This is a genomic window from Corallococcus silvisoli (genome assembly GCF_009909145.1).
Classification (GTDB): domain Bacteria; phylum Myxococcota; class Myxococcia; order Myxococcales; family Myxococcaceae; genus Corallococcus; species Corallococcus silvisoli.
This window is the reverse complement of the sequence record NZ_JAAAPJ010000009.1, coordinates 1-57,671: the sequence shown is the minus strand read 5'-3', so window position 1 is coordinate 57,671 and position 57,671 is coordinate 1. Positions and strand designations below refer to the sequence as shown.

At 70.6% G+C, this 57,671-nt stretch carries 45 protein-coding genes (1 of these 45 running past the window's edge); 25 read left to right on the top strand and 20 right to left on the bottom strand.

The features are described 5' to 3' along the window. Positions 1-450, top strand: the 3' portion of a protein-coding gene (locus GTY96_RS19025) for an ATP-binding cassette domain-containing protein (protein ID WP_161665455.1). It extends 294 nt beyond the left edge of the window; only the last 450 of its 744 coding nucleotides appear in the window; its start codon lies off the left edge, out of view; it ends in the stop codon at positions 448-450. Further along, on the top strand, positions 443-1,453 hold the full coding sequence (locus GTY96_RS19020; RefSeq protein ID WP_143904698.1) for an MlaD family protein: 1,011 nt from the start codon (positions 443-445) through the stop codon (positions 1,451-1,453). The genes GTY96_RS19025 and GTY96_RS19020 overlap by 8 nt, the downstream gene beginning before the upstream one ends. 46 nt (positions 1,454-1,499) lie before the next feature. Here the strand turns inward: GTY96_RS19020 and GTY96_RS19015 are convergent, their stop codons facing one another. From GTY96_RS19015 to GTY96_RS19000, 4 genes are all read right to left on the bottom strand, one after another. Beyond that, complete coding sequence (locus GTY96_RS19015; RefSeq protein WP_161665454.1) at positions 1,500-4,571, bottom strand: efflux RND transporter permease subunit; 3,072 nt, start codon at positions 4,569-4,571, stop codon at positions 1,500-1,502. A 19-nt stretch (positions 4,572-4,590) separates the two neighbouring features. Further along, positions 4,591-5,784: an efflux RND transporter periplasmic adaptor subunit gene (locus GTY96_RS19010; protein WP_143904700.1), complete on the bottom strand. Its 1,194-nt coding sequence runs from the start codon at positions 5,782-5,784 to the stop codon at positions 4,591-4,593. A 253-nt stretch (positions 5,785-6,037) separates the two neighbouring features. Next, positions 6,038-6,445, bottom strand: coding sequence for a PaaI family thioesterase (locus GTY96_RS19005; RefSeq protein ID WP_143904701.1), 408 nt, complete (start codon positions 6,443-6,445; stop codon positions 6,038-6,040). A 91-nt stretch (positions 6,446-6,536) separates the two neighbouring features. Beyond that, positions 6,537-7,628, bottom strand: a complete 1,092-nt coding sequence (locus GTY96_RS19000) for a Gfo/Idh/MocA family protein (protein ID WP_255442526.1) — start codon at positions 7,626-7,628, stop codon at positions 6,537-6,539. A gap of 201 nt (positions 7,629-7,829) precedes the next feature. On the opposite strand from GTY96_RS19000, the gene GTY96_RS18995 reads away from it, so the two are divergent. Continuing rightward, a complete protein-coding gene (locus GTY96_RS18995; RefSeq protein ID WP_143904702.1) occupies positions 7,830-8,600 on the top strand; it encodes a sporulation protein in 771 nt (256 codons plus the stop codon). A 91-nt stretch (positions 8,601-8,691) separates the two neighbouring features. Next, positions 8,692-10,464 carry a DEAD/DEAH box helicase gene (locus tag GTY96_RS18990; RefSeq protein ID WP_161665453.1) on the top strand — a complete coding sequence of 591 codons (1,773 nt, stop codon included), beginning with the start codon at positions 8,692-8,694 and terminating at the stop codon, positions 10,462-10,464. A 51-nt stretch (positions 10,465-10,515) separates the two neighbouring features. Here the strand turns inward: GTY96_RS18990 and GTY96_RS18985 are convergent, their stop codons facing one another. Both GTY96_RS18985 and GTY96_RS18980 read right to left on the bottom strand, forming a co-directional pair. Further along, positions 10,516-13,380, bottom strand: a complete 2,865-nt coding sequence (locus GTY96_RS18985; RefSeq protein WP_161665452.1) for a type 2 lanthipeptide synthetase LanM family protein — start codon at positions 13,378-13,380, stop codon at positions 10,516-10,518. Positions 13,381-13,495: 115 nt separating this feature from the next. Next, positions 13,496-13,693: a DUF6229 family protein gene (locus GTY96_RS18980; protein ID WP_143904705.1), complete on the bottom strand. Its 198-nt coding sequence runs from the start codon at positions 13,691-13,693 to the stop codon at positions 13,496-13,498. A 371-nt stretch (positions 13,694-14,064) separates the two neighbouring features. Between GTY96_RS18980 and GTY96_RS18975 the strand changes: the two genes are divergently transcribed. Together GTY96_RS18975 and GTY96_RS18970 are read left to right on the top strand one after the other, a co-directional pair. After that, complete coding sequence (locus GTY96_RS18975; protein ID WP_161665451.1) at positions 14,065-15,534, top strand: hypothetical protein; 1,470 nt, start codon at positions 14,065-14,067, stop codon at positions 15,532-15,534. 15 nt (positions 15,535-15,549) lie between these two features. Beyond that, complete coding sequence (locus tag GTY96_RS18970; RefSeq protein ID WP_161665450.1) at positions 15,550-16,923, top strand: metallophosphoesterase; 1,374 nt, start codon at positions 15,550-15,552, stop codon at positions 16,921-16,923. 18 nt (positions 16,924-16,941) lie between these two features. On the opposite strand, the gene GTY96_RS18965 is transcribed toward GTY96_RS18970, so the two are convergent. After that, complete coding sequence (locus tag GTY96_RS18965; protein ID WP_328700940.1) at positions 16,942-18,135, bottom strand: MFS transporter; 1,194 nt, start codon at positions 18,133-18,135, stop codon at positions 16,942-16,944. A 116-nt stretch (positions 18,136-18,251) separates the two neighbouring features. Between GTY96_RS18965 and GTY96_RS18960 the strand changes: the two genes are divergently transcribed. Both GTY96_RS18960 and GTY96_RS18955 read left to right on the top strand, forming a co-directional pair. After that, complete coding sequence (locus GTY96_RS18960; RefSeq protein WP_161665449.1) at positions 18,252-18,629, top strand: MerR family transcriptional regulator; 378 nt, start codon at positions 18,252-18,254, stop codon at positions 18,627-18,629. After that, entirely contained in the window at positions 18,616-19,542 is a 927-nt protein-coding gene (locus tag GTY96_RS18955) for an alpha/beta fold hydrolase (protein ID WP_161665448.1), read from the top strand. Before GTY96_RS18960 ends, GTY96_RS18955 begins: the two co-directional genes overlap by 14 nt. A 9-nt stretch (positions 19,543-19,551) precedes the next feature. Here GTY96_RS18955 and GTY96_RS18950 read toward each other — a convergent pair whose 3' ends face one another. Next, positions 19,552-20,463, bottom strand: a complete 912-nt coding sequence (locus tag GTY96_RS18950; protein ID WP_161665447.1) for a glutaminase — start codon at positions 20,461-20,463, stop codon at positions 19,552-19,554. Between the two features lie 70 nt (positions 20,464-20,533). Here GTY96_RS18950 and GTY96_RS18945 point away from each other — a divergent pair, with 70 nt between their 5' ends. After that, positions 20,534-21,928: an alpha/beta hydrolase family protein gene (locus GTY96_RS18945; protein ID WP_161665446.1), complete on the top strand. Its 1,395-nt coding sequence runs from the start codon at positions 20,534-20,536 to the stop codon at positions 21,926-21,928. Here the strand turns inward: GTY96_RS18945 and GTY96_RS18940 are convergent, their stop codons facing one another. Continuing rightward, positions 21,929-22,690 carry a ParA family protein gene (locus tag GTY96_RS18940; protein WP_161665445.1) on the bottom strand — a complete coding sequence of 254 codons (762 nt, stop codon included), beginning with the start codon at positions 22,688-22,690 and terminating at the stop codon, positions 21,929-21,931. Between the two features lie 212 nt (positions 22,691-22,902). Between GTY96_RS18940 and GTY96_RS18935 the strand changes: the two genes are divergently transcribed. The 4 genes from GTY96_RS18935 (at position 22,903) to GTY96_RS18920 (ending at position 28,911) form a co-directional block, all read left to right on the top strand. After that, the gene (locus GTY96_RS18935) at positions 22,903-23,739 is read left to right on the top strand and encodes an MBL fold metallo-hydrolase (protein WP_143904713.1); all 837 of its coding nucleotides are present in this window, start codon (positions 22,903-22,905) and stop codon (positions 23,737-23,739) included. Continuing rightward, positions 23,736-25,331, top strand: coding sequence for a sigma-54-dependent Fis family transcriptional regulator (locus tag GTY96_RS18930; protein ID WP_161665444.1), 1,596 nt, complete (start codon positions 23,736-23,738; stop codon positions 25,329-25,331). Before GTY96_RS18935 ends, GTY96_RS18930 begins: the two co-directional genes overlap by 4 nt. Before the next feature lie 206 nt (positions 25,332-25,537). Then, positions 25,538-26,962: a sugar porter family MFS transporter gene (locus tag GTY96_RS18925; protein ID WP_161665443.1), complete on the top strand. Its 1,425-nt coding sequence runs from the start codon at positions 25,538-25,540 to the stop codon at positions 26,960-26,962. A 131-nt stretch (positions 26,963-27,093) separates the two neighbouring features. After that, entirely contained in the window at positions 27,094-28,911 is a 1,818-nt protein-coding gene (locus GTY96_RS18920) for a DUF4215 domain-containing protein (RefSeq protein ID WP_143904716.1), read from the top strand. A 48-nt stretch (positions 28,912-28,959) separates the two neighbouring features. Here GTY96_RS18920 and GTY96_RS18915 read toward each other — a convergent pair whose 3' ends face one another. The 4 genes from GTY96_RS18915 to GTY96_RS18900 form a co-directional block, all read right to left on the bottom strand. Next, on the bottom strand, positions 28,960-29,850 hold the full coding sequence (locus tag GTY96_RS18915; RefSeq protein WP_161665442.1) for a hypothetical protein: 891 nt from the start codon (positions 29,848-29,850) through the stop codon (positions 28,960-28,962). Between the two features lie 107 nt (positions 29,851-29,957). Beyond that, positions 29,958-32,291 carry a serine/threonine-protein kinase gene (locus tag GTY96_RS18910; RefSeq protein WP_235685730.1) on the bottom strand — a complete coding sequence of 778 codons (2,334 nt, stop codon included), beginning with the start codon at positions 32,289-32,291 and terminating at the stop codon, positions 29,958-29,960. A gap of 20 nt (positions 32,292-32,311) precedes the next feature. Further along, the gene (locus tag GTY96_RS18905; RefSeq protein ID WP_143904718.1) at positions 32,312-33,982 is read right to left on the bottom strand and encodes an adenylate/guanylate cyclase domain-containing protein; all 1,671 of its coding nucleotides are present in this window, start codon (positions 33,980-33,982) and stop codon (positions 32,312-32,314) included. A 136-nt stretch (positions 33,983-34,118) separates the two neighbouring features. After that, a complete protein-coding gene (locus GTY96_RS18900) occupies positions 34,119-35,042 on the bottom strand; it encodes a hypothetical protein (protein ID WP_143904719.1) in 924 nt (307 codons plus the stop codon). A gap of 72 nt (positions 35,043-35,114) precedes the next feature. Here GTY96_RS18900 and truD point away from each other — a divergent pair, with 72 nt between their 5' ends. From truD to GTY96_RS18865, 7 genes are all read left to right on the top strand, one after another. Further along, on the top strand, positions 35,115-36,761 hold the full coding sequence (gene truD / locus GTY96_RS18895) for a tRNA pseudouridine(13) synthase TruD (RefSeq protein ID WP_143904720.1): 1,647 nt from the start codon (positions 35,115-35,117) through the stop codon (positions 36,759-36,761). Between the two features lie 96 nt (positions 36,762-36,857). After that, on the top strand, positions 36,858-37,430 hold the full coding sequence (locus tag GTY96_RS18890) for an RNA polymerase sigma factor (protein ID WP_186002015.1): 573 nt from the start codon (positions 36,858-36,860) through the stop codon (positions 37,428-37,430). After that, positions 37,427-37,933, top strand: coding sequence for a hypothetical protein (locus tag GTY96_RS18885; RefSeq protein ID WP_143904722.1), 507 nt, complete (start codon positions 37,427-37,429; stop codon positions 37,931-37,933). Before GTY96_RS18890 ends, GTY96_RS18885 begins: the two co-directional genes overlap by 4 nt. Positions 37,934-37,941: 8 nt before the next feature. Next, complete coding sequence (locus tag GTY96_RS18880; protein ID WP_161665441.1) at positions 37,942-39,450, top strand: bactofilin family protein; 1,509 nt, start codon at positions 37,942-37,944, stop codon at positions 39,448-39,450. Between the two features lie 219 nt (positions 39,451-39,669). Then, positions 39,670-41,016: a 2Fe-2S iron-sulfur cluster-binding protein gene (locus GTY96_RS18875; protein ID WP_161665440.1), complete on the top strand. Its 1,347-nt coding sequence runs from the start codon at positions 39,670-39,672 to the stop codon at positions 41,014-41,016. Next, positions 41,013-42,503 carry an FAD-dependent oxidoreductase gene (locus GTY96_RS18870; RefSeq protein WP_161665439.1) on the top strand — a complete coding sequence of 497 codons (1,491 nt, stop codon included), beginning with the start codon at positions 41,013-41,015 and terminating at the stop codon, positions 42,501-42,503. The genes GTY96_RS18875 and GTY96_RS18870 overlap by 4 nt, the downstream gene beginning before the upstream one ends. Positions 42,504-42,774: 271 nt before the next feature. Further along, positions 42,775-43,569, top strand: coding sequence for a trypsin-like serine peptidase (locus GTY96_RS18865; protein WP_143904726.1), 795 nt, complete (start codon positions 42,775-42,777; stop codon positions 43,567-43,569). A 13-nt stretch (positions 43,570-43,582) separates the two neighbouring features. On the opposite strand, the gene GTY96_RS18860 is transcribed toward GTY96_RS18865, so the two are convergent. Beyond that, positions 43,583-44,455: an SDR family NAD(P)-dependent oxidoreductase gene (locus tag GTY96_RS18860; RefSeq protein WP_143904727.1), complete on the bottom strand. Its 873-nt coding sequence runs from the start codon at positions 44,453-44,455 to the stop codon at positions 43,583-43,585. Positions 44,456-44,605: 150 nt separating this feature from the next. Between GTY96_RS18860 and GTY96_RS18855 the strand changes: the two genes are divergently transcribed. Continuing rightward, positions 44,606-45,067: a universal stress protein gene (locus GTY96_RS18855; RefSeq protein ID WP_143904728.1), complete on the top strand. Its 462-nt coding sequence runs from the start codon at positions 44,606-44,608 to the stop codon at positions 45,065-45,067. A gap of 6 nt (positions 45,068-45,073) precedes the next feature. Here GTY96_RS18855 and GTY96_RS18850 read toward each other — a convergent pair whose 3' ends face one another. From GTY96_RS18850 to GTY96_RS18835, 4 genes are all read right to left on the bottom strand, one after another. Next, a complete protein-coding gene (locus GTY96_RS18850; RefSeq protein ID WP_143904729.1) occupies positions 45,074-45,754 on the bottom strand; it encodes a Fe2+-dependent dioxygenase in 681 nt (226 codons plus the stop codon). Positions 45,755-45,797: 43 nt separating this feature from the next. Beyond that, positions 45,798-48,056 carry a TonB-dependent receptor gene (locus GTY96_RS18845; RefSeq protein ID WP_328700937.1) on the bottom strand — a complete coding sequence of 753 codons (2,259 nt, stop codon included), beginning with the start codon at positions 48,054-48,056 and terminating at the stop codon, positions 45,798-45,800. 352 nt (positions 48,057-48,408) lie between these two features. Continuing rightward, complete coding sequence (locus GTY96_RS18840; protein ID WP_143904731.1) at positions 48,409-49,743, bottom strand: PepSY-associated TM helix domain-containing protein; 1,335 nt, start codon at positions 49,741-49,743, stop codon at positions 48,409-48,411. A gap of 40 nt (positions 49,744-49,783) precedes the next feature. Beyond that, positions 49,784-50,650, bottom strand: coding sequence for a TonB family protein (locus GTY96_RS18835; protein WP_161665437.1), 867 nt, complete (start codon positions 50,648-50,650; stop codon positions 49,784-49,786). Between the two features lie 221 nt (positions 50,651-50,871). Between GTY96_RS18835 and GTY96_RS18830 the strand changes: the two genes are divergently transcribed. The 4 genes from GTY96_RS18830 to GTY96_RS18815 all read left to right on the top strand — a co-directional run bounded on the left by GTY96_RS18830 (position 50,872) and on the right by GTY96_RS18815 (position 54,445). Next, entirely contained in the window at positions 50,872-51,345 is a 474-nt protein-coding gene (locus GTY96_RS18830; protein ID WP_161665436.1) for a hypothetical protein, read from the top strand. Positions 51,346-51,491: 146 nt separating this feature from the next. Further along, positions 51,492-51,644 carry a hypothetical protein gene (locus tag GTY96_RS18825; protein ID WP_161665435.1) on the top strand — a complete coding sequence of 51 codons (153 nt, stop codon included), beginning with the start codon at positions 51,492-51,494 and terminating at the stop codon, positions 51,642-51,644. 116 nt (positions 51,645-51,760) lie between these two features. After that, complete coding sequence (locus GTY96_RS18820; protein ID WP_143904734.1) at positions 51,761-53,818, top strand: cation:proton antiporter domain-containing protein; 2,058 nt, start codon at positions 51,761-51,763, stop codon at positions 53,816-53,818. A gap of 60 nt (positions 53,819-53,878) precedes the next feature. Next, complete coding sequence (locus GTY96_RS18815; protein WP_328700936.1) at positions 53,879-54,445, top strand: polymer-forming cytoskeletal protein; 567 nt, start codon at positions 53,879-53,881, stop codon at positions 54,443-54,445. A gap of 92 nt (positions 54,446-54,537) precedes the next feature. On the opposite strand, the gene GTY96_RS18810 is transcribed toward GTY96_RS18815, so the two are convergent. Then, positions 54,538-56,739 (bottom strand): PQQ-dependent sugar dehydrogenase, encoded by a 2,202-nt coding sequence (locus GTY96_RS18810; protein WP_161665434.1) that lies wholly within the window; start codon positions 56,737-56,739, stop codon positions 54,538-54,540. Positions 56,740-56,889: 150 nt separating this feature from the next. Then, positions 56,890-57,552 (bottom strand): WD40 repeat domain-containing protein, encoded by a 663-nt coding sequence (locus GTY96_RS18805; protein WP_161665433.1) that lies wholly within the window; start codon positions 57,550-57,552, stop codon positions 56,890-56,892. Positions 57,553-57,671 lie beyond the last annotated feature (119 nt).

Here is a 57,671-nt window from a genome sequence, read left to right as displayed (position 1 = left end):
GACTGGCGGACGCTGCGGGAGAACGTGCGCCTCGCGGCGCCCAGGGCCCCGGAGGACGCGGTGGAGGCGGCGTTGGAGCAGGTGGGGCTGAAGGAGTGGGCGGACCGGCTGCCGCCGGAGCTGGGCCCCGGGGCGAAGAAGCGCGCGGCCATCGCGCGGGCGTTGGTGCTCGAGCCGCGCTACCTGCTGCTGGACGAGCCGACGACGGGGTTGGACCGGAGGGCGGCGACGCAGGTGGAGGCGGTGTTGGCTTCGCTGAAGGCGCAGGGCCTGGGGGCGCTGGTGGTGTCACATGACTACCGGCAGCTGAGGGAGATCGCGGACCGGGTGCTGGTGGTGGCGAAGGGGCGGAATGCGTACCTGGGGAGCCCGGAGGGCTTTCTCCGGTCCCCTGCCCCGGAGCTGCGGACCCTGACGGCGCCGTTCATGGAGGGCGCGACGGATGGATGAGCAACGGCTGGAGTTGAAGGTCGGGGCGCTGGTGCTCGCGACGGTGGTCGGCGTGCTGGTGCTGTTGTGGTTGATGGGGGAGCTGACGTTGGGCCGGGGCGGAAGGCTGGAGGTGGACTTCGCGCACACGGGCAACGTGGTGAAGGGCGCGCCGGTGAAGCTGGGCGGCGTCCAGGTGGGCAAGGTGGACGCCATCCAGTTGCTCCCGGAGCGACGGGACGCGAAGGGAGTCCCCCTGCCCGTCCGCATGGACCTGTCGGTGGAGCCCGCGGCCCGGGGCGCGCTGCGCCGGGATGCCCGCGTGACGGTGGCGACGGTGGGCCTGTTGGGTGAGCCCTACCTGGAACTGAATCCAGGCAACGCCGCCGCGCCCCTGCCCGAGTCGGAGGCCGTGCGAGGCGTGGATGCGCCGCGCCTGGACCTCTTGTCGGAGCAGCTCTCCCGGTTCGTGACGATGTTGTCGGAGATGCTGGAGAAGGATCCGGAAGCGGTGACGGGGCTCGCGGCCAACGTGTCCAGGCTGGCGAAGACGCTGGACGAGGTGCTGAGCGAGAACAAGGGCGACGTGAAGGTCCTGGCCTCGGAGCTGGCGGCGGCGTCCAAGGACCTGCGGCAGCTCGCGCAGCTGGCCAAGGAGTCGATGCAGCCCGGAGGCAAGGGAGCCCGCCTGTTGGACGATGCTTCGGCCGTGGCGGCGGTGATGCGAAAGGACCTCCCGGGGCTCACGAAGTCCGCCGGAACGACCCTGGACGGGCTGGCGGCGGTGACGGGGCCCCTGACCCCCGAGGACGGCCAGCAGGTGAAGCTGGCCCTCCAGCGGTTCACCGTGGCCGCGGGGCAACTGGAGCAGATCGCGGCGAAGGCGGACCGGGTCCTGGGACGGCTGGACGCGGGCGAGGGAACCGGCGGCGCCCTGCTCAAGGATCCCGCGCTCTATGACGAGCTGCGCACGCTCGTCACCGACCTGCGCAAGCACCCCTGGAAGATGCTCTGGAAGGACTGAGGAGCGCCGACGAACCGGGGTCCGTCGGCGCTCGACGCCGGGACCGCTACTGGCTGGCCACCGCCGTCCGCGTGCGGGCGATGAGGATGTAGATGGCCGGCACGAAGTAGAGCGTGAACAGCGTGCCCACGGCCATGCCCGTCACCAGGACCAGCCCGATGCTGTTTCGGGCCGCCGCGCCCGGCCCCGACACCAGGACCAGCGGGAAGTGGCCCGCCACCGTCGCGACGGTCGTCATCAGGATGGGACGGAGCCGGCCGGACGCGGCCTCCTTCACGGCCTCGATCTTCGTCCTCCCCTCCTCCTGGAGCCGGTTGGCGAAGTCGACGATGAGGATTCCATTCTTCGCGATCAACCCCACCAGCGTCACCAACCCCACCTGCGAGTAGATGTTGAGCGTGGTGGTGAAGCTGTCCGTGAAGAACGGCATGGTCGGGTTCGGCATCCGCAAGAACGTGGTCAACAACGCCCCGAAGAGCGCCAGCGGCACCGACCCCGCGAGGATGATGAGCGGATCCCGGAAGCTGTTGAACTGGGCCGCGAGCACCAGGAAGATCAACACCACCGCGAGCATGAAGGCCGGGAGGAACTTGTTGCCCTCCACCCGCAGCTGCCGGGACTCCCCCGTGTAACCGAGGCTGTAGCCCTGGGGCAGGATCTTCGCGGCCTCCGCTTCGAGGTAGCCGAGCGCTTCATCCAGCGGCCGGATCGCCACGCCGCTCAGCTTCACCGCGTTGAGCTGCTGGAAGCGGTTGAGCGACCGGGGCGCCACCGTGTCCCGGAGGGTGGCGAACGACGAGAGCGCCACGAGCTGTCCGTCCGGCCCGGTGACGTGGATGTCCTGGAGCTGTTCGGGGTTGAGCCGTGAGCCCCGCTCGACCTGCGGGATGACCTTGTAGCTGCGTCCGGCGACGTTGAACCGGTTGACGAAGTTGCCGCCCACCGCCGCGCTGAGGTCCTGCCCCACCGTCCCCAGGTTCAGCCCCAGCTGCGCGACCTTCTCGCGATCGATCTCGACCTCCGACTGGGGCTGGTCGAACTTCACGTCGATGAGCGGCGGGAAGGCGAACAACCCGCTCTGCGCCGCCTTCGCCTGGAGCTGCTCCGCGAAGCCCAGCAGCTCCTCCGCCTCCGCCGTGGAGGCGATGACGACCTCCACCGGGAAGTTGCCGCCGCCCGGCAGCGCGGGCGGGAGGATGGCGAACGTCTGGACGCTGGGGAGGACGGCCACCCGCTCCTGCGTCTCCGCCAGCACCTCCGCCGAGGAGCGCTTGCGCTGCTCCCAGGGCTTCAGCACCAGACCCCAGAACCCGCTCCCGGGGCTCATGATCTGGAAGATGAACGCCCCTTCCGGCATCTCCATCAGCGTCTTGCTCACCTCCCGGATGGAGGGGGACAGCTGCTCCAGCGTGGAGTTGGACGGCGTGTTGACGATGCCGAAGACGATGCCCTGGTCCTCCGTCGGAGCAAGCTCCTGCGGAGACTGCGTGAACATCAGGAGCGCGAGCAGGCTCAGCACCGCCCACGCCGCGTAGACCGGCCCGCGGGCGCGCAGGGTGCTCTCCAGGGTGCGCGCGTACGCGGCCCGCAGCCGCTCGAAGGTGCGGTTGATCACCCCCGCGAAGCCCTGGTCCTCGTGGCCCGCGCGCAGGAGCGTCGCGGACATCATGGGCGACAGCGTCAGCGCCACCACGCCCGACAGCGTCACCGCCCCCGCCAGGGTGAGCGCGAACTCACGGAACAGCGAGCCCGTGAGCCCTCCCTGGAAGGCGATGGGCGCGTACACCGCGGCGAGCGTGAGCGTCATCGCGATGATGGGCCCCACCAGCTCCTTCGCGCTCAGGATGGCGGCGTCCACCGGGCTCAAGCCCTTGCGCAGGTGGCGCTCCACGTTCTCCACCACGACGATGGCGTCGTCCACCACCAGCCCCACCGACAGCACCACCGCGAGCAGCGTGAGCAGGTTCACCGTGAAGCCGAAGACCTGCATCAGGAACACCGTCCCGATGAGCGACACCGGGATGGCCACCACGGGCACCAGGATGGAGCGCGCGGAGCCCAGGAAGAGGAAGATGACCAGCACGACGATGAGCAGCGTCTCGCCCAGCGTGCTCACCACCTCGTCGATGGCGTTCTGGATGTACTCCGTGCCGTCGAAGGCGATGCTCGCGTGGAGCTGCTCCGGGATGTCCCGCTGAAGGGCCGCCAGCTCCACCCGGATGCGCTGCATGACCTCCAGCGAGTTGGCGTTCGGGAGCGACCAGATGCCGATGAAGGCCGCCGTCTTCCCGCTGAGCGTGACGTCGCTCTCGTAGTCCTCCGCCCCCAGCACCACGTCCGCGATGTCCGACAGGCGCACCACCGCGCCGCCATCCCGCCGCACGATGAGCTGCCGGAACTCCTCCACGGTGCGGAGGTTCGTGTTCGCGGTCAGGTTCACCTGGACGAGCGAGCCCTTCGTCTGGCCCACCGCCGCCAGGTGGTTGTTCGTCGCGAGCGCCTGCCGGACCTGCGTCGGGCTGACGTTGAACGCCGCCATCCGCTCCGGCTTCATCCACACCCGCATCGCGAACGTCCGCGCGCCGAGGAGATCCGCGCGCTGCACGCCCTCGACCGCGGACAGGCGCGGCTGCACGACGCGCACCAGGTAGTCGGACATCTCGTTCTGCTGCAGGACGTCCGACGTGAAGTTGAGGTACGCGACGGCGAACTGGCTGTCCGCCGACTCGATGTTGAGCACGGGGACCTGGGCCTCGGGAGGCAGGTCGCCGCGCACCTGATCGACCTTGGAGCTGATTTCACTGAGGGCGCGGTTGGCGTCCGCGTTGAGCTTGAGCCGGGCGCGGATGATGGAGACGCCCTGGAGGCTCTGGGACTCGAGATAGTCGATGCCGTCCGCGGAGGCGATGACCCGCTCCAGCGGCGTGGTGATGAAGCCACGGACCAGCTGCGCGTTGGCGCCGACGTAGGCCGTGGTCACGGTGATGTCGGCGTTCTCGCTGCGCGGGTACTGCCGCACGTTGAGCGCACGGACCGCCTGCAGGCCCGCGATGACGATGAGGAGGTTGACCACCAGCGCCACGACCGGGCGTCGGATGAAAAGGGCGGTGAAGTTCATGGGTTCGCCGTCCGATCCACTACGGGTTCACGACTTGGGGCGCGGACTCGATGGGCGGCGCCAGCGCGTTGTTGACGATGACCGCCGCGCCGTTGCGCAGCTTGAAGACGCCGCTGCTGACCACGGACTCGCCCCCATTCAGCCCCGACATCACCGCGACCAGGTCTCCCCGCCGCTCCCCCAGCCTCACGAACCGCTGCCGCGCCACGAGGCCCGGCTTGCCCGCGGCGTCCTTGACCTCATCGATCACGTACACCGAGTCCCCGTAGGGCGCGAAGAGCACGGCCGTGGACGGAATCGCCACCACCGGACGGCGCTCTCCCGCGACGACCTCCACCCGGGCGAACATCCCCGGCATCAGGCGCCCGTCCTCGTTCGGCACGGTGGCGCGCATGCGCACGTTGCGTGAAGAGAGCTCGACCTCCGGGTTGATGGTCGTCAGCTCCCCCGTCCACGTCTCCCCCGGAAACACGTCGACATGGACGCGCACCTTCTGGCCCGACTTCACCTCCGCCAGCACCTGCTGCGGGAGGAGGAACTCCACCAGCGCCGGGGTCATGGAGTGGAGGGAGGCGATGGGGCTCCCCGGGGAGACGATCTGCCCCAGCTCCACCTGCCGGATGCCGATGCGGCCATCGAATGGCGCGCGGATGATCTTCTTCGAGATCAGGACTCGCAGGTTGGCGACCGTCGCCTCGGCCTGGACCGCCCGCGCCTCGGCGGACTCCAGGTCCGACGGGGTGTTGGCGCCCTGCTCGTGGAGCTTCTGGATGCGAGCACGCGTGCTCCGGGCCAGCACCGCCTCCGCCTCCGCGCCCATCAACTGGGCCGCCTCGCTGGAGGCATCCAGCTCCACGAGCACCTGCCCCTTCTTGACCCAGGCGCCGTTCTCGAAGCGGATGTCGCGGACGATGCCGGACATTTCGGAGCCCAGCGTCACCGCGCGCAGCGCGAGCACCGTCCCGACCGCGCTCCGGGTGGCCTCCCAATCCAGGGGCTCCGCCTTCGCGGAGGTGATGGCTTCGGGAGGGGCCGCGAACGAGGCCCCCGCCTGGATCATCGCGCCGATCTGCGCCGCCTTGATGCCGGCGAGCACGCCGACCACCGCGAGCAGCCCCAGGATGCCGAGGATCCACCGCTTGCGGCTGCTGCCACCGGGGGCGGGAGAGGGGGGGAGGACTTCAGGGGAAGGGTCGGTGACGGAGGCACGCATCGAGTCCGCTCAAGGGAATGGAGTGCGCGGCCGTGTAGCGGATTCACCCGAGACATGCGCTCTTGAAAATGCATTCGCCCTGTGGACTCTCCGCGTCGGGTTCGAACGCAAGGGATTGTCAGGGGAAACCAGGAAGAAGGCCCTGGATTCCTTGTCAAACGAGACACTGGTTGGGGGTCCGCATCACCAGGAATACGGAGTCGTGAACTCGCCTCTTTTGGATGCGGATGTCGGATGCCCCGCGGGGCCCGTGTCACTCCGCCGAGACCACGGTGCCCTGCGCAATCGCACACAGCTTCTCTTCGCCATCCTTGACGGCGAAGATCTCACACTGACAGACGGCCTGCCGCTTTCCGGCCCCCTTCGCGTGGGCGCGGGCGATGAGCAGCGACCCGACGGCGGGCTTCAGATAGTTGATCTTGTATTCCGACGTGAGCGCGTTGCCCTTCAGCGCCAGCCCTCCCGCGAACGTGATGGCGTTGTCCGCGAGGTAGCTGAGCACGCCCCCGTGCACGAAGCCGTGCTGCTGCTTCAGGTGGTCCACGATGGGCAGCCGGAGCTCCGCGGTGCCTGGCCCTGAACTCGCGAGCCGCGCTCCGAGGAACTGGCTGAAGGGCTGGGATGCGAACACCTGACGTGCGAACTCCTGGAGGTCGTCCACTGCGTGCTCCTTGAACCGCGAGGGGGAAATCCCGTCCGGGATCTTCCCCCCTGGGGCGGTCGGCGCCACCCAAATCATCCGGGGGGCCGGGCTACCCCTGCACGGGCGCGGGCGCGTTCACCGGCGGAGGCGGCTCCACTGGCGGCTTCACGATGAGCTGGCCCAGCGTGGGGCGCTTCGGCTTCTCGAAGGGGGCCAGCTTCACCGGCCGCCCCGTCCGCCCCGACTCCTGCAGCGCCGCGATGACCCGCACGTCCGCCAGACCTTCGATGCCGTTGGGCTCGGGCTCCCGGTCCTCCAGGACGCACTTCGAGAAGTAGATCAGCTCCGGCGCGAACTGGTCGCTGCTCTTGAACGTCCGCCGCTGCGTCTCCCCTCCCACCGTGAGGACATGCTCGATGTCCGAGCCGTAACCGAAGCCGTGCAGCACCAGCAGGTCCCCTTGCGTCCCCACCAGCCGGTAGCTCGACACCGCGGAGGCTTCGTGGCTGATGCCGAAGGTGGCCACCCTCCCCTTCGGGAAGCGCATCATCGCGAACGCGGACGCGTCCACGCCGTGGAACCTCCCGTCCCGGCCGCCGCTCGTGAACGCGAACACCTCACGCGGCTCGTCGCGGAACAGGAAGCGCGCGGCGTTGATGGGATAGGGCCCCTCGTCCAGCAACGCCCCGCCACCCAACTCCACGCTCCTGCGGATGTCGCCCTCGCGCAGCTGCTGCGTCAGCGTCCCCGAGAACAGCAGCGGGTCCCCCAGCTTCCCGGTGCGCACCCACTCGATGGCGTGGAGGTTCGCCTCCTCGAAGTGCAGCCGGTAGGCGATCATCAGCCTCACGTCGTTCTCGTTCGTGACGCGGATCATCGCCTCGCAGTCCTGCACCGACGTGGCCATCGGCTTCTCGCAGAGGACGTGGACTCCCGCGCGCGCGGCGCGCTCCGTGAACGCCCGGTGCAGCGTGTTGGGCAGCGCGATGTAGACCGCGTCCACCTTCGCGTCGCGCAGCACCTGTTCGAAGTTCTCGTAGCCGGCCACCTGCTGGAGGCCGTAGCGGGCCTGGAGCGCATCCCGCTTCGTCTTGTCGGACGAGAGGACCGCCACCAGCTCGGAGTTCTCCGCCGCGTGCTGGAACGCCGGGAGGATGGCCACCTGCGCGAGGTTGCCCGCCCCGACCACCGCGTACCTCACGCGCCTGGATGTCCCCTGTGCCATCATGCACCTCTCCCGTGGAGTGACCCTACGCTGGTGACGCGGCGGGCCACGCCGCAAGCCGCGCCCCTTCCTCCGGTGCGCGGGCCGCATGAAGGGCAGGCAGGCGGGCCCCCACGGCTTTCGCCGAGCCCACCCCCGTCCTATGTCGTCCCCTGTTCGCCCATCCCCGAGGAGCCCATGGCCTTCAAGAAACTGCTCGCCCGCATGGGAATCGGCAGCGCCCGCGTGGACACGCGCCTGGAGCACGACACCGTGCGCGCCGGAGGCGACCTGCGCGGGCTCGTCTTCGTCCAGGGCGGCCACACGCCCCAGCGGATCGACCGCATCGAGCTGCACCTGATGGCGCAGTACCTCCAGCGGGACAATGACCGCCGCAGCGCGCTCAACGCCATCGTGCGCACCTGGCGCATCGCCAACCCCTTCACCCTCCAGCCCCGCGAGGAGCGCGAGCTGCCGTTCTCGCTGCGCGTGCCGGCCCACACCCCCATCACCGAGCGCGGCGCGCCGGTGTGGATCAAGACGGCGCTCGACATCGACAACGCCCTCAACCCCGAGGACAGCGACCGGATCCACGTCCTGCCCCACGCGTTCCTCCAGACCGTGCTCGACGCCGTCCAGCAGCTGGGCTTCCAGTGGAGGAACGCCTGGTGCGAGGCCGGCCCCCCGCTCGGGCGCGACGAGCCCTTCGTGCAGGAGCTGGAGTTCGACGCGGGCCCCGCGTGGCAGGGGCCCCCGCGCACGCTCGCCCTCCTGCCGTTTCCCCAGGAGGACGGCTTGGAGCTGATCCTCGACCTGGACCGCGGCCCCCGGGGCCTGACCTCCCTGCTGGAGGGCATGTCCCCCCAGGACGGCCGGCGCGAGCACCTGCGCCTGTCGTCCACCGAGCTGTCCCAGGGGACGGACGCGGTCGCGGAGCGGCTGGCGGCGCACCTGGGCTCCCGGGCCTGAAAGCCGGAAGGCCCGGCGCCTGAGTACGGCCCTGAACGGACCTGACGTCCCAAGTCCGCCGCCCGGGCGCGGAAGTGGTACAAGCCGCCCTGTGAAAGCTCCCCCGCCTCCCGCTGCCCCTGAAACCCCCACCTTCGACGCCCTCGGGCTCAAGCCCGAACTCGTCGAGGCGCTGACGTCGCTCGGCTACGAAGAGCCCACGCCCATCCAGGCCGCCGCGCTCCCGCCGTTGCTCGCGGAAAAGGACCTGCTCGGCATCGCCGCCACCGGCACCGGCAAGACCGCCGCCTTCTCGCTTCCGCTCCTCCAGCACCTCGTCCCGGGCGCCGCGACGCCCCACAGCACCTCCGCGCTGGTGCTCGTGCCCACGCGCGAGCTGGCCATGCAGGTGTCCGAGGCCATCCACCGCTACGGCCAGAAGCTGGGCGTGAGCGTGCTGCCGCTCTACGGCGGCCAGGAGATCGGCCGGCAGCTGCGCGTGCTCAAGCGCGGCGTGGACGTGGTCGTCGCCACCCCGGGCCGCGCGCTGGATCACCTGCGCCGCAAGACGCTGAAGCTGGACCAGGTGCGCACGGTGGTGCTGGACGAGGCCGACGAGATGCTCGACATGGGCTTCGCGGACGACCTGGAGGCCATCCTCTCCGAGACGCCCGAGGGGCGGCAGACCGCCCTCTTCTCCGCCACCCTGCCCCCGCGCATCGCCAACATCGCGGAGCGCCACCTGAACGAGCCGGTGCGCGTGCGGATCGCGAAGGAGAAGCTGGAGGCCGGGGAGATGCCCCGCGTCCGGCAGACCGCCTACATCGTGCCGCGCGCCTTCAAGATCGCGACGCTGGGCCGGGTGCTGGACCTGGAGTCCCCCGCCGCCGCCATCGTGTTCTGCCGCACGCGCACGGAGGTGGATGAGCTCACCACGTCCCTCAACGGCCGTGGCTGGCGCGCGCACGCCCTGCACGGCGGCATGAGCCAGGAGCAGCGCGACCGGGTCATCAAGCAGTTCAAGTCCCAGGCGGCGGACCTGCTCATCGCCACGGACGTCGCGGCGCGCGGCCTGGACATCCCCCGGCTGACGCACGTGGTGAACTTCGACGTGCCCAACGCGCCGGAGGCCTACGTGCACCGCATCGGGCGCACCGGCCGCGCCGGGCGCGAGGGCGTGGCCATCACCCTGCTGGAGCCCCGCGAGCACCGGCTGCTGCGCAACATCGAGCGGCTCACGGGCCAGCGCATCGAGGTCTCCGCGGTCCCCACCGTGTCGGACCTGCGCGCCCGCCGCATGGAGATGATGCGCTCGTCGCTGCGCGAGGCGCTGGTCGGCGGGGAGCTGGAGGCCTTCCGCGGGGTGGTGGAGGACCTGTCCACCGAGTTCAGCGTCATGGACGTGGCCGCCGCCGCCATCAAGCTCCTCCAGGAGAAGGAGGACGAGGGCAAGGAGGCCACCGAGCAGGACATCCCGCAGGTGCAGGCGCCGACGGAGCGGAAGTTCGCGGCGCGCCCGGAGCGCTCCGGGCCTCCGGGCCGGGCGGGTGACCGTCCCGACCGGGGTGACCGCCCTGCGCGGGCGCCCCGCGCCGACCGGGGGGAGCGCGGAGACACGCGGGCCGCCGCGCGAGCGCCGGAGTGGAACGTCACGCGCCTGTTCATCGGCGCGGGCCGCACCGCGGGCATGCGGCCGGCGGACCTCGTGGGCGCCATCGCTGGCGAGGCGGGGCTCGACTCCTCGCGCATCGGCGCGATCCACATCGCGGACATGTACTCCATCGTGGAGGTGCCGGAGCCGGATGCCGCGCGCATCATCTCCGCGCTGAAGGGCTCCACGCTGCGCGGCCGCAAGGTCACGGTCCGCCGCGACACCCGCGACTGAAGCACCGCCTGCTCACCGGCCCGCGTCCAGGGCCGGTGGGTTCGCCAGGGCTCAGGGCGCGTCCGGATCCATGTCGGGCGCGCGCCCCAGCAGCAGCGGTGACGCGAGCCGGCTCTCCGGGTGCATGCGCAGCAGCGCGTGGATGACGCCGCCCAGCCCCGCCATCAGTCCCGGAGAGAACGCGTCGCGGGCCAGCCCCGCCACCGGTCCGCGGGCCTCCAGTCCGGAGAGCAGCTCCGCGTCCAGCCCTTCCCGGTCGGGCGCCTGGGGATCAGGAGCGACGCGCCGCCCGGTCTCCAGTAGCTCCCACAGTCCCAGGTCGCCATGACACAGGGTGTGGGTCCAGCCGAAGCCCTCACGCAGGCCCGCGCTCCGGGCGCGCTGGAACAGCGACTCGTAGCGCGAGGCCCCGGTGCGCGCGAAGAGGTCCGCCGCCGCCAGTCCAATGCCCGTGCTGCCGTGGCACCAGGTGGTCAGCTGATCCGTGGCGTCCGGGCGCCGCAGGTCCGTCCAGAGGCCGGGCTCCGGCCGGTACAGCCCCTCCACGAAGTCGAAGGCACGCTCGGCCAGGCTCCGCCACCGCCGCCGGTCCGCCGCGGAGCCCGCGGCGCTCAATCCCAGACGCGCCAGCGCCCAGCCGATGCCCACCGCGCCATGCGCGAAGCCGCCAATGGGGTCGGGGAACATCGACGTCGCCCATCGGGCGTCCCCCGTGGCGCTCGACGCGGCGTCCTCCAGCCGCCGGCCCGCGTGCGCCGCGATGTCCAGCCACCGGGACTCGCCCGTCTGATCCACCAGGTTGAGCAGCGGAACGATGGTGCCCGCCACGCCGCCCAGCACCTCCAGCAGGCCGTCGCCGTCGAGCACCTCGCGCGTCAGCGCCGCCGCGCGTGAGCGGGCCCGCTCCAGCGCGCCAGGGACCGTGCCCAGGTCGTGCAGCGTGGACCAGATCCACACCTGGGACGCGAGCCCGGAGAAGCCACCCGGCTGCTTCACGGGGACCCGGTCCTCCGTCGCGCGCAGCACCGCGAGCGTGCCCTCCAGCGTCTGGGCCAGATCCTCCACCGGCTCCGCGCGGCCGTGGTGCACCTCGCGCTGGTATTGGGCCAGGACCACCGCGACGCCGCCCTGGCCGCTGTAGAGCTCCGCGGAGAGCGGCCGCACCGCCCAGCCAAACTCGGCGAGGACCGGGCTGATCCACGTGACCGTCCCGTCGGGTCCGCGCACGGCCGCGTCGCGCACGCGGCGGACCAGCGTGGACAGCAGCGCCCTCCTGCGGGAGTCCAGCTGCTCCCGGCGCGCGGGCGTGGACGGCGCCGGGACGCGCGGCGGCAGGGCCTTCTCATTGAGGTACGCGCTCACCAGCGTGCTCTGGATGGTCATCTCCTCCAGCGCCACGTCCACCGAACGCCAGGCCGCCACGGTGGTGTCGATCAAGCCGCGCGACACCGGCACGGTGAACACGGGGATGTCGCCGGCGCTCAGGTCGGCGATCTCCTCGTCGATGAGGGACACCGCGGAGGGGGCTCCGGGAGAGACCTCGGCGTTGCGGCGCATCACGTCCCGCGCCCGCGCATGGGCCTTGGGCGCGTCGTGCAGCGAAGCCGGGTGCCAGAGCATGCGCATCAGCTCCGCGTAGGTCTGCGTGGGCCGCAGGATCCGCCGCACCACCGCGCCCGCGAACGGCTCCAGCAACGGGCGGAGGTCTCCGTGCGCGTCCAGCGACTTCATCCGCGCGGTGAGCTCGCGAAAGCCCTCGACGACCTGGTCCCAGTGGCGCGCGAGCACGGGCTCGGGGCTGGGGTGGTTGCTCGAAGGGGGGCGGTCCACCCGCGTCATGCCCAGCCGGGCCCCGTCCGTGCCCCCATCCACGATGGTGGGGACGGAGATGCGCGGCTGCTGTCCCGGGAGCGAGCCTGCGGCGGAGATGTCCAGGCCTCCCAGCCCCGGTCCCCCGCTGCGCACCGGCAGCAGCCCGGTCCGCAGGACGGTGCCCCGGATGGCCTTCGCGGCCAGGTCCACCGCCAGCCCGCGCTCCGCCGGAGGCACCGGGGGATCCGGCGTGAAGAGGCTCTCCACGTCCACCACCACGGGCACCGGCCCGTGCGCGATGAGGTTCTCCGAGTGCAGGTCCGTGCCTCCCAGCAGCCGCATCACCGCGAGCCAGTGCCCCAGGTTCCGGTAGAAGCGCGCCAGCTCCGCGGGGCCCTCGCAGTAGCGATGCGACACGAACTCCGCCCAGCCGTAGCTGGAGCGCACGAGCACCTCGGGAACGCGGATCCGCGTGGCCTCCGCGTCCGGCGCGAGCAGCCGCAGGAGCAGCCCCGTCAGCGCGCGGTCCACGCGCACGCACCGGGGCTTGTAGAGCACCGTGCCGTCCTCCAGCTCCACCAGCGCGACCGTCTGTCCGCCCCGGTGGGCATCCCCCTGGCCCAGCCGCAGGCCCTTGAGGGCGCCCCGGGGATGTCCGGGGAGCGTGGCCAGGGCCTCCCGGTCCGCGACGAACCGGTCCGCGAGCCGCAGCACCCCCTGGGTCTGGAGCCGGCCCACGGTGGCGATCCGGTCGAGCAGCGGTGGATAGCGGGCGCGCAGGTGCGCGTGGAAGCCCGAGCTACAGGCCCGGTCGAGGAACTGGGCCCAACGACCCTGCGTGTCCGTGGCGTCGAGCCGGCCCTCCAGCCCCGCCGCGTGCAGCTCCAGCAGCAGCACCCGGTTGAGCTTGAGCTGGGCACTGAAGCCCAGCGCTTCGCGTGCCGCCGCCTCCACCACGTCGCGCTCCGCGGATGAGAGTCCGTCCGTCCGCGACAGCCGCTCCGCCAGCGCGTCCAGGTGCGGCGCCAGCAGGACATTCACGGGGCGCGCGAGCCACCCGGCAGGGGGGACCTCGGCGACCATCGACGCTTCCTCGTGCACCATGTGGGGGCTCCCTGGGGGATGGGGACCGGCGGAAGGGACGCGGGGATGGGCCCTCCGGCACCCGGGGCAGGCGCCGGAGGGGAACTTCAGGCGGACGAGGGGTGTCCGCCGCGGATCAACAACAGAAGACGTGGGCGGAGGCGGTGCAGCTGCTGCAGCCCGTGTCCGCCACCAGGTTGGATTCGGTGAGCGCCTGTTCGGTTCGCGCACCTCCCACGAACACCGGGCCCGCCGGGTTGGTCATTCCCTGGGACTCCTCATCACCGGACAGCCAGCCCTTCACCACATCCTGGACCTCGGGCTTCTTCGTCATGAGCGTTCTCCCTTTGCGGCCAGCCGCGCGTGGCGAGGGGTGCCATCACGCCGGACGCGAGGAACACTTGAACACAGACGTTCTTCGCAATGCCAGACGCAGCAGGACAAAGACAGATTATTCCGGAATGACTTTCATCGCCACGCCATGACTCCAGGCCTGCGCGAATGGGGTGTAAGGGATTGCCACCACGCCCCTGCCCCGTGGGGCGAGTGGGCTGTGGACTGCGCGACAGCCAGCCCTGCGGGCGGAGCCCAGGGTCCCCCTCCCGACCCTCTGTCCGTAGCGAAAGCCCTGGGGCCGACAGCCCGGCTTCGTGTCCGCTCTCTCCTGGTGGGAGGGGACGTTTAGGATGAACGGACGAGGTGAACGTGGAGCGCCCGATTCCCAGAGCGGAAGACCCGCTGATCCTCAACGGCATCGATGGCGTCACGGGCCAGTATCTGGTGCCGCCCATCGCGCTGCCCGCGGCCGCGGAGGTGGCGGAGCCTCGGGCGGAGGCCGAGTACTTCGAGGCCTGGAAGAAGTGGCTCCAGCACCTCCCCATGCGGGTGTCCTTCGGGCTGCCGCCGGACGCACCACCAGAGGACTACACGCAGTCCGGCTGGGGCGTGGTGTTCGCCGCGTCGGTCCCGGAGGCGGTTCGCCGGGGGCTGGAGCCGCTGATCGACCACCGCCGTGGCCGCGCGGAGGCGGATCGGTTCCATGTCCTCACGTACCAGCCGGGAGAGACGGCGCATCAGTTCCTGGAGCGCCACGGCGCGCCCATTGGCGACGTGGAGCCAACGGCCGTGCCCTACTACCTCCTGCTCGTGGGAGGACCGGACGTCATCCCGTTCGACGTGCAGCACTCGCTGTCGCTCTCCTATTCCGTGGGCCGCCTCTCCTTCGACACCCCGGCGGAGTACACGCGATACGCGGAGAGCGTCGTGGCATATGAGACCGGCGCCTCCGTGCCCAACCACCGGCAGGTGGTGGGCTGGGGACCCAAGCACCTGGGGGACCGCTCCACGGAGCTCAGCGCCGACAGCCTCGTCGCCCCGTTGTTCCGGGGCGCTCCCGCGGATCAACCTCCGCAGATCGCGAAGACGGTGGCCGCGAAGCTCCGCTACGCCAGCCGTGACGCGCTCGAGGACGACGCGACCAAGGAGTGGTTGCTCGCCGCGCTCCACGGCCGGGAAGCGCGGCCGGCGGTGCTCTTCACCGCGTCCCACGGCGTCGGGTTCAAGGCGGGTGATCCGCTCCAGCTCCAGCATCAGGGCGCGTTGTTGAGCCAGGACTGGACGGGCTTTGGCGGGATGGCGCCCGCGCACTACGTGGCGGCCTCGGACATCCGGGATGACGCCCGGCTCCACGGGCTCGTGGCCTTCTTCTTCGCGTGCTTCGGCGCGGGCACGCCCGCCCAGGATGAGTTCCCGCTCACGGCCGCCCGGAGTGGCGAGGCCCTGGCCGCCGCGCCCTTCGTCGCGGCCCTGCCCCGCCGGCTGCTGGCCCATCCCAACGGCGGCGCGCTGGCGGTCATCGGACACGTGGAGCGGGCCTGGGGCTTCTCCATCAAGCCGCTCCAGATGGCGCAGACCACGGTGCACCCGTTCCGCAACACGCTGTGGAAGATCATGGCCGGCATGCCCGTGGGGCACGCGCTGCGCGACTTCCGCGACCGGTTCTCCGCCGCGAACAACATCCTGCTGACGCACCTGGATGCCAACACCTCCAATGGCAAGCTGGCCCCCCGCGAACTGCTCCACCGGTGGATCGAGCGCAACGACGCTCGCAACTACGCGGTGCTCGGCGACCCCGCCGTGAGCCTCCGGCACAACGACCTGCAGGCGCTTCCCTGAAAGGAGCATGGACCGATGCGAACGCTCATCCTCAGCGACCTCCACCTCGGCAACGGCGGGCCCTATGACATCTTCGCGGGCGCCGCCGAGCTGCCCGCCCTGCTCGACGCCTCCGCCCAGCCCCCCACCCACGTCGTCCTCAACGGGGACACCTTCGACTTCCTGCTCAACGACGACCCGCTCGCGGTGGACACCCAGCGCGCGGTGGAGCAGGCCCGGGCCCTGGTGACCGCCGCGCCGACGGCGCCGTCGCTGAAGGCGCTGGGGCGGGCCCTGGCCGCGGGGGGGCGGGTGACGATGGTGGTGGGCAACCATGACCTGGAGCTGGCCCTGCCCGACGTGCAGGCCGTGGTGCGCGCGGCGCTGGGGCAACCCGATTCCGTGACCTCCCGGTTGGAGTTCCGGGATGGCACCGCGCCGCTCCAGCTGAGCGTCGGCGGCGCCCGAGTGCTCGTCACCCACGGTGAGCACACCGACGTGACGAACCGCATCGACTACGACGCGCTGCTGTCCTCGGAGCGCGCGAGCCGGTTCCATTACCCACCGGGCTCGGTCCTGGTGAAGACCCTGCTCAATCCGCTCAAGCACCGGCATGGCTTGCGGTTCATGGACCTGCTGAAGCCAGACTTCCAGGGCGCGGTGTTGGTGGGGCTCGGCGTGAAGCCCGAAGCGCTCCGGGTCCTGTTCACGTCCGGGACGCTCACCGTCATCCGGCGCCTGCTGGAGAACCGGGGCCTGGCCCCATCCTTCGCGTTGGAGCCCATGGACGCGGTGGGCCCATCGGACGCGGACGGGCACCTGGCGCGCACGCTCGCGCGGGTGGACCTGAGTGACGATGAAGTCGACGCGCTGCTGTCCGCGCTCGACGCGGAGAACCTGGATGCCTTCGACACGCCAGGGGCTCTGGGCCGCGCCCGGCTGAAGCTGGCCCGGGCGGGCTTCGCGCTCTACGCGCACCTGCACCGCTCGGTCGCGGGAAGCACCGGCTCGGTCTACTTCGGGCTCGAGCCTGGGAAGGACGAGCTCGCGGAGCTGGAGCGGCTGGGCAGGAAATACAGCCCCCAGGCGGTGGTGATGGGCCACACCCACGCGGCCCGCTGGCACGAGGGCCCTGGCCCCGTCTACGCCAACACCGGCACGTGGATCTCGCTCTTGCGGCTTCCCTCCCCGGACGATTCCGACGCGGACTGGGCGGAGTATCTGGCGGAGCTCCAGTCCAACCCCGCGCTGGAGCCAGCGAAGCAGCAGCGGGCCCGGCTGGAGCACCGCTTCACCTGCGTGGAGGTCGTGCCGCGGGCCTCGGCGCCGGGAGCGACGCTGCGGCTGGCGCAGTGGACGGCGCAAGGCCTCCAGACGCTGCGAGCCGCGGAGCTCCCAGCCGGCGGCTGAGCCACACGGCGTGCGCGGTCAGCGCGTCGCGGTGCGGTCGGCCACGGCGGACAGCACGCCGTGCACCACCGCCAGCACGCCAGCACAGGCGACGAGGAATGGCGGCAGGAGCGCCAGTCCCCACCGCTCCGCGATGAAGCCCGCGAGGCTGGGGAGGGCGGCGACGCCCATGGTGGCCGCGCTCACCTGGAAGCCCACCGCGTGTCCGGAGACGTCGGTGCCCACCCGGCGCGGCGTCTCCGACATCAGGCCCGGGAAGATGGGGGCCAGCGCGAACCCCAACACGACCAGCCCCACCACGGGGGGCACGCTGGGGAGCGTGAACAAGAGCGCGCCCACCACCGCGAGCCCGGTGCAGACCCGCAGCATCCGCACGGGCCCCAGCCGCTCCACGATGAAGCCGGACAGGATCCGCCCCACCAGCAAGGCGCCCCAGTAGAGGCTCACGAAGGTGCCGGCCACGGAGGTGTGCAGGCCGCGGCTCTCGGTGAGCACCGTGTAGCTCCACTGACCGGCCGTGACCTCCACGCCGGTGTAGAAGAAGAACGTGGCGATCTGCAGCCAGACACGCGGCCGGCGGACGGCGTCGAGCGCTGAGCCGGTGGGGTGCCCGGCATCCACCTCACCGTCCGCCCTCGCCGGCCCATCCCACTGTCGGCGCGTGAAGAGGAACGTGATCGCGAGCACGCCCAGCGTCGCCCCGATGACGGCATATCCGGACCGCCACCCCGCGCCCCGAGTCAGCAGCGCCGTCATCAGCGCGGGCCCCAGCGCGGCGCCGACGCTGTACGCGGCATGCAGCCAGTTCATGTGCTTGGGCCCGAAGTTCTGGGCCGCGTAGTTGTTGAGCGCGGAGTCGATGGCGCCCGAGCCGAACCCGATGAAGCACGCGGCGAGCAGGAAGAGCGCGAACAGCGGCACGGTCGCGTACCCCGCGAGCCCCAGGGCCACGCTCCCCGTGCTGAGCGCCAGCAGGAGGCCCAGCTTGAGCGCCCGCATCAACCGGCCCGCGAGCAGGCCGGAGAAGAAGTACGCCACCGCCGCCGTGGAGAGGATGGCCCCCATGCCTGTCTGCGGCAGTCCGAAGGTGGCGCGCAGCGAGGGCCATGCGACGCCCAGCACGGCATCCGGAAGCCCCAGGCTGATGAAGGCCAGGTAGGCAAGCACGAGGAGCGCGGGGCGGGGCTTGAGGACGGACGGGGCGGAGGTCACGGGCGCGCAACCTAGACCGCGCTCGGGCATTCCCTCGTGCATTTCGGTGGCATTCCATCTGGCCCTTGACGTTGCCACTGGTGTCAGGCCGTAGGGTCCGTTCCCAGGAGAGCAGGATGAACATCGGAGAACTCGCTCGCCGCACCGGTTGCAGTGCGCGCTCCATCCGCCATTACGACAAGGCAGGGCTCGTCGCCTCGCACCGCCGCGACAACGGCTACCGGGACTTCGGCGAAGACGCGGTGCCCCAGGTGATGCAGGTGGCCCGAATGATCCGCCGGGGCTTCTCGCTGGAGGAGATCGCCACCTTCCCGCCCTGCATGCTCCGTCAGGTCACCGACTCCATCTGCCCGGACGCGCTCGCGGCCCACCGCGAGCGGCTGGCCGAAGTGGACCGGCAGCTCTTCGACCTCGCGCGCCTGCGGGAGCGGCTGCTCGCCGTGCTGGACGCCAACACCTCCCCCGACGAAGGAACACCCCATGAACCGTCGTGACGTGATGAAGACCGCCGTGCTGGGCACGGGCCTGCTGCCCACAGGAGTCGGCCTCGCCGCCACTCCCGCGAACGCCGCGCGCAAGTCCCGGACGTTCCTGCTGGTGCACGGCGCGTGGCACAACGCCCTGCATTGGACGCGCGTCTCGGAGGCACTGTCCGCCCGCGGGCATCAGGTGGTGGCCATCGATCTGCCCGGCCACGGCCTCAACGCGCGCTTCCCCGCGTCCTATCTCACCGGAGACGCGGCGCGCTTCGCCGAGGAACGCTCGCCCCATGCGGAGCTCACGCTGGACGACTGCGCCTCGGCGGTGGTCGCGGCGCTGGAGAAGCTCCAGGGCGGACCGAAGCCCGTGCTCGTGGGCCACAGCGCGGGGGGCACGGTCATCACCCGCGCGGCGGAGATGGCCCCGCACCTCATGGGCCGGCTGGTCTACCTGAGCGCCTACGTCCCGCTGCGCCTCCAGAGCGCCAGCGCCTACGGCGCCCTGCCCGAGGCGCGCACCGGCCACGGCGAGAGCCTCTTCATCGGCGACCCCGCGAAGCTGGGCGCGGTGCGGATCAACCCTCGCGGCGACGCGGCGTACCGGGAGGCGCTGCGAGCGGGCTTCTACCAGGACGTGGACGAAGCGGCCTTCCTGCCCTTCGCGCTCACCCTCACCCCTGACATCCCGCTGTCCCTGTGGATCGGCAAGGTAGGCGCGACGAAGGAGCGTTGGGGACGCGTCCCCCGCAGCTACCTTCGCTGCTCACGGGACCGCGCCCTGGCCCCTGCCCTCCAGGACCTGATGATCCGCGAGGCGGATGCCTTCACGCCGGGCAACACCTTCACCGTGGACACGCTGGAGTCCTCGCACTCGCCGTTCGCGTCCCAGCCCCGGCGACTGGCCGACCTGCTGGACGGCCTGCGCTGACACCCCATCTCAGAAAATGGACAGGCCGGTCAGCGTCGTGAACCGGTCCAAGGCCTCCACGCCCGCCACCGAGTTGCCTCGCGCATCCAGGCCGGGGCTCCACACGCACAGGGCACACCGGTTGGGGATGACGGCGATGATGCCGCCCCCCACGCCGCTCTTGCCCGGCAGGCCCACGCGATAGGCGAACTCGCCCGCCGCGTCATACGTGCCGCAGGTGAGCATCACCGCGTTGACCTGCTTGGCCTGGCTGCGCGTGAGCAGCCGTGAACCATTCGCGAGCTGGCCATGCCGGGCGAGGAAGCCGCAGGCTCGCGCCAGGTCCGCGCAGCTCATCGCCAGCGAGCACTGCCAGAAGTAGTGCTCCAGCACCTCCGGAACCGCGCCCTCCATGTTCCCGTAGCTGGCCATGAAGTGCGCCAGGGCGCGGTTGCGGTGGCCGTGCTCCGCCTCCGACGCGGCGATGACCGGATCGAAGTCCACGGACGGGTTGCCGCTCTCCGCCCGGAGGAAGTCGCGCAGCGTGCCGCGCGCATCCCCGGTGAGGTGTTGCAGCCGGTCGGTGATGACCAGCGCGCCCGCGTTGATGAACGGGTTGCGAGGGATGCCCTGCTCGTACTCCAACTGGACCAGCGAGTTGAACGGGTTGCCAGAGGGCTCCTTGCCCACGCGCCGCCACAGCGCGTCCCCATCCCGCGACAGCGCGAGCGCCAGCGTGAACACCTTGGAGATGCTTTGGATGGAGAAAGGCTCACGCCAGTCGCCGACGCCGTACAGGTCGCCTTCCACCGTCGCGAGCGCCATGCCGAAGCGGCGGGGATCCACCGCCGCCAGCGCCGGGATGTAGGTCGCCACGCGCCCCTGTCCCAGCACCGGGCGCACCGCGTCCCACACGTCCAACAACACCGCCTGGTAGTCCATGCGCCCTCATCCTCGTCTGGAAAGCGGGTTCGGACTTCCAGAAAATCCGCGCCACGGTGTCTGCTGGAGCATGCGCCTCCTTTCGACCACGCTGCTGGCCCTGGCCTTCCTGGGCTCGTTCCCCACCGCCTGCTGCAGCAAGCCCAGCCCGTCCGCGAACTCCTGTCAGTCCCCGGACGACATGCCCACGGACCCGGGCACCGTCCAGGTGACGCAGCTGGGCTCGGGCTCGCTCGACGCCGCGGGCCAGACGTGGCCATACCAGCTCCTGCGGCTGGAGGTGCCCGGTCGGGCGGCCACCTATGCGCAGTGGTTCCCTCCCCGGAAGCCGGGCGTGTCACCCATCGTGGTGCTCACCAGGCCCTACGACGGCATCGCGTGGACCGGCGAGGCCGTGGACGCGAAGTGGGCCGCGCGCGGCAGAGGCCTGCACCCCGATGACAGCGAGCCGCACTTCGGACCGGGCTCGTCGTCCATCGCCTACACGCCCACGACGCCGGAGCTCGTCGCGAGCGAGTCCTTCGTCTACCTCTTCCATGATTTCGGCGTGCTCGCCGTCTTCGGCCGCTTCTACGCGGGAGGCGACCTCCAGAACGACCGCGACGACATGAACGCGGGCATGCGCTTCCTCGCCCAGGCCCCGAACGTGGACACCACGCGCATCGGCATCTTCGGGGGCTCCTGGGGTGGCTACGAAGCGCTCTATGCCGCGGCGGACGCACCCGCGACGGTGGTGCCCAGCGTGGGCGTCGCCCTCTCGCCCTTGTCCGACTTCGCGCAGGAGGTGGACTACGTGAGCCGCGTCGTTCCCTCGCGCGTGAGCGACGCTGCGCTGCGGTCGCGCTACCAGCAGTTCTTCGAGCCCTACTTCCGCCGCATCTACGCCACCACCGGAGGCGACCCGCTGTCGTCCGGTACGGACTACACGCGCTGGACGGCCGCCCACCTGGCCGCGACGGTCCAGACGCCCTTCCTCATCCTCCACGACGACTGGGACACCCTCATCCCCGTGGAGCACACGCGCGCCCTGGTCTCCCAGGCGCCCCATCGCTTCACGCCGATGTACTTCCAGAACACGGCCGCGGTGGACTGGAACACGCTGCCGCCGGACCACGGGCCCCTGCTCTCCACGCACGGCAACGTCATCATCACGCTGAGCCTGGGACACCTCCTCGTGAAGCTGGGAGGCGCGGAGCAACCCCTCTACATCCCCTACGGGGCGGGCACCGTGGGCGCGTGGCTTCGGGGTGTGCGCGCCAGCCAGGAGCAGGACCGCGACGTGAGCGACGTGGCGCCACGCCTGCTGGAGCTCACCGACCCGCGCGTGCAGATGCTGGAGGCCACGCAGGGGACGCTCCAGCCGGGCGCCGCCTTCGTCGCGGAGCAGGTCAACGCCGTCTGGGGCACGTCCTTCACCGCCGCCACCGTCCGGACGGCGCTCGAGTCCGGACTGCCCACGCCGTGATCAGCGCACGCCCGCGCGCTTCGCCAGCTCCTGGGCGAGCGCGCGCAGCTCCTCCGCGCCAGAGGCGTTCGGGCTCACGTCGAAGACCACCTCGTAGCCCAGCCCCGCCTGGTTGATGGACTCCGAGCGCGGGATGCGCGTGCGCAGCACCGGCACCGTCACCTCCTTCAGCGCCTCCTCCATCGCCTCGTTGGTGGCGGGCGTGCGCCGGTCCCAGAGGTTCACCGCGGCCACCAGCTGGCCGCCGTCCTCGCGCACCTCGCGCCACGCCGTCTCGATCTCGCCCAGGCCCTGCAGCGCGAACGCGCCCGTGGGCACCGGCGCCACCACCACGTCCGCGAAGCACAGCACGGCCTCCGTGAACGCGCCGATGCTCGGCGGCGTGTCCACGATGATGACGTCGGGAGTCCACGACAGCGTCTTCAGCGCGCGCGGAATCGCCTGCAGCCGGTGGCCCCAGCCGAACAGCTCGCGCTCCAACGCCGCCATGCGCGGCGCCCCCGGCGCGATGAACAGCCCCGGCCGCTTGGGCGACGCCACCACCACCTCGTCCAGCTTGTGCTTCGGTCGGGCCCCGAAGGCGTCCGCCACGCACGGGCCCTCGCGCGACTCCAGGCCCAGCACCAGCGATGCGTGCGCCTGCGGATCCAGGTCCAGCAGCAACACCCGCCGGCCCGCGTCCGCCAGCGCCGCGGCCACGTGCGAGCACAGGGTGGTCTTCCCGACGCCACCCTTGATGGTACAGAACGCGATCGTCGGCATGGCCCTGGGGTCTACCAGGATTCCGTCGCCCCGAGGACCGCCCCGGAATGGACCGCCCGCCCGATCCAGAGCGCCCCGAAACGGAGCGGTCCGTCCTTCCCCGCCCCACCCCACTCCAGTGATTCCAACCCCTTGGCGCTGGCACTCCACGTGCTGTGTCCCCCTCACGTCAGGGCGCCTCCAGCGGGTGCCGGAGCATCAGGAGAGTCACCATGGAAGTCCGGTTCTTCGGGGTTCGAGGCAGCATCGCGGTGTCGGGCTCGCGCATCGGCGGCAACACGGCGTGCGTGGAGGTGACGAGCCAGGGTGAGCGGTTGATCCTCGACGCGGGCACGGGCATCCGCACGCTGGGCGAGGTGATGCTGCGCGAGGGCGCGCCGCGGAAGGCGACGATGTTCTTCTCACACCTGCACTGGGATCACGTGCAGGGCTTCCCCTTCTTCACGCCCGCCTACCTGCCCACGACGTCGCTGACGCTGTACGGCCCGGGTGCCAACGGCGCGCAGGCGTTGGAGTCCACGCTGTCGCAGCAGATGCGCCCGCCGCAGTTCCCGGTGCCCCTGTCCACCATGCGCTCGAAGATGGCCTTTGGCGCCGCGGTGCACGGCCGCACGGTGGAGGTGGGCCCCTTCAAGGTGACGCCCATCGACGTGCCGCACCCGGACGGGTGCATGGCCTACCGCGTGGAGGCGGACGGCCACTCGTTCGTGTACGCGACGGACGTGGAGCTGCCGGAGCGCCTCACGGCGGACGTGGCCCACCACTTCGAGGGCGCGGACGCGCTGTGCCTGGACGCGCAGTACACCCCGGACGAGTACGAGGGGAAGACGGGCCTGTCCAAGAAGGGCTGGGGCCATTCGACGATGATGGACGCGGCCAAGGTCGCCCGTGACCTGAACGCCGGGCGGCTCTTCCTCTTCCACCATGATCCGTCCCACGCGGACGAGCTGCTGGAGGACATGGCGCAGCAGGCGCGCGGCCTGTTCCCCTTCACCGACCCCGCGCGCGAGGGCCAGCGCATGCTCCTGGGCCGCGCGGCGGGCGCATGAGCCTGCCGAGCCAGGAGCCCTGCGCTACACTGCCACGCGCGTCCTTCACGCTGCCGCCGCTGCCCGCCGCCATGCCCTCGTCCCCGCCGGATGTGTCGTCCCAGGTCCTGCTCCCCCTTGGCGGCCTCGTCGGGCGCGAGGTGGACCTGGACGCCTTCCTCCAGGCGCTCGTGGACCGCATCGCCATCACGCTCCAGGCGGACCGCGGCACGCTGTGGCTGTTGGATCCGGTGCGCCGCGAGCTCTTCAGCCGCGCCGCGCACCTGCCGGAGGTCGCGCAGATCCGCGTGAAGCTGGGCCAGGGCGTGGCGGGCTACGTGGCGGAGGCCGGGGAGCCCGTGCACGTGCCGGATCCGCGCGGCGAGCGGCGCTTCTTCGCGGACATCGACCGGATGACGGGCTACCGCACCATCAGCCTGGCCGCGGTGCCGCTGCGCGACGCGGCGGGCGCCGTGTACGGGGTGCTCCAGGTCCTCAACCGCCTGGGCGGCGGTCCCTTCACGGAGGACGACACCCGGAAGCTCACCGACATCGCGGCCCAGGTCAGCACCGCGCTCCAGACGACCAGCCTCTACCAGGAGCTGCAGCGCGCCAAGGATCAGCCGCAGGCCCCGGTGGGCTACTTCTTCAACCGCATCATCGGTGAAGCCCCGCCGCTCAAGGCCCTCTACCGCCTGGTGCAGAAGGCCGCGCCCACGGACGCGACGGTGCTGCTGCGCGGGGAGAGCGGCTGCGGCAAGGAGCTGTTCGCGCGCGCCATCCACGTCAACGGCCCCCGGCGCGACAAGCCCTTCGTGAAGGTGGACTGCGCGGCGCTGCCCGCCGCCCTCATCGAGAACGAGCTGTTCGGCCATGAGAAGGGCGCGTTCACCGGCGCGGACCACCGCGTGCCCGGCAAGTTCGAGGCGGCCGACGGCGGCACCGTCTTCATCGACGAGCTGGGGGAGCTGCCCCAGGCGGTGCAGGGCAAGCTGTTGCGCGTGCTCCAGGATCGCGAGTTCGAGCGCGTGGGCGGCACCCAGGCCGTCAAGGTGGACGTGCGCATCGTCGCGGCCACCCACCGCGACCTGCCGCGCATGGTGGCGGAGGGCCGGTTCCGCGAGGACCTCTACTACCGCATCAAGGTCGTGGAGCTCCTGCTGCCCCCGCTGCGCGAGCGCGGCGCGGAGGACATCGAACGGCTCGCGCGCCACTTCGTCGCCACCGCCGCGAAGCGCCACCGGTTGCCCCCGCCCCGCCTCAGCGCCTCGGCCCTCACGCGGCTCATGCGCTACCGCTGGCCCGGCAACGTGCGCGAGCTGGAGAACTGCATCGAGAGCGCCGTCGTGCTCTGCGAAGGCGAGATCCTGGAGGAACACCTCCCCCTGCCCTCCCTGGACCGCGCGCTGTCCCCCGCGCCGTCCGTGCAGGAGCCCGCCCCCGCGCCGGAAGCCCCGCTCCTGCTCCCGCTGGCGGAAGTGGAGCGCCGCCACATCTTGCGTGTGCTGGAGGCGGTGAAGGGCAACCGCACCGCGGCGGCGCGGACGCTGGAGATCGGCCGCAACACGCTGGCCCGGAAGCTCAAGGAGTACGGCCTGGCGGACGAGGGCTGACCCCCGTCTCGCTCTCCGTGGCGGGGCCTCCTGCCCCCACGAGCGGCCGAGGAAGCGGAGTCCCGGCTGGGGGTGCCCTCCAGTGTCCCGGGGGGGCACCTATTCACAGGGCCGTTGTGCGAACCGCGAGGGCCGGACACCGGGAGGCGAACCCCCTCCCCCGGTTTCCCCCGTGCAGGACGTGCCCCTTGGGAAAGGAGCACGTCATGGCCGATATCCTGGATGTCCCAGCGAGCAGGCACCCCACCGCGCAGCCGGAGACACACACAGGTCACATCATCGTCATCTCCGTGGTGGCCGCGCTCGGTGGCTTCCTCTTCGGCTTCGATACGTCCGTCATCAACGGCACGGTCGGAGCACTCCAGACGCAATTCGCGGCGAGCAGCCTGGCGCTGGGGCTCGCGGTATCGTCCGCGCTCATCGGCTCCGCGGCCGGCGCGTTCCTGGCGGGCCACGTCGCGGACCGGTACGGCCGCAAGCGCACGATGCTCATCGCCTCCGGCCTGTTCACCATCAGCGCCATCGGCTCCGGGTTCGCGTTCTCCCTGTGGGACCTGAGCTTCTGGCGGCTGGTGGGCGGGCTGGGCGTCGGCGCCGCCAGCGTCGTGGCGCCCGCGTACATCGCGGAGATCGCTCCGGCGCACCTGCGCGGACGGCTCGCGTCGCTGCAACAACTGGCCATCGTGGTGGGCATCTTCATGGCCCTGCTCGGGGACTTCGCCATCGCGAGATCCGCGGGCTCCGCCTCCAACCCCGGCTGGCTCGGCATGACCGCGTGGCGGTGGATGTTCTTCAGCGGTCTGCCTCCCGCGATCCTCTACGGCGTGGGCTCGCTCTTCATCCCGGAGTCCCCCCGCTATCTCGTGGCCAAGGGGCGTGAGCAGGAGGCGCTCGGCGTCCTTCGCGGCATCGAGGGAGACACCGCGCCGTCCAAGGTCGTGGAGATCCGCAACTCGCTGCGCACCAACTACACCCCGCACATGGCGGACCTGAAGGGCGGCCGCTTTGGCTTCCTGCCCATCGTATGGATTGGCATCGTGCTCGCGATGCTTCAACAGTTCGTGGGCATCAACGTCATCTTCTACTACTCCAGCGTCCTCTGGCAGGCGGTGGGCTTCTCCGAGCAGAACTCGCTGGCCATCACCGTCATCACCAGCGTCACCAACATCCTCACCACGCTCGTCGCCATCGCGTTCGTGGACAAGATCGGCCGGAAGCCGCTGCTCATCATCGGCTCCGTCGGCATGGCGCTGACGCTGGGGCTCCTGGCGTACCTGTTCGGCACCGCCCCCCTGGACGCCGCGGGCAAGCCGGTGCTCCAGGGCGCGGCGGGCACCACGGCGCTCATCGCGGCCAACCTCTACGTCGTCTTCTTCGGCTTCTCGTGGGGCCCCGTCGTCTGGGTGCTGTTGGGGGAGATGTTCCCCAACCGCATCCGCGCGCTCGCGCTCTCCATCGCGGCCATGGCGCAGTGGCTGGCCAACTTCCTGGTCTCCGCGACCTTCCCGTCGCTCAAGGCCCTCGGGTTGGGCTGGGCCTACGGCCTGTATGCCGCGGCGGCCGTCTTCTCCATCTTCTTCGCCGCTCGGTACATCAAGGAGACCAAGGGTCGGGAGCTGGAACAGATGTAGCCCGGCGAGGCAGGGTCACACCTGAGAGCCCGTACACCTGTACGGGCTTTCTCCATTTACACGCGCCGACTGGGTTGGAAAACACCTGATCCATTTGACACCCGGGGTCAGGGCCTTCCAGCATCTGCTTCATGCTGAAACATTCCCCCGCTCGGACTCGACTGGCGAGCATCGTGCTCGCTTCCTTCCTCCTCGCCCTGACTGCCTGCTCCGGCACCGACGATCCACCTCCTGATGGCGGCGTCACGCCCGGTACGGATGGCAGCGTCATCGAAACCGACGGTGGGACGGATGGGGGCAGTGACACCCTGCCCGACGGCGGCCCGTACGATCCGGGCCCCGCCGTCTGTGGCGACGGCAAGCACCAGAAGGGTGAGGCGTGCGACGACGGCAACACCACGTCCGGCGACGGCTGCAAGGCGAACTGCCTGGAGGTCGAGGCCGGCTATGCCTGCCCGACGCCCGGCCAGGCGTGCGTGAAGACGGCGGCCTGCGGCAACGGCCTGCTCGAGGCTGGCGAGATCTGTGACGACCGCAACACGGTCTCCGGCGACGGCTGCTCGGCGGACTGCAAGACCGTGGAGTCGGGTTGGACGTGCCCCCTCCAGGGCCAGCGCTGCAAGGCAGCGCAGTGCGGTGACGGCATCATCGCGGGTGAAGAGGAGTGCGAGGACGGCAACGCCACCAAGGGCGACGGTTGCAGCGACACCTGCCGCCTGGAGCAGGGCTACAAGTGCGACGTGCTGGGCCAGCCGTGCACCAAGACGGTCTGCGGTGACGGCAAGAAGGAAGGCACCGAGCAGTGCGACGACGGCAACCACGACATGGGCGACGGCTGCTCGCCGCTGTGCGTGCTGGAGCCCAAGTGCGTGAACGGCACCTGCGAGGCCCGCTGCGGCGACGGCGTCATCCTCCCGGGTGACACCACCGAGGAGTGCGACGACGGCAACCTGCGCGCCAACGACGGCTGCTCGCCGACGTGCAAGCTGGAGCCGGGCTTCGCTTGTGTTCGCATCACCGAGTCTCCTCCTGACGTGGTGGAGATCCCCGTCGTCTATCGCGACTTCTGCGGCATGGGCGGCGGACAGGGCTGCAGCGCTCCCGCGACCCGTCACCCTGACTTCGAGGATGCCAACGGCGCGGAGCAGGGGATCGTGGGCGCGAAGTACGGGCCGCTTGGCTCGGATGGCAAGCCCATCTACGCCAAGGGCGCCACCGGCAACGGCGGAGTCACCCATGGCAAGACGGCCTTCGACCAGTGGTATCGCGACACGCCGAACGTCAACGTCACGGAGGTCAGCACCCTGAAGCTCAGCAAGCAGGGCAATGGCTCCTACCTGTTCAACAACCAGACCTTCTTCCCGCTCGACAACGGCGGCTGGGTGAAGCTGGGCAAGGAGAACAAGCTCAACGACGGCAGCGGCGTCCCGCGCAACTTCAGCTTCACCAGCGAGACGCGCTACTGGTTTGAGTTCAAGGGCACCGAGGAGCTGACGTTCCTGGGTGACGACGACGTGTGGGTGTTCATCAACGGCAAGCTCGCCCTGGACCTGGGTGGCGTGCACGGCGCCACGTCCGGCACGGTCTCGCTGGCGAATGGGCCCACCGTCACGGGCCTGGGTCTGGTGAAGGGCAAGATCTACGAGGTCGTCGTGTTCCAGGCGGAGCGCCACACGTCCGCGTCCTCGTACAAGCTGACCCTGAACAACTTCGAGACGCAGCGCACCGAGTGCAAGTCCACCTGCGGTAACGGCACCCTCGATGCGGGTGAGCAGTGCGACCAGGGCAACAACAACGGCCCCGGCTACGGCAAGTGCAGCCTGACCTGCATCTGGAACGCCCGCTGCGGCGACGGCATCATCCAGGCCGACGATGGCGAGGAGTGCGACGACGGCAACACCACCGCGCGCGACGGCTGCAGCCCCACCTGCCGCGTCGAGATCGGCTGATGCCGTTCGCCCCGGCGCCTTCCCGGGCCGGGGCCCCCCGTCCGGACCTCACAGGGTCCGGGCGAGCATGACCCCGGCGGCCAGGGACAACACCCCGGCCGCCGCGAAGTGCCTCCAGGCCCGGCGGGACAACTCCCCGCCGGTGCCCGCGGCCTCTTCCCCCAGCACCACCAGCGCCGGACGCCCCCCGCGCCCGCGCAGCTCGTAGGTCCCGTCGAGGAAGCCCCGCCGCAGCTCCCCCACCACCAGACACGCCTCACCGGGCGCGCCCACGCGCTCCCAGGACAGCGCCTGTCCGGGAGCACCCAGCAGCTCCGCCCGAGTGAGCGCGGGCACCATCACGCACCGGCGGACCTCCACCGGCGCCAGGAGCGCGGAGGGCACAAAGCCCACCGCCGCCCGCGTCCGCTCTCCCCTCAGCAGCAGCATCGGCGCGTACGCGCGCTCCCGCGACAGGAGCGGGCCCTTCTGGCCTTGCTTTCCCACCGCGTGCACCGCCGCGTCGTAGAAGGCGCAAGGCACGCCGCCCGGCGATGTCAGCGTCTCCAGGCACTCCAGCCGGCCCCGGTACACCCCGAAGCCCGGAGGCCGCCCCGCGCGAAGGGCCTCCACCGCCTCATCCAGGGACCGCGGCGCGGCGCCACGCAAGGTGTCCGCCCGCAGACGCACCCGTGCCCCCAGGGCCGACGCGCCCGCGGCGAGCACCAGCAGCCCCCCACCCACCGCCTTCACGAGCACGTCCGGCGACACGGGAACCAGCGGTGCTCCGCGCATCCACGGGACGAAGAGCACGAGCCCCAGGGCCAGGGCCCCGAAGCCCCCCAGCAACCCGCGCGGCCGGGAGCCAGCTGGCGCGCGCCCCAGGGTGAACGTCGCCCAGAGCAGCAGGGCCAGCCCCACCCCGCAGAGCGGCAGCAGCAGGACGCGTCCCAGGTCCATGTCCATCTCCCCCACCCGCGCGCCGGGCGGCCCCGCGACGGCGGAGCCCGGCGGGAGCAAGGTGGGAACGCACGGGCGGAGCGGCAAGCCCCACCCGCGGGGACGGACTACTCGCCGGTGGCGACGCGGCGCACGGGGCGCTCCTGGAGCCGCCCCACCACCTTCAGGTCATCGAAGGTGCACTTCAGGTTGCGGCATCCCAGGGCCAGCTTTCCCACCCGGCCCTCGAAGCCCGGCAGCACCTTGCTGGCGAAGAGCTTCTTGTTGAGGAAGGCGTCCACCCGCACGCCGCTCTTCTGCTTCTTCAGCTGGAGGCGCACCAGGAACGGGCCCTGACGGGGCACCGGCATCTCGTCCTGGACCAGGTTCTTGGTGTCCTCCGCGCTGTTGCCAACAATCTCCCGCCCGTCGTCCGGCGAGAAGTAGCGCCACGACAGGCGCATGCCCGCGTCCGGGATGGCGAAGACGGACACCTGCACGTCGCGGATGCGGAACGCCAGCTCCCCGAAGTGCTGCCCGTCCTCTTCCACCGACCACTCGCGGCCCAGCGGCCTCACGTCCATCAGCACCTCGGCCGTGAAATCGTCGCTGCTGAAATAGCGGTGGGCCAGGTACGCGCGCGGCACCAGCTTGCCGTCCGCCTCCATCCCGGCCTGGATCACCTGCAGCTCCTGGTTCTTCATCTCCCAGGAGCCGCTGTGGACGTTGAACTCCTCCTCGCCCGGCTCGAAGCCCACTTCCAGGGTGGAGGTGTCCGAGCCCGGCGCGGGCGGGGTGAGCTTCAAGCCGGCGAACACCTCCCCTTCCGTGTTGGGCGGGAAGTGCTGCGCGGTCTGCACCGGCTTCTGGCGGCCCAGGCCGTACTCCTCGTCACCCAGGCGCAGGCTCACCGGGCCCACGAAGGCGCGCACCGCGAAGCCCAGCAGCGCCAGGCCGCCCACCACGGACAGGCCGGTGCGCACCCGGCCCCAGCCCGCGTGGAACTTCTCCAGCATCACCGCTTCGGGCCGCGACGCGAGCCTCCTGGCGTCCGCGTGCGAAGGCTGCGCGCGCGCCAGCTCCGACGCCGGCGCCACGTGCGGCGACGACGTGGTGGAGACCAACACTTCCAGCGCCTCGCACACCTCCGTGGCGGTGGCGTAGCGGGACTCGCGGTCCGTCTCCAGCAGGCGCTCCACCACCGGATCCAGGCGCGGATCCAGGCCGCGCACGCGCTGGGACGGCAGCTTGAAGCGGCCCACGGGCAGCTCCCCCGTGAGCGCCTCGTACATCATCACGCCCAGGGAGAAGAGGTCCGCCCGCCCATCCACGTTCTTCGCGTCCCGGCGCTGCTCCGGGGCCATGTAGTTGAGCGTGCCCATGGCCACCGCCGTCGCGGTGAGGTGCTTCTCCGAATCCGGCTCGCGGATCCCCGCGAGGCCGAAGTCCGCCACCTTCGCGTGCAGCCGCCCGTCCAGCAGGATGTTCTCCGGCTTCAGGTCGCGGTGGATGATGTTCTTGGCGTGCGCGCACTCCACGGCGCGCGCCACCTGAAGCAGCACCTTCAGCGCCTGCGGGGGCGCCAGCGGATCACGCCCGCCCAGCGCGTGGCGCAGCGACTGGCCCTCCACGTACTCCATGACGAAGTAGTAGTGCTCGCCCGCCACGCCCCGGTCGATGATCTGCACGATGTTCGGGTGGGACAGGGCCGCCAGCGCCGTGGCCTCCTTGTCGAAGCGCGACACGAACTCCGCGTCCTTCGCCAGCCGGGGCGGCAGCACCTTCACCGCCACCGTGCGGCCCAGGGACTGCTGGCGCGCGAGCCACACCTCGCCCATCCCGCCGCGCCCCAGCACCTCCAGGAGCTCCAGGCCCGGCAGCTGGGGCTTCGCGCCCGACAGCACCGTCTCCGCCGTCTCCACGCGAACGGATGTGTCCACCGGAGCCCGGGGCGCACGCACGCCCGGCGTCGCCGAGCGCACCAGCGTGGCTCCGTCCATCACCGCCTCTGGCTCCGACGAAGGCAGCGCCACCCCCGAGGACTGGGCGCTCACGCCCGCGGCGGCGGGTCCCCCCCCCGCGGCGACGTCGCCCTCCTCCCCCTTCCCCACGCCATCCGGTCGCGGGATGTTCATCTCGGTTCCCCCTGGGACGCTGGAGCCGGCCCTCATCTCCTGTCCCACCGTGTCCTCCCTGTCCGTCCCAACACCGGGAGCGGCGGAAGGTGACATCGATTCTGGCGGATCATCCGCCGTGCGCGGCACGAACGTCACCGCGGCGCCTGCTTCCTCGTCCGCCGGGACGGCCAGGCGGAGGCCCGACACGTCGGCTGGACGGAGGCCCGACACGTCCGCGCGGCGGACCTCGAACCGGATGCCGCAGCGGCACGTGACCTTCTGGCCGCTCACGTACACCCGGGTGTCGTGCACCGTGCCGCAGTTGGGGCACGACTGCGTGGGCATCAAGGACGAGGAGCGCACCGTCAGCGCACCTTGCGGGAGGTGGAGGTGGTCAGCTCCGCGCCGTGCACGCGGAAGGTCTGCACGCCCTTCTCCTTGCCCTTCACCTGGAGCACCGGCAGCTCCTCCACGTCGAAGCCCGGACCGGATTTGCGCACCGTGACCTCCGACGCGAGCACCTCGCCGCTCTTCGCGATGCCGCACAGCCGCGACGCGGTGTTCACGGTGTCGCCAATGGCAGTGAACTCGTGCCGCTCCGCGCTGCCCATGTAGCCCACGACGGCCTGCCCGGTGTTGACGCCAATGCCCACCTCGATGGGCTTCTTGCCGTCCAGCACGCGCTGCCGGTTGAGCTCCGTGACGGCGTCCTGCATCTCCAGCGCCGCCCGCAGCGCGCGGGCCGGATCATCCGGGTGCGACGACGGCGGTCCCCACACCGCCATCACGCAGTCCCCGATGAACTTGTCCAGGTTGCCCTCGTAGCGGAACACCACATCCGCCATGGCGGTGAAGAAGCTGTTGAGCATCGACACCACCTCCTGCGGCGAGTCGCTCTCCGCCAGGGTGGTGAAGCCGCGGATGTCCGCGAACAGGCAGCTCACCTCCGCGAGCCGGCTCTGGCGCAGGTCCTCCGTGCCGCCGTTGATCACCGCGTCCGCCACCGCCTTGGACAGGAAGCGCGACAGCTCCGCGCGCGTCACCGCCTCGTTGCGGATCTGCTCCGCCAGGGCCGCGTTCTCCAGCGCGATGCCCGCCTGCGCGGCGATGCCGGACAGGATGGTCAGGTCCTTCTCCGAGAAGGCGTTGATCTGCTGCCGGCTGTCCAGGAAGAGCACCGCCTGGATGTCGCCGTTCACCATCAGCGGCACCGCCATGGCGGAGCGGATGCCCTGCGCCACGATGCTCTCCGCCGCGGAGAAGCGCTCGTCGATGATGGCGTCCGCCGTGAGCACCGCCTTGCCCGTCTCCACCACGCGCTTGAGCACGGTGTCCGACAGCATGACGTTCACCTGCTTGCCCTGCCGGTGGTGCACCGCGGCCGGGATGAACTCCCCCTCCGGCCCCACCTTCAGGATGACGCCGTGGTCGGCCGCCAGCAGCTCGAAGGCCACCTTGAGGATCTGCTCGAACAGGTCGTCCTGGTTGCCCTTGAGGCTCACCTGCCGGTGGAACTCGTGCGCGATGCGCAGCTTCTCGTAGTCCCGGCGCAGCGCCGCCGTGTCCGTCACCTGGTCGGACGGGCGGAAGTTCTGCGGCACCTGGTCCATCTGGGCCAGGAAGGCCGGCATGGAGACGGCGTTCGCCACCACCGTCACGCCCGGCAGCGTGGGGGGATTGGCCCCGCCCGCCGCCGCCTCTCCGCTGTGGAAGACGAGCCGCGAGGAGCCCAGGGCGATCTCATCCCCGTCGCGCAGCCGCATCTCCCCCGTCACCCGGCGGCCGTTGATGAACGTGCCGTTGGACGAGTTGAGGTCGCGCAGGACGAAGTCGCGCCCCACCTTCTCGATGGTCGCGTGCTCCTTGGACACTTCCCGGTCCACCAGCCGCAGCGTGTTGGACGGGTGGCGGCCAAGCGACGTCGTCGCGCCCAGGGGAAACTCCCCCAGCGTCCCGTCCGCGAACCGCCCCGTCAGGTGCGGCCCGCGCGGGTGCGACCCGGACCTGGGCGGGAATGGGGCGGGTGCCTGGTTCACGCGCGAATCCTCACCGGCGCGGACACTACCAGAGCCTTCCGCCCCAAAGGAACGCTCGCGTCGGCCCCTGGGAGGACGCCCGGCGTCGCCCTGCACGGCCGGTCAGTCCCCGCCTCGGCGTCGCCACCCCCACCTCTCATGGAGACGGCGGGGCCACCAGCCCCGGGGCGCCGGGCGCCGGGACGGCGGAGGACCGGCGCTCGGGCGAGCGGAAGGCCAGACCGATGGACGGCAGGAAGGTCAGCCCGCCCAGGTCCCGCCGGGCGCCGAAGACGTTCGGCTTGCAGAAGACGTACCCCCCCGTCAGCTCGGCGTAGAAGTGCACGTAGCGGTACCCCACCGCGAAGCCCACCGTGGAGCCCACGAAGTGGCTGTTCACCTCGGTGGGCAGGCTCACGTCGAAGCCCGTCACCGGCGTGCCCCCCTGGGAGATGTCCACCAGCTGCGGGTCCATCCGGGTGTGGCTGAAGACGTACTTGGGGGCGCCGTAGAGCTTGAACACGTCGCCGTACTCCGCGCTCAGGTACAGCGGCACCTCCACGTCCCAGCGGTCGAAGTCGCCCAGGTGCACCACCTCCAGCACGTCCAGCGCCGCCCCGGAGAACAGGTGCTTGGACACCCCCAGCCCCAGCGCCAGGTCGTAGGAGCGGCGTGAGTCCCCGCCTCCGTGGGCAAGCCGCGCCTTGCCGTCGAAGCGCAGCGAGTTGCCGCTGTAGCGCCCGCCCAGGTCCAGCCCGTCCAGCACGCCCACCCGCACCATCAGCTCCGGGTTGGTGCCCGGAGGCGCCACCACCAGCGCCAGCCCCGCCGTCAGCAGGCGCTGCTGGTCCTCCTCCGTGAGCGTGTAGGGGCGGCCCTCGTCCACCGCCCGCTTCGCCTCCCGCCCCTGGTCGATGCCCACATCCACCACCGTCGCGAGCGTGCCCACCGGGATGAACACCCCCATGCTGCCCGTCACCTGGACCTGCCCGGGCGACAGCGTCTTAGCCGTCTGCATCGTGGACAGCGGGGTCGCACACCCCACGAGGAGGCCCAGCGACAGGAGGGGAAGAGTTCTCATGGGGTTGCAGGTTATGCCCATTTCGGGCGCGAACGCTTCATTCCGCGCGCCCACGCTGCTAAGGGGGCTGTCGTGCGAATCAAGCAAAAACCCGAGGACTTCTCCGTGAAGGAGTCCTACCGCTTCGACGAGGTCGCCAGTGGGCGGCATCGTGTCTACCTCATGGACAAGCAGAAGCTGTCCACCTTCGACGCGGTGAACCGCATCCGCGAAGCGTTCGGCCTCAAGCCGGGCGCCATCAGCTACTGCGGCCTGAAGGACAAGCAGGGCCGCACCGAGCAGATCATCGCCGTGGACGGCGCGGACGTGGACATGCAGGAGGCCGACCTGCGCCTGAAGTTCCTGGGCCGGACGGACAAGCCGCTGTCGGCGCGCAACATCACCTCCAACCGCTTCTCCGTCACCGTGCGCGCCCTGACGCACGACTCGCTGGCGCCGCTCAACCTGGCCGCCGCGGAGGTCAACCGGCTGGGCGTGGTGAACTACTTCGACAGCCAGCGCTTCGGCGCGCTCAAGCACGGCCAGGGCTTCATCGCCAAGGACATCATCCGGGGCGACTTCGAGGCCGCGCTGCACAACTACTTCGCCCGCCCCTCGGATCTGGACCGCACCGAGGACGCCAAGGTGAAGGGCTTCTGGCGCGACAACTGGGGCCGCTGGGACGCGCGCGTGCCCTTCGAGGGCGCGAAGAAGTACCACCGCATCCTGCGCTCCCTGCGCGACAACCCGGGCGACTGGCTCAAGGCGTTCCTGCAGATCGACTCGGACTACCGGGCGATGATCCTCTTCGAGTACCAGAGCTTCCTCTGGAACGAGGGCGTCCGCCGCTACCTCCAGCTGATGCTGCCGCGCGAGCACATGTTCCCCATGCGCTACCAGGCCGGCACGCTGCTGCACTTCCGGGACGCCGCCCCGGACGTGCTCCACACCCTGCGCGAGAAGACCTTCCCGCTCGTCGGGCCGGACTCCACCTTCGAGGACCCCAAGGTGGCGGAGGCCATGACCTGGGTGCTGGGCCGGGAGAAGCTGAAGCTGGCCGACCTGCGCATCAAGGGCGCGGAGCGGATGCTCTACTTCAAGGAGGAGCAGCGCCCGCTGGTGATGTTCCCGCACAAGCTCGTCGTGGGCCGCACGCAGAACGACGACGTGAACCGGGGCGACATCAAGGTCAACGTGGCCTTCACGCTGCCCCCGGGCGCGTACGCCACGCTGGTCATCAAGCGCCTGTTCCACTTCGAGTACACGGAAGACACCAAGGAGGACGTGCGCGCCTCGCAGCGTCCGCGCCTCGTCACCGCCGAGCGCGAGGAGGCTCGGGGGGACACCGCCGCCCGGAGCGCCGCGCGTGAGGCGGAGGGGCCCTCGCGCCACCGCGCCCTGGCGAGCAAGCGCCTGCCCGCCGCCCCGGCCCGCGAGCCGCGTCCTCCCAGCCGCATTGGCCGTCCAGCCCGCCCGGGCCGCGAGGCGTCGCCGGAGGTCCATGAGTCCAAGGAGCCTCGGGAGTCCCGGGTCCGCACCGACCGCGCCGAGCGTCCTGCCCGGGCCGCCGCGCCCGTGGCCACGTTCACGGCCCCCGCCGCGCCGGAGCCGGAGATTCCGCTGGGCTTCCGGGCCAAGCAGAAGCAGCGCAAGCAGGTGAAGGCCGAGAGCCGGGCGGAGAAAGCCGAAAAGCAGCGCCTGGCCGCCGCCAAGTCCGCGAAAAAACAGAAGCGGAAGTGATGAAAGGGTGCGGCGCAATGGCCTTCCGTCACGCCCGTAGTCCAGGGCGTGACCGCTCTTGCCCTCGACTCGCTCCCCGTGGCCATCGGTATGCTGATGGCTGAGGACGCCGCCCCGCTCCCCTGGAAGGCGGACGTGCTGGCCGCCCGCAAGGGGGATCCGTCCGCTTTCGAAGCGCTCGTGCGCAGCGTGCAGCGCCCGGTGTACGGCCTGGCGCTGCGCCTGCTCCAGACGGAGGCGGAGGCGGCGGAGGTCGCGCAGGAGGCCCTCTTGCGCGCGTACCAGAACCTCCACCGCTACGACGAGGCGCGCCCGTTCGATCTCTGGGTGCTCGCCATCACGCGCAACCTCTGTCTGGACCTGCTCCGCCGCCGCACCAAGGTGCGCACCGAAGAGCTGGAGCCCATGAAGGAGGTGCTCCCCAGCCACGAAGCGTCCCAGGAGGAAGGGGCCATCGCGCGCGAGGAGCGGCAGTCGCTGGAGGCCGCCATGGAGACCCTGTCCGTGGACGACCGTGAAGTGCTGGCGCTCTATTACGTCCAGAAGCGCACCACGAAGGAGATCGCGCAGATCATGGGCTGCGCGCCGGGGACCATCATGGCGCGCTTGTTCCGCGCCCGTGAGAAGCTCCGCAAGAAGATGGCGCCCGCCGAGGAGGAGACGCGATGACCCCCACCCCCTGCCCCGACCTGGACGTCCTCTTCGCGGAGCTGGAAGCCGGTGAGGGCCCCGCGCTGGACCACGCCGCGGAGTGCGCCGCGTGCGCCGCGCTGATGGAGGATCACCGACTGCTGGAGCAGGACCTGTTCCGGCTGGCGGATCCGCTGCCGCCCCCTTCGCTCGTCGTCAACGTGATGGCGCGCGTCGCGGAGAGCCCCGTGCCGCAGCGGCGCGAGGTGTGGACGGGCCTGTCCATCCTGCTCACGTCCCTCTTCGCGGGGCTGGGCTTCCTGCTCACCAACGACCGGGCGCTCGGCCGCATGGGCACCGGCTTCGCGTCCACGGTGGGCTACACCCGCGCGTTCGTGGAGGGCCTGTCCAGCGGCGCGCACGCCCTGTGGAGCACCGCGGGGTTGGCGGTGGCCTGCTGCATCGCCCTCGTCGTGTTCTCCTCGCTGTTCGGCTTGAAGCGGCTCGTCGGCTCCCCTCCTCAGTCCCTCTCCGAAGCCTGAGCGTGTCCATGAAGATCCTCCCCCGCCTGCTGCTTCCCACGCTCCTGCTCGGCGCCCCCCTCGCCCTCGCGGAAGCCCCCCCGGCTCCGACCGCCGCCTCCGCCGCCGCTCCCGCCCGCACCATCGACGTGAGCTTCCGTGGCTCCCTGCGTGACGCGCTCAAGTCCATCGCGGAGAAGGGCGGCTTGAACCTCGTCGTCACCGGCGACCTGGACACCCCCGCGGAGGTGCGCCTGCGCGGCATCAGCGCCGAACAGGCCCTGCGCACCGTGGCCCGCGCGTACTCGCTCCGCTTGGAGCAGGACGGCTCCATCTTCACCCTGCGCCCGCTCACGGCCCGGGAGAAGGAGGCGGGCACGGCCACCGTGAGCGCCCCGCCGGCGCCAACGCCCCCGGCGGTGGCCGCCACGCCGCCGCCCCCGGCGCCGGACACGTCCGCCGCGGACGCGGAGTCCGACGAGTCCGAGGACTCCGCCGAGGACCTTGCCCAGGCGCGCGAGGAGGCGAAGCAGGCCGCGAAGGAGGAGGCGGAGGCGGCCAAGCAGCGCATCCGCGAGGAGCTCCGCAACTTCCGCGACAACTACCGGCATAAGCGGAGCAAGCGCGGCGCCAGGGACGTGGTGGCGCGCGGACAGAACCTGGAGGTGAAGCAGGGCGAGTCCGTGGAGAGCGCGGTCGTCTACGGCGGCAACCTCATCGTCCGGGGCACCGTGGAGGGCGACGCGGTCGCCTTCGGCGGCAACCTGGAGATCCACGGCCACGTGGACGGCGACGCCCACTCCTTCGGCGGCAACGTCATCCTGGGGCCGGACGCGGAGGTGGACGGCGACGTGTCCGCCTTCGGCGGTCAGGTGCAGAAGGCGGACGGCGCCAATGTGTCGGGCAGCTTGGAGTCCTTCGGCGGCGCGGGGCTGGGCCGCATGTTGAGCGGAGAGATCAAGCGCGGCCTGCGGGACAGCCGGAGCCACGACGCCCCCGCGCGCGATAGCGACGACGATGACGACCATGACGGCGGAGGCAGCAGCCTGGCCTGGTTCATCCTCGAGTTCGCGCTGCTCTTCGGCCTGGGCTTCCTGGGGCAGATGTTCTTCCCGGCGCGCATGAAGGAGCTGGGCGAGGAGATCCGCGCCCGCCCCAACAAGAACCTCTTCGTGGGGGTGCTCGGCTCGCTGGCGCTCATCCCGCTGACCGTCGTCCTGTGCGTCACCCTCATCGGCATCCCCGTGGCGCTCGCCCTCCTGATCGCCTCCACGCTGGGCACGGCGCTGGGCTACGCGGCCCTCGCAAGCGAGCTGGGAACGCATCTGCCGGTGATGCGCGGCCGGAAGACGCAGGCGCTGGTGCTGGCCCTGGGGTTGGGGATCCTCCTCGTCGTCAGCCACATCCCGGTGGTGGGCATCCTTCTCAACCTTCTCCTCATCCCGCTGGCCTTCGGCGCCGTCATCCGCTCGCGCTTCGGCTACCGCCCCCCGGGCATGCCAGAGCCGCTCTTCCCCCGGCGCGAAGAACCGGTTTGACGCACCCGGCCTCAAGGCCACCCGGAATTGTCACAGCGCAGCATCGTTTCTCTCGAAGCCCCGCTCCCCGCGCACCGGGAGTGGGGCTTTTCCTTCTCCAACAAGTGCCGGGCGCGCGCGCCATCACCTGCGCTGTCAGGTGTAGGGGTTGGCGGCAGGCGTGCGGCCGTGGACAGGCTTTGACCGCTCCCGTCCGGTGCGCCATTTTGCGCGGCACCCATGCGACGCCTCCCAGACGCAACCCCGCGCGGCAGGGCCATCACCGTGGACCTCGAGGGCGAGAGCATCCCCGCCATCGAAGGTGAGCCGGTGGCGTGCTCCCTCATCGCCGCGGGCGAGAACGTCCTCTCCCGCTCCGTGAAGTACCACCGCCCGCGCGGGCCGTACTGCTTCGCCGCGGCCTGCTCGCACTGCCTCATGCGCGTGGACGGGCTTCCCAACGTCTACACCTGCCGCACCCCCGCGAAGGAGGGCATGCGGCTGGAGCGGCAGAACGCGTACCCGTCCGCGAAGGTGGACATCTTCGAGACCATCGACTGGTTCTTCCCCAAGCGCCTGGATCACCACGAGATGTTCGCGGGCGTGCCGGTGGCGGAGGACGTGATGGCGCGCGTGGCCCGGCAGCTGGCGGGCCTGGGCCTGCTTCCGAAGGAGACCGGGCCGGAGCCGCTGCCCTCGCGCACCTACCACACCCCGGTCGCGGTGGTGGGCGGAGGCGCGGCGGGCCTGGAGGCGGCGCGGGTGCTGGCCGGCCAGGGCGTGGCCTTCATGCTCTTCGAGCGCGACCCGGCGCTGGGCGGACGGCTCGTGCACGGCGCGCCGGAGGACGGCGCGCCCTTCGTTCCAGAGGCCACCGCGTTCCCGAAGGGGAGCATCGTGTGCCAGGCCACCGCCATCGGCTTGTATGACGACGAGCATGGCCGCTACCTCGCCGTCGCGTCACAGGAGGCGGGGAACCTGCGGCTCCTGAAGGTCTACGCGAAGCGCTTCCTGCTGACGGTGGGCGGCCATCCCCCCACCCTCCCCTTCGAGAACAACGACCTGCCCGGCGTGTTCGCGGGCCGCGCGGCGAGCCTGCTGCTGCGCCGCCACGACGTGGCCCCGGAGGTCGCGGCGCTGGTGGGCCACGGTCCGGAGCTGCACGCGCTGGCGCACCTGTTCACCCAGCGCGGCGTGGAGATCGCGGCGGTGGTGGACCTGAAGGGCCCGCTGCCCGCGAACGCGCACCCGAAGGCCTGCGTGGGCGACGGGCTCAAGGCCCACGGCCTGCGCGCGGTGACGGCGTTGAGCTTCACGCCGCAGGGGGGCCGCAAGCAGAAGGTGGCGTGCGACGCCCTCGTGGTGTCGGTGCCGGTGACGCCGGGGTTCGAGCTGGCGCGACAGGGCGGCGCGAAGGTGGAGTTCGACGCGAACGCGGGCCACTTCCATGTGGAGGCGGACGCGGACGGACGCACGCAGGCCGGTGACGTGTTCGTCGCGGGCGACGTGGCGAAGCCGGGCTCGGCGAAGGACGCCGCGGCCATGGGCGCGCGGGCGGCCCAGGCGCTGATGGGAGGGCTGTCATGAGCAAGGCGCTCGTCTGTACCTGCGAGGACGTGACCGTCACCGACGTGGAGCACGCCATCGAGCGCGGCTACCACGACGTGGAGTCGGTGAAGCGCTACACGGGCTTCGGCACCGGCATCTGCCAGGGCAAGAGCTGCCACTCCGCGGTGGCCGCGCTGCTCCAGCAGAAGGCCCAGGCGCTGAAGCCGGAGGCGGTGGTGCCCTTCACGCCCCGCCCGCCGCTGTACCCCACGGAGCTGCGCCTGCTGGCGAGCGCCCCCGTGGATGAGTCCGTCCCGCCCATGGGCGGCGTGCCCCAGGAGCTGGAGCACTTCCCGTCCGCGCTGCGCCCGGCGGGGCCGGTGCCCCAGAAGGCGAAGGTGGTCATCATCGGCGGCGGCATCATGGGCCTGTCGCTGGCGTACAACCTGGCCCTGCGCGGCGAGACGGACGTCGTGGTGCTGGAGCGCGGCTACCTGTGCGCCGGCGCGTCCGGCCGCAACGGCGGCGGCGTGCGCATGCAGTGGGGCACGCCCGCGCTCATCGAGCTGGCCAAGCGCTCCATCGACCTGATGAAGGGCTTCGCGCGCGACCTGGGCGTCAACGTGTGGCTGCGCCAGGGCGGCTACCTCTTTCTCGCCAAGCGCAAGGACACCGCGTACCGGCTGGAGCGCAACGCCGTCCTCCACAACAAGTACGGCGTGCCCACGCGCATCATCACCCCGGACGCGGCGCGCGACATCGTCCCGGGCCTGACGCTGAAGGACTGCGTCACCGCGGCCTACAACCCGGAGGACGGCGTCATCTTCCCCTGGGCCTTCCTGTGGGGCTACGCGCAGGGCTGCGTGAAGCGCGGCGTGAAGGTGGAGACGTACACCAACGTCCTCGGCTTCGAGACCAGCAACGGCCAGGTGCGCAAGGTGAAGACGGACCGGGGCGACATCGCCTGCGACACCGTCGTGCTCGCCTCCGGCGCGTGGAGCCCCCAGGTGGCGAAGCTGGCGGACGTGACGCTGCCCAACGAACCGCACCGGCACGAGATCCTCAGCACCGAACCGCTCAAGCCCTTCCTGTCGCCCCTGGTGTCCGTGCTCGACACGGGCCTCTACTTCAGCCAGTCCATGCGCGGAGAGATCGTGGGCGGCATGGGCGACCCGAAGGAACCCTCCGGGCCCAACATGGGCAGCACCCTGCGCTTCGTGGCGCGCTTCGCCCGCGCCCTCACGGAGCAGCTGCCCCACGTGGGCCAGGTGAAGGTGCTGCGCCAGTGGGGCGGCCTCTACGACGTCACCCCGGACAACAACCCCATCCTGGGCCGCACCCCCGGCCTGGACAACCTGCTCCAGCTGTCCGGCTTCGTGGGCCACGGCTTCATGATGGCCCCCGCCGTCGCCGAGCGCATGGCCCAGTGGATGACCTCCGGCGCCTCCGACGACCTCTTCACCCGCTTCAGCCTCCGCCGCTTCGAGGAAGGCACCCTCGAGCGCGAGGACATGATCATCGGCTGAAGCGCCCCACCCGCCCCGCCCTGTCTCCTCTCGCGACAGGGCGGGTGCCGCTTGTCCGCGAAAACTCCACTTCCTTGAAATTCACGCAAACCCCCGGGATGGCTGGGGATTCGCGCGGGGATGTGACGTTTCTTTACAAACGCAACCGGGTTGCGCGGAGCATCCACGCACCACCCGTGCGCTCGCGTGACGGCGGCCCTCCTCTGGGACGGGCCGTGGCACGCGTCGTGCCTTGGCCTCCGCCGCGCAATGCCGCGCGAGGAGGTTTCGGATGGTCGCGAAGAAGCTCGTGGGTGCGATGCTGGTGATGGGCCTGACGGCGTGTGGTTCCATGGAGCCCCTGGACGTGCCGAACGCGGAGCCGAAGGGCCCGCTGGCGTCGCAGGAGTCGACCGTCATCGTCGGGTCGCTGAACTGGGTGAGCGCCACGTCCCTCACGGGCACGCAGCGCGCGAAGTCCCTGCCGGTGGGCTACCTCTCCATCCCCGCGGCGGGCACCCGCTGCACGGCGTGGCTCGTGTCCAACGACGTGGTCATCACCAACAACCACTGCATCGGCAGCAGCGCGGACGCGGTGGGCGCCCGGGTGTCGTTCAACTACGAGGACGGCGTCGCGTCCGCCTCGCGCGTCTGGTACCCGTGCGCCACGTTCATCAAGACGTGGAGCGGCGATGACATGACCGCGCTGCGCTGCTCGGCCGTCGACGGCCAGCTGCCCGGCCAGGTGTACGGCTTCCTCACCGTCTCCAGCACCAACGCGGCGACGAGCAGCACCGTGTACGTCATCAACCAGAACTGCGACTACTACACGGACAGCACCTGCGTGCCGACGAAGAAGTCCTCGCCGGGCAAGGTGCTCAACGGCAACTACAGCACCACGGACATCTCCTACGACGCGGACACGCTGGGCGGCTCGTCCGGCTCGCCCGTCCTCTCCACGTCCACGAACCAGGTGGTGGCGCTGCACCACATTGGCATCGGCGGCAATTCGCAGGGCCGCGGCACGGCCAACACCGGCGTGAAGGCCACGCGCGTGAAGGCCCGCCTCGCGGAGATCGGCCTGTAGGCCGTCCTTCGCCTCACGTCGCCGACGAGGGCTCCCCCCCGGCCAGCAGCACCGGCCGCGGGGGCGCGCCCTTGCCGGGCTCGGAAGGATTCAGCAGCAGCCTGCGCCGCAGGCCGCCCAGGGCCAGCCGCCCCAGGCCGCGCTTGAAGGAGCGCGGCAGCAGGCGCAACAGCCGCATCACCCACCGGTGGCCCAGGCCCGGGTACACCAGCGCCTCGCCCCGCTCGAAGCCCGCCAGGGCCTCGCGGGCGCACTGGTGCAGCGACAACTCGAAGAACGGCGGCAGCTCGCCCTCCAGGTGCGGCCCCAGCGCCAGCGGGCCCGGGGCCACGAAGGTGACGGGGATGCCCGCGTCCTTCAGCTCCAGGCGCAGCGATTCGCTGAAGCCGTCCAGGAAGCGCTGCGTGGCGGCGAACGCCACCGCGCCCGGCAGGAACAGCCGCGCCGCACCCGAGCCGATGGTGAGGATTCCGCCCCGCCCCCGCTCGAGCATGGGGCCCAGCAGGCGGTGCGTGAGCATCGCGGGGGCCAGGACGTTCGCCTGCACCAGCTCCTCGATGCGCTTCCAGCGCTCGTCCACGTACAGCCCGCTGGAGGCGTAGTCCGCGTTGTTGATGAGCACGTCCACGCGGATGAAGTGCTGCTCCAGGTGTTCGAACAGCGCGTCCACGGCGCGCGGATCATCCAGCCGGCAGGCCTGGAGCATCACCCCCAGGGTGGGGTTGCGGGCAAGCAGCTCGTCGCGCAGTGCGCCCAGGTCCTCCACGTCGCGCCCGACGAGCACCAACGTCCGGACGCGGGGAGAGAGCAGCCGGGCAAGCTCGCGGCCGATGCCGCCAGCAGCGCCGATGATGAGCACGGTACCGTTGTCGATGGGAGGGCGCATATGGGGGCAGAACCTCTGACTGCCTGGAAGGTGTCCACGCCCGGGCGACCTTGCGTGCCCGCCCCGTCGCCTGGCCTCCCCTGAGCGCCTGCTTGCCCCCGGGCGGGGCAATCACTACCTGTTCATTGTCGTCGCAGGAGGAGGACACCCATGGCTGGCCCGTCACGCATCCTCGTGCCCGTGGACCTGAAGGACGGGTCCCGTTCCATCGTGGACTACGCGCTCCAACTCGCCCGGCCCTTCGGGGCGACGGTGGACATCATCCACGCGTGGGAGCCGCCGCAGTACGTGGCGCCCGACCTGCTGGTGGCCTCGCCCGGCTGGGACGCGAACGCGCTGGAGTCGATGGCGCGCGACACCGCGGGCAAGGAGCTGGAGGCGCTGCTGCGCGCGGTGGACGGCAGCGCGCCGGTGGCGCTGGCCCACCGGGTGGTGATTGGCGAGGCGGGCAACGTGGTGCTGGAGGAGGCCGAGCGCGGGAAGTACGACCTCATCGTGATGGGTACCCACCAGCGCAAGGGCCTCACCCGCATGCTGCTGGGCAGCGTGGCGCAGAAGGTGGTGGGCCGCGCGGTGTGCCCGGTGCTCACCCTGCACGTCACGCCGCGGTAGCCGGCCTCAGGGCTCCGCCCATTGGCGCAGGAGGTTGTGGTACACGCCCGTGAGCATCACCAGCGCGGGGCTCTTCGGCACCTCGCGGGTGAGCTGCATGATGGACGTGTCCATGTCGAAGAGCAGCGCGCGCTGGCCCGCGTCCCGCACCATGCTCTGCACCCAGAAGAACGACGCCAGCCGCACGCCGCGCGTCACCGGGGTGACGTGGTGCAGGCTGGTGGACGGGTAGACGATGAGGTCCCCCGCGGGCAGCTTCGCGGAGTGGTTGCCGTAGGTGTCCTCCACCACCAGCTCCCCGCCGTCGTAGCTGTCCGGCTCGCTGAGGAAGAGCGTGGCGGACACGTCCGTGCGGATGCGCAGGGAGGTGCCCGCCAGCGGCCGGATGGCGTTGTCCACGTGCGAGCCGAAGTCCATGCCCGGCTCGTAGCGGTTGAACAGCGGCGGGAAGACGCGCTGGGGCAGCACGGCGGAGATGAAGAGCGGGCTCTGCTCCAGCCCGGCCAGCACCAGGTCCCCCAGCTCCCGCGCCGCGGGGCTTCCTTCCGGAAGCTGGAGGTTCTTCTTCACCTGCGCGGACTGCTTGCCGGCGGTGGCGCGGCCGTCCTCCCACGCCGCCTTCTGGAAGACGGCGCGGCAGTGAGACACCTGCTCGGGCGTGAGGACCTGCGGGATGTGCACCATCATGATGAACGTCCTCCTGGGCCCGGGCCGGGCGGCGCCGAGGCCTCTAGAATCGCACGCGCGCGGACAGCAGCGCCGAGCGGGCGTCCGCCGGGGTGGCCTGTGCGGAGTAGTAGGCGTCGTAGTAGAGCGCGTCCGTGAGGTTGTAGACGTTGAGCTGCACGTCCACCTTCGTGAACGCGTAGCTGGCGAACGCGTCGAAGCGCCAGAAGTTGGGCACCTTGTTGAGCACCGCGGTCTCGTTGGCCGGGTTGTTCACCGCGGTGACGTCCTGGTAGACGGCGCCGCCGCCAACGGTGAGCGCGTCCGTGATGCCGTAGGTCGTCCACAGCGACACGCTGTGCTTCGGGGTGCTGGGCAGCCGCTGTCCCACCAGGAAGGCGTTGGGGTTGTCGCGGATCTCCGAGTCGAGGAACGTGTAGTTGGCGAACACGTTCCAGCGCGGCAGCACCGTGCCCGCGATGCCCGCGTTGAAGCCCTGCACCCGCTGCGCGCCCTCCAGGATGGTGGCGGGGCCGGTGGGGTCGGGGTTCGCCACGCGGGCGTTCTTCTTGTCGGTGCGGAAGATCGACGCGCTCACCGACAGCCGCTCGGCGACGACATCCGCCTTGGCGCCCAGCTCGAAGGTCTCGTTCTTCTCCGGGTCCAGGCGCTCCTGGCCCGAGCTGAGCGTCCCCACCTCCGCGGACGGGTTGGAGGACGTGCCGTACATCGCGTAGATGCTCGTCTTCTCCGCCGGGTGCGCCACCGCGCCGACGCGCCAGTTGAACAGGTGGTCCTTGTTCTCCAGCCGCGTGGACTCCTGCGCGGCGTTCACCGACGTGTAGTCGGTGCGGAAGATGTCGTAGCGCAGCGAGCCCAGCACTTCGAAGAAGCGCGACAGCTCGATCTGATCCGCGGCGTACGCGCCCACCGTCCACTGCCGCGTCTTGCTGGACGAGCTGAACGTGGTCGACACGGCGGACAGGTCCGGCCGCGGATCCGGATCATAGAGGTCCGCGGGGACGTTCGGCCCGGTGGGCAGCCCGGTGGCGCGCAGGTTGTTGCGGTACTGGTCGCGGAACTCCCGCGTCAGCTCCAGGCCCACGTTGGCGGTGTGCTTGAGGAAGCCGGTCTGGAAGACGCCGCGCAGGTCCGTCTGGTTGGCCAGGTACGTGTTGTCCGTCGACGTCTCGTAGCGCTCGCGGCCGATGGTCGTGGGGGCGTTCGCGGGCGTGAGGCCGCGCGGCGAGGTGGGCCGGGAGAAGCGATCCACGCCGCCGTAGCGCAGCGTATTGGTGAGCTGCGAGCCCCCGCCGAACAGGTAGAGGAACCGGCCCGTGCCGATGTGGACGTTCACGCGCTCCCGGTCGGAGCCCTCCACGCCGTACCAGGCGCTGCGCGGCACATCCAGGCTGGTGGAGACGGGCGCCCCGTTGAAGTACGGGTGGCCGTAGTCCGGGATGCTGTGCTCACGCTGGTAGAAGTAGTCCAGCTCCAGGGACGCCTTCTCGCTCAGCGCGACGCGCACCGACGGGGAGATGCCCGCCCGGTTCTCCTGCACCACGTCGCGGCCCGCCACGTCCGCCAGCTGGCCGGTGGCGCTCACGCGCACCTGCACCGTGTCGTTGAGGGCCTCGTTGATGTCCGCCTCGATGCGACCCGAGGGCGCCGTTCCGGCCGTCAGGCGCAGGTCCTGGAAGGACGTCTTCTTCGGCTTCTTCGTCACCAGGTTGATGGCGCCGCCCGTGGAGCCGCGGCCGAACACCACCGACGACGGGCCGAAGTAGACCTCCACGCCCTCCAGGTTGAACGTGTCGCGCGTGTACCAGCCCAGGTCGCGCACCCCGTCACGCAGCGTGTCCGTCTGGGCGGAGAAGCCGCGCAGCGAGAAGGAGTCACCCTGGCGGCCACCCTCGCCCACGGTCACCGTGATGCCCGACACATTGCGCAGGGCATCGCGCAGCGTGGTCGCCTGCTGCTCCTGGATGACCCGCTCCGGCACCACCGTGATGGTCTGCGGCGTGTCGACAATCGCCTTGGGCAGGCGGGTGACTCCCGGCTGCGTGGCGTTGTACTTCGACGCCTCGCCCTCCACCGACACCTCTGGCAGCACGTAGGCGTCATCCTCGCCAGCCGGAGCCGCCGCGGTGGCGGGGACCGGCTCCTGCGCGGCGGGCGGCGCCTCCGCCGGACGAGACTCCTGCACCGGGGCCGCGGATTCGCCCGCCGCCGCTGCCGGCTCCTGCGCCACCGCGCTTCCCGCGGCCAACGCGGACGCGAGGCCGACGGCGGCGGGCCCCCAGGGCCACAGCGCGCCGCGCACGCCTCCAGGGTTGCCATGCGATGAGCGGATACCAGTACGACCGGGCTTGGATGTGGGCACGTGTCCCCTCGGGAGGAAGAAATCCTAAATGAGAATGATTCTCATATGCAGGATGCTGATTTGCGTGACAAGAATTTTCTTCCCTTGTGATGACTGTGATTGGCCTCCAGAGGATGTGTCGGACACTGCGATGTATCAGCAGGGCGAATGCCACACGCCCTGGAGTGAAAACAGCGGGGCCCGGATCCGCTCTCGCGGTCCGGGCCCCGGGCTCATCGGTGTTTCATGAGAAATGTCTTAGGCAGACAGGGGGCCGGACTCCCGCCGGGAGCTGTGTTTCATGGGCGGTGATTCATGCGGCGTGTGTCTTGGACTCCTCTGGCGCGGGCACCGCGACGGTGGGGGTGGCCACCTGGGCGCGGCGGCGCGGGACGAAGCGGCGCCAGGACAGCGCATAGCCGGTGTAGACGAGGAAGACCGCGCCGAACGACGCGAGCGCGGCGACGAGCTGGCCCACCCACCCCAGCGCCTCGCCCGTGTGCAGGAAGCGCAGCCACGTGCGCACCTTGCGACCGCTGTTGAAGTCGGCGTACGTCTCCGTCCGCAGCGGCTGCGCCGTGTAGGGATCCAGCGACACCGTCTTGGAGGAGAAGAGCGGCCACCGGTCCTGCTCGCGGACGGTGAAGGCGCTGGCCTGAGGGGCGCCCTTCCCTGCTCCGCCGCGTCCTTCGGGACGGCCCTCGCCTCGCGGTCCCCCCTCGCCTCGCGGTGCGCCTTCGGGGCGACCCTCGCCTCGCGGTGCGCCTTCGGGACGGCCGCCCTGGGGCCCACCGCTGGGCGGCGTGGGCAGCTTCAAGGTGATGGTCTCCCAGGGGCTCACCTGGTTCATCACCACCGCGAACTGGGCATCCAGGCCTTGGGGCGTGGCATCCGGCGCGGGCGTGGGCACCGCCACGGGCGGCGAGGCGATGGGCCCCTGCGCGGGCGGCGGCGGGTTGCCGGTGAGCGTGAAGACGAGGTTCGAGGCCCACTTGTAGGAAATCACCGCGCCGGAAGTGGTCAGCACCAGCAGCACCGGCAACGACCAGAAGCCGATGACGTTGTGCCAGTTGAAGTCGCGCGCCTTGCCCTTGAGCCCCTGGCGGAACCACAGCGTGGGTCGCATGGAGCGCAGCGTCCACTTGCGCGGCCACCACAGGAACAGCCCCGTGATGCCCAGCAGCAGGAAGGCCAGGTTGCTCACGCCGGTGATGCCCTTGCCCACGGCGCGCTGCTCGCCAGAGGTCGCGAGCCAGCGGTGCAGGTCCTCCATCGTCTGGAAGAACGCGCGCCAGCCCTGCGCACCCTGTTCGCGCACCTCGCCGGTGTAGGGGTGGACGTAGACGGCGACGTTGCGGCCCGTGGCCACCGCCACCACGCTGTTCGCCTCCGGGTAGACCGTCACCGCGGAAGGCTGCGCTCCGGGCCGGGCCTCTTTCACCTTCGCGAGCAGCTCCTCCAGAGACAGGCGGGGAGTCGCCGGCTCGGGCGGGGCGGCGTGGCGGGCGTCGCGGTCCGCCCAGTCGACGATCTGCGACTCGAACGCGAGCGCCACGCCGGTGAGGGACATCACCCCGACGACGAGCCCGACAACGAGCCCGGACACCAGGTGGATCCAGAAGAGAATCGAGCGGAGCTTGGGATTCATGAAGGCTTCGGTGAAGGAACTGCGCTGACGAACGAAGGAACTACCTCAGGGCGAACTTCACGGGGATCACGACCTTGACGCGCACCGGGCCGCCGTCGTGTCCCAGGGCCGGGGAGAAGCGCCACTGCGCCACGGACTCGAGCGCGGCCTCATCCAACCCCGGCACCGAGCGCTGGATGCGCGGCGAGCCCTGCTCCACCGCGCCGTCCACGCCAATCACCACCATCACCATCACCACGCCGGTGATGCCGTCCTCGCGCGCGCGGCGCGGATACTCCGGCTTGCCGGACAACAGCACCGGCAGCTTCATCACCTCGCGCGGCGAATAGATGGGCGGCGCCGAGCCCTGCCCGCCCACCCTGCCACCCACCAGCCCGCCCACCACGCCACCGACGACCCCGCCCACCGCGCCGTCCGGCACGCCCGGGCCCGCGGGCGCCTGCGACGCGGCCGTGGTCACCTCCGTGGCCGGGGCCTCCTCCACCGGCGCGGGCTTCTCCTGCACCGGCTCCGGCACCTTCGCGGGAACCACCAGCTCCTGGGGCTTCGGGCGAGGCTTGTGCGCCACCGGCTTCACGGCCTTCGAGGGGGGCTCCTTCGCCTGCGTGCCACCGCCCAGCGGAGGCGGCGGTGGCGCGTACGCCATCAGCACCAGCTCCGGCTCCGGCGGCTTCACCACCGTCGGCGTGCTGCTCACGATCGTCACTCCGACCAGCACGGCCACCACGTGCGCCGCGGTGGCCCCTACCATCGCCCCGCTCCACCGGCCCCACGCGCCCTCCGCCGTGGCGTCCACGGACTGGAAGAGCCCGGGAGGACGGCGCATCGCATCAACACGCGCCGTCCTGGACGGCGGCGGCGGCGGAGTCGCGCCCAGGTCCTCGTCGAAGTTGAGAATGGTTCTCATTTTCACGTGGATGAAGGGGATACCGCCTGGAAGGTAGGAACGTCAATCTGTAGGTCGGCTGAAATCATCCGGGTGCGTCAAAGGCGGACGAATTCGTCGCCAAGGGCGTGATTTTCCGGGGTGCGTGGAGAGGTCGCTGCGTATAAAGGCCCTCCGCCGACGTGGTTTTTCGACGTGCACCGGGTATCACACCCGCTGCGACATGCTTATCCCCCGCCCCCATGACGCAGGTCCCCGCCAACACCGGGCGTGAAGCCCTCCGTGAGTCCAGGATTGCCCTGGCGGCGGTCGTGTGCGCGGTGCTCCTCGCCGGCCTGCTGGGCCTGACGGGAGCCCGGACCGGGTCCTCCCCTGTGTCAGGAGGGAGGGCGGCGTCCCGGAGCGCGGAGGCCACGCGAGCCCCCTCTGGTCTGAAGGCACGATGGGAAGCGGGGCTGCTCCATGCGTCCCACGTCGGGGCGCCGCAGCCTGCTTCGCGCGATCAGGTGGACCCGGGAGGGGTGGGCGCCCGGACGCCGACGCCGTTCGTCCCCCGGCTGGACACGCTGCGCGCGCTGTTGGCGCGCTACGACGCCCGCGTCCTCGCGCACGCCCAGCGCCTGCTCGCCCGCGCGCTTCCGCCCCGGCTCACGCCCCTGGCGGATCGCCCCCGGACCGTGAACTGTCCGTCCCAGGGCCCACCCTCGCGGGGCTGAGCGCTCTTTTTCGCATCCCGTCTTCGCGGGCCCGCGCCCGAGCGTTCCTGGTGTGACCTCCGGGAGCCCGAGCGAGCGGTCCCTGCCTCCAACGCAACCCTTCTCCTGGCACGCCCACCCATCGTGGCGGCCCGAGGCCTCTTTCCATGTCGTCGTCCCCGAACCCCGAACCCACCTCCCCTCCGCCCTCTCAGGGCGGCGCCACCCACGATCAGTGGCAGGGCGCGCGCCTGCTCTGGAGCGGTCTGCTGTGTCTGCTCATCATCGGTGGGGCCATCGCCTTCGAGCGATGCGGTTGAGCCCGCCCTAACTTCCAGTGGATCCGGCCCCGCGCGTTGAAGGCGGGGCCGGGCATCGCGAGCCCGGAGGTCCCGTGCATGTGCGCGGGATTTCCCCATCCCCAGAGGCGCCCCCCATGCACGACGCCCACGCGTTCCTCCAAGCCCTCGCCACCGTCTTCTGTGTCGCGGCGGTCACCACGGTCCTCTTCCAGCGCCTGCGCCAACCCGTGGTGTTGGGCTACATCCTCGCGGGCTTCATCATCGGACCGCACGTGCCCATCCCGCTGGTCGCGGACCCAGGCATCGTGCAGACGTTGTCGGAGCTGGGCGTCATCCTGCTGATGTTCTCGCTGGGGCTGGAGTTCAGCCTGCGCCGGCTCTTCCAGGTGGGGCCCACCGCGGGGCTCACCGCCGTCATCCAGTGCAGCGTGATGGTGTGGCTGGGGTTCATCACCGGCCGCGCCTTCGGCTGGACGATGCTGGAGAGCCTGTTCACGGGCTGCTGCATCGCCATCTCCAGCACCACCATCATCGCGAAGGCGTTCGACGAGCAGAACATCCGGGGCGCGCTCCGGAGCATCGTGGTGGGCATCCTCATCGTGGAGGACCTCATCGCCATCCTGCTGATGGCCATGCTCACCGCGGTGTCCACCGGCTCCGGACTGTCCGCGGGCGACCTGGCGCTGACCGTGGGCAAGCTGGCCGCGTTCCTCGTGGGGCTCGTCGGCATCGGGCTGTTCGTGGTGCCTCGGGTGATGCGCTCCATCACCCAGCTCCAGCGGCCGGAGACGACGCTCGTCGCCAGCGTGGGCATCTGCTTCGCCATCGCGCTGCTGGCGCAGTCATTCGGCTATTCGGTGGCGCTGGGCGCGTTCCTCGCGGGCTCGCTGGTGGCGGAGTCCGGTGAGGGCAAGGAGATTGAGCACCTGGTGCAGCCGGTTCGCGACCTGTTCGGCGCGGTGTTCTTCGTGTCGGTGGGCATGCTCATCGACCCGGCACTCATCCGGGAGCACTGGGCGGCCATCGCGGTCCTCACCGCCGTGGTCATCGTGGGGAAGATCCTCAGCGTGGCGCTGGGGGCGTTCTTCACGGGCAACGGCACGCGCACGTCGGTGCAGGCGGGCCTGAGCCTGTCGCAGATTGGCGAGTTCTCCTTCATCATCGCGGGGCTGGGCCTCTCGCTGAAGGCGACCGGGGCCTTCCTCTACCCCGTGGCGGTGGCGGTGTCGGCCATCACCACGCTGACGACGCCGTGGTTCATCCGCGCGTCGGGCCCCATCGCCAACTGGGTGGACCGCAAGCTGCCAGCGCCGTTGCAGACGTTCGCGTCGCTGTACGGCAGCTGGGTGGAGAACCTGCGCACCTCGCCGCGCCAGAAGACGGTGGGCGCGCGCGTGCGGCGCATGGCCCTGTTGATGCTGCTGGACGCGGCGTTCATCACCATCATCGTGATCGGCACGTCGGTGCTGTTGCCCCGGGTGACGGCGTTCATCGAGGAGCGCATGGGCTGGGGCAAGGCGCTGACGCCGATGATCGTCATCGGGCTGGCCGTGGCGCTGGCCCTGCCCTTCTGCGTGGGCATCATCCGGATGGGGCGGCGGCTGGGCGTCGTGCTCGCGGAGGGCGCGCTCCCGGCGGCCGCGAACGGCAAGGTGGACCTGGCGGCGGCGCCGCGCCGCATGCTGGTGGTGGCGCTACAGCTGGCGAGCGTCTTCATGGTGAGCGTGCCGGTGGTGGCCATCACCCAGCCGTTCCTCCCGGGCGTGCCGGGCGCGGTGCTGCTGCTGGTGTCCCTGGCCGTGATGGGCTTCGCCTTCTGGAAGAGCGCCACGCACCTGCAGGGGCACATGCGCGCGGGCGCCCAGGTCATCGTGGAGGCGCTGGCGGCCCAGTCGCACGCGAAGGGCGGCGAGGACGAGGAGTCCTCGGACGTGCTGCACGGCGTGCGTCAATTGCTGCCGGGCATCGGGGAGCCGGAGTCCGTGGCGCTCGGCGAAGCCAGCGCGGCGGTGGGCCGCACGCTGGCGGAGCTCAACCTGCGCGGCATGACGGGGGCCACGGTGCTGGCCATCCGCCGGGGCACCGAGGGCGTCCTGGTTCCCAGCGCGCAGGAGGTGCTGCGCGCGGGGGACATCCTGGCGCTCGCGGGGACGCACGAGGCCATCGACGCGGCGAAGGGCGTGCTGGGCTGAGCAGGGGCCCCGTCCGGGAGCCGGGATGCAATCGGGGGCGCGGCGGGCCGTAGGGAGGGCATGCCGCTCCCCTTCCGCGTCCCGGAGGTCTCCCACATGCGCCGCCCGATGCTGCCGACCCTGCTCCTCGCCTGTTCGCTGGCCGTGCCCGCCCTGGCCGCGGAGCCCGCGAAGGCGCCTGCCCACCGCATCTGCATCAACGTCAAGGATGGGAGCAAGGCGGTCCAGGGCACGAACCTGGTCATCGAGCCCGGAGAGAAGATCAAGGACGCGGTCGCGGTGGACGGCGACGTCATCGTGAAGAAGGGCGCGGTGGTGGACAACGACGTGGCCGCCGTCCGGGGCCGCGTCATCCTGGAGCCCGGCGCGCGGGTGAAGGGCGACGTGGTGTCCATTGGCGGCGAGGTGCGGGTACCCGCGGGCGCGCGCGTGGACGGTGACGTGGTGGCGCTGGGGGGCAAGCTCAAGCTGGACAAGAAGGAGGACGTGGGCGGCGAGCAGGTCAACTTCTCCCTGGTGCTCAACGGCGAGGACCTGGTGAAGGAGTTCATCGGCAAGGCGCTCGACAAGGATCAGAAGTGCCACATCCTCGATGACGACGACGACAAGGGTGACAAGGACGTCTGAGTCTCCCCTGTTGGAGGACGGCCCCCGTCACTTCCCCTGGGACGGGGGCCGGCTGGCAGTGCCCCCGGCCGTTCAGGCAACGGCGGGACGCCTCACCGGCGGATGCGACGGGGCCTCCACATGAGCCCTGCCATGAGCCACCCGCCGAGGACGACAGGAAGCGCGGCAGCGCCAGCGCTGCAACCTCCGGACTCGTCCTCCATGGGGGATGGCACCGTGCCGGCGTCGTGCCCGGAGCCTGCATCCAGCCTGGGTCCTGCGTCCGCCTCCGCTCCTGCATCCACCCCACCCGCGTCGCCCCCGGTTCCCGCATCCACGGACATGCCGGCGTCGGCGTCAGGCAGAGCCCGCACGGTGACGGTCACGGCTCGCGACTCGAGGCCCAGGGCGGACACCGTCAGCACGGCGGTATCGTCCGTGCTCGTCGCCGGGAGCGTGGCCGCCACCGTCACGGTCTTCGGCGTCTCCCCCTCGCCGGGCGCGAACGTCAGGGTGGCACCCTCGGGGAAGGACACCTCCGCGTCCCCCGAAGTCCTCGCCACGGTGACAGTCACGGGAACGGTCGTCGCGTAGGCCAGGGCCACGGTGAAGGCAGCCTGCGCCCCCTCATCCATCGCCAGCGATGACTCGGAGACCTGGAGCGACTGGGTTTCAGCCTCCACGGTGCGGGCCTGGACCGTCACGGCGGGAAACGCCTGGGTTGGCGTGAACGTGAAGCTGGCGTGCTCGACGTCCGCGTCCGCGTCCCGCGCCGCGCTCAAGGTCACGAACTGGGGAACGCTCCAGTTCTCACGCGTGAAGCGAAGAGAGCCGCCCTCCGCCACCGTCAGGTCTCCCTCGCCCCCTTGAACATCCACCTTGACCCAGACATCCACCGTCGGCGGCATCGCGAGGGACACCATGACTGTCTTTGTTTCACCCTCTGGAATGGAAAGGTCGAGGGGAGACACGATCAGCGCTTGAGCTACTGGCACAGGGGTTACCCGGAGAACCCCTCCTTGGTAGGACAGAAGATACAACGCGCCATCGGGCCCTTCGTTCACATCGACGAAGCCAGCACTAGGCTCACGATTCACGATGATGTCCTCCGTGGCCACGGAGCCATCCGCAGCGAATCGGATTCGATGAAGCATTCCGCGGAAGTCCGTGAAGAGATAGTTTCCGCGATAGCTTTCGGGGAAGCGCAAGCCCTCATAGAACATGCCTCCCATGATGAACTCGCCTTGTGACCTCCGCAGGAGGCCGCCACCGCCGCTCACTGCGTCAGGCTCCGGCTGGTCCACGGTGAACGTCCGGCTGTCGGGATGCCCCGTGACATAGAAGTCACCATTGAAGCTCGGGTCTTCCACGTCGACGATCGTGAGTCGAGTCCCCTTCCGGTAAGCGTAGGACTCATAATAGGTGCCCCCCAGCGTGAAGGTCGCGACGCCGTTCTGCCGCACCGCGCCCGCCTGCTGCGCGAAGGGATACTCGTCAAAGACGCCATTCGGGAGGTACGAATGCACTGGCGCGAGATAGCCTTCGGGCTGGTTGTTCTCATACGGGCCCCAACCTCCGTGATCGCCCCGGCTTACACTGAAAATCTGATTGGCCATCCGCCCCGAGACGTTGGCCCAGAGGCGCCCCGTCCCCGGTTGAAAGGCAAGCCCGTAGAGGTTGCGGAAGCCCCGTGCCCAGGTGCTGTCCACGTTGGGGCCGTCCCCGTCGTAGAAGGGATTGTCCGTGGGGATGGTGCCATCTGGCCGCACCCGGTGGATCTTGGAAGTCGGCTGGGTCAGATCATCCTCGGGCCCATAGCCATGCAGGTCACCGACTCCGAAATACAGCATGCCGTCCGGGCCGAAAGTGAGACCGCCGCCATCATAATCAAGGTCCCCTGCTGGGATGTCCTCCACGATGACAGTGCGGTCCACGCCTATGCCGCCAGCGTCGGTATAGCGGAAGATCTGCAGCTTGAAGTTCGGCAGGGCCGCGAAGAAGTAGACGTAATGATTGTTCGCGAAGTCCGGATCGAATGCGATCCCCAGCATCCCCTGTCGTTCGTAGTGATTCAGGTGCTCGGAGATGAATGCCGTGGGGGACTCCACGCCATTCACTATCACGCGGACCTCGCCGCGCATGGTCACGACAAACAGGCGACCGGAGTCATCCGGGGCCCATGCCATCCGTGTAGCCCCATAAATCGATTCGGAGATGTAACAGAGCGCAACTTCAAGATCGGGCGAGTCCTCCTCAGCTTGTGAAGATGTCGCCGCCAGCACTGACAGAGCAAGCAAGGGAAGGAATGATCGCATGGGCCACAATCTATCGTCATTCCTCGCTGGGCCGTCATGACTGTTGCGTGGTGAAGATTCTTGCAAATGCAAGGGCCGACTGGCGGGGGCTCATTGCCCTGGTGGCGCTGGACGAAGAGATGACTGGGGCCTTTTAACCCCATGTCTGCGTTATGATTGGCTCCGCCGATTGAGCGTCACGCCCCAGATACCCACCTTGCCGTCGTCCATTCCCCAGCACACGGAGCGTCCGTCGGGAGAGAAGTTCGCGGAGCTCCCCTGCAGGTCGTCCAGGTCTGAATAGTCAAAGAGGCGGCGCCCATCCCGGACGTCGATGACCACGAACGCGCTCGTATCGGGACTCGCCGCCAGCAGGGAGCCCTCCGGATTGAACTCCAGTTGCAGCGCCCCCGAGGCAGGGGCTTCGACGACCCGCACGGTCTCCAATCCCGGGAGGCTCAGGAACACCAACTCCCCCGAGCTCGTCGCGGCGACCAGCGCGTCTCCCGTTGGCGTGAACGCCACGGCCCACGTCCGCTGGGCGTCGAAGGTACGGGCCTCCAGCAGCCGTCCACTCCTTCCGTCCCAGAGGCGCAAGGACGCGCGCGTCGCTGCGCCGTCCCGCTCCTCCGCGAGCCCCACCGCCGCGAACCGGCCATCCGGCGAGAGCGCGCAGCCGTAGTGGTACGCAGGGTCTTCCTGGCGCCACGCCAGCCAGCTCCGCTCCAGGTCCCAGAGGAGGACGCGTCCCTGGTAGGCCGTCAGTAACAATCGCGTTCCATCCGACGACAGGCACGCGCTGGAGACAGACCCTCCAGTCTCGGTCGAGGACAACAACCGGCCCTCCGCCACCGACCAGGTCTGGAGCGTGCCCCGGTATCCGTCCGGCCAACGACGTGCTGAGAGGCGTTGAGTGAGGCGTCGGGGCGGTGGACCCTGGCGTGCATGTCGAA

What these genes read in the sequence shown, in the direction of transcription:
- GTY96_RS18915 (WP_161665442.1), bottom strand. Translation starts at nt 29,850, where the DNA reads ATGGACCTGGGACGCGTCCTGCTGCTGCCGCTCTGCGGGGTGGGGCTG.
- GTY96_RS18945 (WP_161665446.1), top strand. Translation starts at nt 20,534, where the DNA reads ATGCGCCTCCTTTCGACCACGCTGCTGGCCCTGGCCTTCCTGGGCTCG.
- GTY96_RS18830 (WP_161665436.1), top strand. Translation starts at nt 50,872, where the DNA reads ATGACGCAGGTCCCCGCCAACACCGGGCGTGAAGCCCTCCGTGAGTCC.
- GTY96_RS18860 (WP_143904727.1), bottom strand. Translation starts at nt 44,455, where the DNA reads ATGCGCCCTCCCATCGACAACGGTACCGTGCTCATCATCGGCGCTGCT.
- GTY96_RS18890 (WP_186002015.1), top strand. Translation starts at nt 36,858, where the DNA reads ATGGCTGAGGACGCCGCCCCGCTCCCCTGGAAGGCGGACGTGCTGGCC.
- GTY96_RS18880 (WP_161665441.1), top strand. Translation starts at nt 37,942, where the DNA reads ATGAAGATCCTCCCCCGCCTGCTGCTTCCCACGCTCCTGCTCGGCGCC.
- GTY96_RS18825 (WP_161665435.1), top strand. Translation starts at nt 51,492, where the DNA reads ATGTCGTCGTCCCCGAACCCCGAACCCACCTCCCCTCCGCCCTCTCAG.
- GTY96_RS19010 (WP_143904700.1), bottom strand. Translation starts at nt 5,784, where the DNA reads ATGCGTGCCTCCGTCACCGACCCTTCCCCTGAAGTCCTCCCCCCCTCT.
- GTY96_RS18970 (WP_161665450.1), top strand. Translation starts at nt 15,550, where the DNA reads ATGCGAACGCTCATCCTCAGCGACCTCCACCTCGGCAACGGCGGGCCC.
- GTY96_RS18835 (WP_161665437.1), bottom strand. Translation starts at nt 50,650, where the DNA reads ATGAGAACCATTCTCAACTTCGACGAGGACCTGGGCGCGACTCCGCCG.
- GTY96_RS18920 (WP_143904716.1), top strand. Translation starts at nt 27,094, where the DNA reads ATGCTGAAACATTCCCCCGCTCGGACTCGACTGGCGAGCATCGTGCTC.
- GTY96_RS18985 (WP_161665452.1), bottom strand. Translation starts at nt 13,380, where the DNA reads ATGGTGCACGAGGAAGCGTCGATGGTCGCCGAGGTCCCCCCTGCCGGG.
- GTY96_RS18900 (WP_143904719.1), bottom strand. Translation starts at nt 35,042, where the DNA reads ATGAGAACTCTTCCCCTCCTGTCGCTGGGCCTCCTCGTGGGGTGTGCG.
- GTY96_RS18840 (WP_143904731.1), bottom strand. Translation starts at nt 49,743, where the DNA reads ATGAATCCCAAGCTCCGCTCGATTCTCTTCTGGATCCACCTGGTGTCC.
- GTY96_RS19015 (WP_161665454.1), bottom strand. Translation starts at nt 4,571, where the DNA reads ATGAACTTCACCGCCCTTTTCATCCGACGCCCGGTCGTGGCGCTGGTG.
- GTY96_RS18955 (WP_161665448.1), top strand. Translation starts at nt 18,616, where the DNA reads ATGAACCGTCGTGACGTGATGAAGACCGCCGTGCTGGGCACGGGCCTG.
- GTY96_RS18995 (WP_143904702.1), top strand. Translation starts at nt 7,830, where the DNA reads ATGGCCTTCAAGAAACTGCTCGCCCGCATGGGAATCGGCAGCGCCCGC.
- GTY96_RS18925 (WP_161665443.1), top strand. Translation starts at nt 25,538, where the DNA reads ATGGCCGATATCCTGGATGTCCCAGCGAGCAGGCACCCCACCGCGCAG.
- GTY96_RS18810 (WP_161665434.1), bottom strand. Translation starts at nt 56,739, where the DNA reads ATGCGATCATTCCTTCCCTTGCTTGCTCTGTCAGTGCTGGCGGCGACA.
- GTY96_RS18865 (WP_143904726.1), top strand. Translation starts at nt 42,775, where the DNA reads ATGGTCGCGAAGAAGCTCGTGGGTGCGATGCTGGTGATGGGCCTGACG.
- GTY96_RS18870 (WP_161665439.1), top strand. Translation starts at nt 41,013, where the DNA reads ATGAGCAAGGCGCTCGTCTGTACCTGCGAGGACGTGACCGTCACCGAC.
- GTY96_RS18910 (WP_235685730.1), bottom strand. Translation starts at nt 32,291, where the DNA reads ATGCCCACGCAGTCGTGCCCCAACTGCGGCACGGTGCACGACACCCGG.
- GTY96_RS18940 (WP_161665445.1), bottom strand. Translation starts at nt 22,690, where the DNA reads ATGCCGACGATCGCGTTCTGTACCATCAAGGGTGGCGTCGGGAAGACC.
- GTY96_RS18855 (WP_143904728.1), top strand. Translation starts at nt 44,606, where the DNA reads ATGGCTGGCCCGTCACGCATCCTCGTGCCCGTGGACCTGAAGGACGGG.
- GTY96_RS19020 (WP_143904698.1), top strand. Translation starts at nt 443, where the DNA reads ATGGATGAGCAACGGCTGGAGTTGAAGGTCGGGGCGCTGGTGCTCGCG.
- GTY96_RS18875 (WP_161665440.1), top strand. Translation starts at nt 39,670, where the DNA reads ATGCGACGCCTCCCAGACGCAACCCCGCGCGGCAGGGCCATCACCGTG.
- GTY96_RS18850 (WP_143904729.1), bottom strand. Translation starts at nt 45,754, where the DNA reads ATGATGGTGCACATCCCGCAGGTCCTCACGCCCGAGCAGGTGTCTCAC.
- GTY96_RS18820 (WP_143904734.1), top strand. Translation starts at nt 51,761, where the DNA reads ATGCACGACGCCCACGCGTTCCTCCAAGCCCTCGCCACCGTCTTCTGT.
- GTY96_RS18930 (WP_161665444.1), top strand. Translation starts at nt 23,736, where the DNA reads ATGAGCCTGCCGAGCCAGGAGCCCTGCGCTACACTGCCACGCGCGTCC.
- GTY96_RS18935 (WP_143904713.1), top strand. Translation starts at nt 22,903, where the DNA reads ATGGAAGTCCGGTTCTTCGGGGTTCGAGGCAGCATCGCGGTGTCGGGC.
- GTY96_RS18960 (WP_161665449.1), top strand. Translation starts at nt 18,252, where the DNA reads ATGAACATCGGAGAACTCGCTCGCCGCACCGGTTGCAGTGCGCGCTCC.
- GTY96_RS18980 (WP_143904705.1), bottom strand. Translation starts at nt 13,693, where the DNA reads ATGACGAAGAAGCCCGAGGTCCAGGATGTGGTGAAGGGCTGGCTGTCC.
- GTY96_RS18885 (WP_143904722.1), top strand. Translation starts at nt 37,427, where the DNA reads ATGACCCCCACCCCCTGCCCCGACCTGGACGTCCTCTTCGCGGAGCTG.
- GTY96_RS18950 (WP_161665447.1), bottom strand. Translation starts at nt 20,463, where the DNA reads ATGGACTACCAGGCGGTGTTGTTGGACGTGTGGGACGCGGTGCGCCCG.
- GTY96_RS18815 (WP_328700936.1), top strand. Translation starts at nt 53,879, where the DNA reads ATGCCGCTCCCCTTCCGCGTCCCGGAGGTCTCCCACATGCGCCGCCCG.